Source organism: Acinetobacter sp. DMC2, assembly GCF_056314305.1.
This window is the reverse complement of the sequence record NZ_JBQUYP010000002.1, coordinates 57,672-115,342: the sequence shown is the minus strand read 5'-3', so window position 1 is coordinate 115,342 and position 57,671 is coordinate 57,672. Positions and strand designations below refer to the sequence as shown.

48 protein-coding genes, 2 tRNA genes and 1 pseudogene (2 of these 51 cut by a window edge) are annotated in these 57,671 nt (G+C 39.0%); 19 read left to right on the top strand and 32 right to left on the bottom strand.

Translation table 11 applies throughout. The annotated features are described in order from the left end of the window. A protein-coding gene (locus ACT53H_RS04800) for an ABC transporter ATP-binding protein (RefSeq protein ID WP_476008745.1) crosses the window boundary here: on the top strand, nucleotides 1–12 show its end. Its footprint begins 1,584 nt before the window's first position; the window shows 12 of its 1,596 coding nt (coding positions 1,585–1,596); the start codon falls outside the window, past its left edge; its stop codon occupies nucleotides 10–12. Between the two features lie 187 nt (nucleotides 13–199). Beyond that, nucleotides 200–1,444 (top strand): NADH:flavin oxidoreductase/NADH oxidase family protein, encoded by a 1,245-nt coding sequence (locus ACT53H_RS04795; RefSeq protein WP_476008744.1) that lies wholly within the window; start codon nucleotides 200–202, stop codon nucleotides 1,442–1,444. Nucleotides 1,445–1,449: 5 nt separating this feature from the next. Here ACT53H_RS04795 and ACT53H_RS04790 read toward each other — a convergent pair whose 3' ends face one another. From ACT53H_RS04790 to pyrC, 5 genes are all read right to left on the bottom strand, one after another. Then, nucleotides 1,450–2,133: a glutathione binding-like protein gene (locus tag ACT53H_RS04790; protein ID WP_174727862.1), complete on the bottom strand. Its 684-nt coding sequence runs from the start codon at nucleotides 2,131–2,133 to the stop codon at nucleotides 1,450–1,452. Between the two features lie 230 nt (nucleotides 2,134–2,363). Next, nucleotides 2,364–4,478, bottom strand: a complete 2,115-nt coding sequence (locus ACT53H_RS04785) for a TonB-dependent siderophore receptor (RefSeq protein ID WP_476008743.1) — start codon at nucleotides 4,476–4,478, stop codon at nucleotides 2,364–2,366. A gap of 184 nt (nucleotides 4,479–4,662) precedes the next feature. After that, nucleotides 4,663–4,738 (bottom strand) — tRNA-Glu (locus ACT53H_RS04780). 18 nt (nucleotides 4,739–4,756) lie between these two features. Further along, entirely contained in the window at nucleotides 4,757–5,419 is a 663-nt protein-coding gene (gene rnt / locus ACT53H_RS04775) for a ribonuclease T (RefSeq protein WP_476008742.1), read from the bottom strand. Further along, nucleotides 5,404–6,438, bottom strand: coding sequence for a dihydroorotase (pyrC, locus tag ACT53H_RS04770; RefSeq protein ID WP_003652801.1), 1,035 nt, complete (start codon nucleotides 6,436–6,438; stop codon nucleotides 5,404–5,406). Before pyrC ends, rnt begins: the two co-directional genes overlap by 16 nt. Nucleotides 6,439–6,587: 149 nt before the next feature. Between pyrC and ACT53H_RS04765 the strand changes: the two genes are divergently transcribed. Then, nucleotides 6,588–7,850, top strand: coding sequence for a diguanylate cyclase (locus tag ACT53H_RS04765; RefSeq protein ID WP_476008741.1), 1,263 nt, complete (start codon nucleotides 6,588–6,590; stop codon nucleotides 7,848–7,850). Between the two features lie 61 nt (nucleotides 7,851–7,911). Here the strand turns inward: ACT53H_RS04765 and argG are convergent, their stop codons facing one another. Continuing rightward, nucleotides 7,912–9,270: an argininosuccinate synthase gene (gene argG / locus ACT53H_RS04760; RefSeq protein WP_009390370.1), complete on the bottom strand. Its 1,359-nt coding sequence runs from the start codon at nucleotides 9,268–9,270 to the stop codon at nucleotides 7,912–7,914. A gap of 230 nt (nucleotides 9,271–9,500) precedes the next feature. Here argG and ACT53H_RS04755 point away from each other — a divergent pair, with 230 nt between their 5' ends. The 6 genes and pseudogenes from ACT53H_RS04755 to ACT53H_RS04730 all read left to right on the top strand — a co-directional run bounded on the left by ACT53H_RS04755 (nucleotide 9,501) and on the right by ACT53H_RS04730 (nucleotide 15,557). Continuing rightward, nucleotides 9,501–9,836 carry a hypothetical protein gene (locus ACT53H_RS04755; protein WP_004793878.1) on the top strand — a complete coding sequence of 112 codons (336 nt, stop codon included), beginning with the start codon at nucleotides 9,501–9,503 and terminating at the stop codon, nucleotides 9,834–9,836. A gap of 127 nt (nucleotides 9,837–9,963) precedes the next feature. Continuing rightward, complete coding sequence (locus tag ACT53H_RS04750) at nucleotides 9,964–11,994, top strand: oxidoreductase (protein ID WP_476008740.1); 2,031 nt, start codon at nucleotides 9,964–9,966, stop codon at nucleotides 11,992–11,994. A gap of 85 nt (nucleotides 11,995–12,079) precedes the next feature. Next, nucleotides 12,080–12,169 (top strand) — tRNA-Ser (locus ACT53H_RS04745). A 240-nt stretch (nucleotides 12,170–12,409) separates the two neighbouring features. Beyond that, nucleotides 12,410–12,753 (top strand): annotated as a pseudogene (locus ACT53H_RS04740) (DUF3969 family protein). Nucleotides 12,754–13,109: 356 nt separating this feature from the next. Next, nucleotides 13,110–14,858 carry an FAD-dependent oxidoreductase gene (locus tag ACT53H_RS04735; RefSeq protein ID WP_476008739.1) on the top strand — a complete coding sequence of 583 codons (1,749 nt, stop codon included), beginning with the start codon at nucleotides 13,110–13,112 and terminating at the stop codon, nucleotides 14,856–14,858. Between the two features lie 381 nt (nucleotides 14,859–15,239). Then, complete coding sequence (locus ACT53H_RS04730; protein WP_476008902.1) at nucleotides 15,240–15,557, top strand: hypothetical protein; 318 nt, start codon at nucleotides 15,240–15,242, stop codon at nucleotides 15,555–15,557. Nucleotides 15,558–15,712: 155 nt separating this feature from the next. Here the strand turns inward: ACT53H_RS04730 and ACT53H_RS04725 are convergent, their stop codons facing one another. Beyond that, nucleotides 15,713–16,804, bottom strand: coding sequence for a M48 family metallopeptidase (locus tag ACT53H_RS04725; RefSeq protein ID WP_476008738.1), 1,092 nt, complete (start codon nucleotides 16,802–16,804; stop codon nucleotides 15,713–15,715). A gap of 20 nt (nucleotides 16,805–16,824) precedes the next feature. Next, a complete protein-coding gene (locus ACT53H_RS04720) occupies nucleotides 16,825–17,913 on the bottom strand; it encodes a YjgN family protein (RefSeq protein WP_476008737.1) in 1,089 nt (362 codons plus the stop codon). A gap of 913 nt (nucleotides 17,914–18,826) precedes the next feature. On the opposite strand from ACT53H_RS04720, the gene ACT53H_RS04715 reads away from it, so the two are divergent. Beyond that, a complete protein-coding gene (locus tag ACT53H_RS04715; protein WP_476008736.1) occupies nucleotides 18,827–19,381 on the top strand; it encodes a TetR/AcrR family transcriptional regulator in 555 nt (184 codons plus the stop codon). A gap of 94 nt (nucleotides 19,382–19,475) precedes the next feature. Here ACT53H_RS04715 and ACT53H_RS04710 read toward each other — a convergent pair whose 3' ends face one another. The 8 genes from ACT53H_RS04710 to ACT53H_RS04675 all read right to left on the bottom strand — a co-directional run bounded on the left by ACT53H_RS04710 (nucleotide 19,476) and on the right by ACT53H_RS04675 (nucleotide 28,483). Further along, nucleotides 19,476–19,835, bottom strand: coding sequence for a C1 domain-containing protein (locus ACT53H_RS04710; protein ID WP_004793863.1), 360 nt, complete (start codon nucleotides 19,833–19,835; stop codon nucleotides 19,476–19,478). Between the two features lie 380 nt (nucleotides 19,836–20,215). After that, nucleotides 20,216–21,574: an amino acid permease gene (locus ACT53H_RS04705; RefSeq protein WP_238612011.1), complete on the bottom strand. Its 1,359-nt coding sequence runs from the start codon at nucleotides 21,572–21,574 to the stop codon at nucleotides 20,216–20,218. Between the two features lie 147 nt (nucleotides 21,575–21,721). Next, nucleotides 21,722–23,167 carry an NAD(P)/FAD-dependent oxidoreductase gene (locus ACT53H_RS04700; protein WP_476008735.1) on the bottom strand — a complete coding sequence of 482 codons (1,446 nt, stop codon included), beginning with the start codon at nucleotides 23,165–23,167 and terminating at the stop codon, nucleotides 21,722–21,724. An 18-nt stretch (nucleotides 23,168–23,185) separates the two neighbouring features. Further along, nucleotides 23,186–24,517, bottom strand: a complete 1,332-nt coding sequence (locus tag ACT53H_RS04695) for an APC family permease (protein WP_174740733.1) — start codon at nucleotides 24,515–24,517, stop codon at nucleotides 23,186–23,188. A 188-nt stretch (nucleotides 24,518–24,705) separates the two neighbouring features. Beyond that, nucleotides 24,706–25,413 carry a cache domain-containing protein gene (locus ACT53H_RS04690; protein WP_476008734.1) on the bottom strand — a complete coding sequence of 236 codons (708 nt, stop codon included), beginning with the start codon at nucleotides 25,411–25,413 and terminating at the stop codon, nucleotides 24,706–24,708. A gap of 65 nt (nucleotides 25,414–25,478) precedes the next feature. Beyond that, entirely contained in the window at nucleotides 25,479–26,198 is a 720-nt protein-coding gene (locus tag ACT53H_RS04685) for a FadR/GntR family transcriptional regulator (protein WP_476008733.1), read from the bottom strand. A gap of 55 nt (nucleotides 26,199–26,253) precedes the next feature. Continuing rightward, a complete protein-coding gene (locus ACT53H_RS04680) occupies nucleotides 26,254–27,024 on the bottom strand; it encodes a nuclear transport factor 2 family protein (RefSeq protein ID WP_476008732.1) in 771 nt (256 codons plus the stop codon). 28 nt (nucleotides 27,025–27,052) lie between these two features. Beyond that, nucleotides 27,053–28,483, bottom strand: a complete 1,431-nt coding sequence (locus ACT53H_RS04675) for a gamma-aminobutyraldehyde dehydrogenase (RefSeq protein ID WP_174740739.1) — start codon at nucleotides 28,481–28,483, stop codon at nucleotides 27,053–27,055. 510 nt (nucleotides 28,484–28,993) lie between these two features. Here ACT53H_RS04675 and ACT53H_RS04670 point away from each other — a divergent pair. Further along, entirely contained in the window at nucleotides 28,994–29,443 is a 450-nt protein-coding gene (locus ACT53H_RS04670) for a hypothetical protein (RefSeq protein ID WP_174746280.1), read from the top strand. Nucleotides 29,444–29,555: 112 nt separating this feature from the next. Here the strand turns inward: ACT53H_RS04670 and ACT53H_RS04665 are convergent, their stop codons facing one another. Continuing rightward, nucleotides 29,556–29,978 (bottom strand): Lrp/AsnC family transcriptional regulator, encoded by a 423-nt coding sequence (locus ACT53H_RS04665; RefSeq protein ID WP_476008731.1) that lies wholly within the window; start codon nucleotides 29,976–29,978, stop codon nucleotides 29,556–29,558. Nucleotides 29,979–30,114: 136 nt separating this feature from the next. On the opposite strand from ACT53H_RS04665, the gene ACT53H_RS04660 reads away from it, so the two are divergent. From ACT53H_RS04660 to ACT53H_RS04650, 3 genes are all read left to right on the top strand, one after another. Next, a complete protein-coding gene (locus tag ACT53H_RS04660; protein ID WP_476008730.1) occupies nucleotides 30,115–31,350 on the top strand; it encodes a bifunctional succinylornithine transaminase/acetylornithine transaminase in 1,236 nt (411 codons plus the stop codon). Next, complete coding sequence (astA, locus tag ACT53H_RS04655; RefSeq protein ID WP_476008729.1) at nucleotides 31,347–32,441, top strand: arginine N-succinyltransferase; 1,095 nt, start codon at nucleotides 31,347–31,349, stop codon at nucleotides 32,439–32,441. The genes ACT53H_RS04660 and astA overlap by 4 nt, the downstream gene beginning before the upstream one ends. 400 nt (nucleotides 32,442–32,841) lie before the next feature. After that, a complete protein-coding gene (locus tag ACT53H_RS04650; protein ID WP_476008728.1) occupies nucleotides 32,842–34,305 on the top strand; it encodes an amino acid permease in 1,464 nt (487 codons plus the stop codon). An 81-nt stretch (nucleotides 34,306–34,386) separates the two neighbouring features. On the opposite strand, the gene ACT53H_RS04645 is transcribed toward ACT53H_RS04650, so the two are convergent. Continuing rightward, nucleotides 34,387–35,847: a coniferyl aldehyde dehydrogenase gene (locus ACT53H_RS04645; RefSeq protein WP_476008727.1), complete on the bottom strand. Its 1,461-nt coding sequence runs from the start codon at nucleotides 35,845–35,847 to the stop codon at nucleotides 34,387–34,389. Between the two features lie 129 nt (nucleotides 35,848–35,976). On the opposite strand from ACT53H_RS04645, the gene ACT53H_RS04640 reads away from it, so the two are divergent. Beyond that, complete coding sequence (locus ACT53H_RS04640) at nucleotides 35,977–37,047, top strand: AraC family transcriptional regulator (protein WP_476008726.1); 1,071 nt, start codon at nucleotides 35,977–35,979, stop codon at nucleotides 37,045–37,047. Between the two features lie 15 nt (nucleotides 37,048–37,062). Here ACT53H_RS04640 and ACT53H_RS04635 read toward each other — a convergent pair whose 3' ends face one another. The 9 genes from ACT53H_RS04635 to ACT53H_RS04595 all read right to left on the bottom strand — a co-directional run bounded on the left by ACT53H_RS04635 (nucleotide 37,063) and on the right by ACT53H_RS04595 (nucleotide 47,757). Further along, the gene (locus ACT53H_RS04635) at nucleotides 37,063–37,959 is read right to left on the bottom strand and encodes a DMT family transporter (RefSeq protein ID WP_476008725.1); all 897 of its coding nucleotides are present in this window, start codon (nucleotides 37,957–37,959) and stop codon (nucleotides 37,063–37,065) included. 145 nt (nucleotides 37,960–38,104) lie between these two features. After that, nucleotides 38,105–39,856 (bottom strand): tannase/feruloyl esterase family alpha/beta hydrolase, encoded by a 1,752-nt coding sequence (locus ACT53H_RS04630; RefSeq protein ID WP_476008724.1) that lies wholly within the window; start codon nucleotides 39,854–39,856, stop codon nucleotides 38,105–38,107. Between the two features lie 33 nt (nucleotides 39,857–39,889). Continuing rightward, on the bottom strand, nucleotides 39,890–40,279 hold the full coding sequence (locus tag ACT53H_RS04625; protein WP_476008723.1) for a PaaI family thioesterase: 390 nt from the start codon (nucleotides 40,277–40,279) through the stop codon (nucleotides 39,890–39,892). 40 nt (nucleotides 40,280–40,319) lie between these two features. Then, complete coding sequence (locus ACT53H_RS04620) at nucleotides 40,320–40,856, bottom strand: DUF3237 domain-containing protein (protein ID WP_476008722.1); 537 nt, start codon at nucleotides 40,854–40,856, stop codon at nucleotides 40,320–40,322. Between the two features lie 57 nt (nucleotides 40,857–40,913). Then, the gene (locus ACT53H_RS04615) at nucleotides 40,914–42,164 is read right to left on the bottom strand and encodes an OprD family porin (RefSeq protein ID WP_476008721.1); all 1,251 of its coding nucleotides are present in this window, start codon (nucleotides 42,162–42,164) and stop codon (nucleotides 40,914–40,916) included. 82 nt (nucleotides 42,165–42,246) lie between these two features. Then, the gene (locus tag ACT53H_RS04610; RefSeq protein WP_476008720.1) at nucleotides 42,247–43,386 is read right to left on the bottom strand and encodes an acyl-CoA dehydrogenase family protein; all 1,140 of its coding nucleotides are present in this window, start codon (nucleotides 43,384–43,386) and stop codon (nucleotides 42,247–42,249) included. Nucleotides 43,387–43,460: 74 nt separating this feature from the next. Next, on the bottom strand, nucleotides 43,461–45,347 hold the full coding sequence (locus ACT53H_RS04605) for a feruloyl-CoA synthase (protein WP_476008719.1): 1,887 nt from the start codon (nucleotides 45,345–45,347) through the stop codon (nucleotides 43,461–43,463). Nucleotides 45,348–45,428: 81 nt separating this feature from the next. Next, a complete protein-coding gene (locus ACT53H_RS04600) occupies nucleotides 45,429–46,880 on the bottom strand; it encodes an aldehyde dehydrogenase (protein WP_476008718.1) in 1,452 nt (483 codons plus the stop codon). Between the two features lie 37 nt (nucleotides 46,881–46,917). Continuing rightward, nucleotides 46,918–47,757 (bottom strand): p-hydroxycinnamoyl CoA hydratase/lyase, encoded by an 840-nt coding sequence (locus ACT53H_RS04595; RefSeq protein WP_171056853.1) that lies wholly within the window; start codon nucleotides 47,755–47,757, stop codon nucleotides 46,918–46,920. Nucleotides 47,758–48,005: 248 nt separating this feature from the next. Here ACT53H_RS04595 and mhpT point away from each other — a divergent pair, with 248 nt between their 5' ends. The 3 genes from mhpT to ACT53H_RS04580 all read left to right on the top strand — a co-directional run bounded on the left by mhpT (nucleotide 48,006) and on the right by ACT53H_RS04580 (nucleotide 50,579). Further along, nucleotides 48,006–49,238 carry a 3-(3-hydroxy-phenyl)propionate transporter MhpT gene (gene mhpT / locus ACT53H_RS04590; RefSeq protein ID WP_005258683.1) on the top strand — a complete coding sequence of 411 codons (1,233 nt, stop codon included), beginning with the start codon at nucleotides 48,006–48,008 and terminating at the stop codon, nucleotides 49,236–49,238. Between the two features lie 69 nt (nucleotides 49,239–49,307). Beyond that, complete coding sequence (locus tag ACT53H_RS04585) at nucleotides 49,308–49,763, top strand: MarR family winged helix-turn-helix transcriptional regulator (RefSeq protein WP_005070428.1); 456 nt, start codon at nucleotides 49,308–49,310, stop codon at nucleotides 49,761–49,763. A gap of 123 nt (nucleotides 49,764–49,886) precedes the next feature. Then, a complete protein-coding gene (locus tag ACT53H_RS04580) occupies nucleotides 49,887–50,579 on the top strand; it encodes a GntR family transcriptional regulator (RefSeq protein WP_476008717.1) in 693 nt (230 codons plus the stop codon). A 43-nt stretch (nucleotides 50,580–50,622) separates the two neighbouring features. On the opposite strand, the gene ACT53H_RS04575 is transcribed toward ACT53H_RS04580, so the two are convergent. The 5 genes from ACT53H_RS04575 to ACT53H_RS04555 form a co-directional block, all read right to left on the bottom strand. Further along, nucleotides 50,623–51,567, bottom strand: coding sequence for a PDR/VanB family oxidoreductase (locus ACT53H_RS04575; RefSeq protein WP_476008716.1), 945 nt, complete (start codon nucleotides 51,565–51,567; stop codon nucleotides 50,623–50,625). Nucleotides 51,568–51,579: 12 nt separating this feature from the next. Next, the gene (locus ACT53H_RS04570) at nucleotides 51,580–52,656 is read right to left on the bottom strand and encodes an aromatic ring-hydroxylating dioxygenase subunit alpha (RefSeq protein ID WP_476008715.1); all 1,077 of its coding nucleotides are present in this window, start codon (nucleotides 52,654–52,656) and stop codon (nucleotides 51,580–51,582) included. A gap of 234 nt (nucleotides 52,657–52,890) precedes the next feature. Next, nucleotides 52,891–54,078, bottom strand: a complete 1,188-nt coding sequence (locus ACT53H_RS04565; protein WP_476008714.1) for an OprD family outer membrane porin — start codon at nucleotides 54,076–54,078, stop codon at nucleotides 52,891–52,893. Between the two features lie 12 nt (nucleotides 54,079–54,090). After that, nucleotides 54,091–55,044 (bottom strand): formylglycine-generating enzyme family protein, encoded by a 954-nt coding sequence (locus ACT53H_RS04560; RefSeq protein WP_476008901.1) that lies wholly within the window; start codon nucleotides 55,042–55,044, stop codon nucleotides 54,091–54,093. A 25-nt stretch (nucleotides 55,045–55,069) separates the two neighbouring features. Then, nucleotides 55,070–56,755, bottom strand: coding sequence for an arylsulfatase (locus ACT53H_RS04555; protein ID WP_476008713.1), 1,686 nt, complete (start codon nucleotides 56,753–56,755; stop codon nucleotides 55,070–55,072). Between the two features lie 372 nt (nucleotides 56,756–57,127). Between ACT53H_RS04555 and ACT53H_RS04550 the strand changes: the two genes are divergently transcribed. Next, nucleotides 57,128–57,671, top strand: the beginning of a protein-coding gene (locus ACT53H_RS04550; RefSeq protein WP_476008712.1) for an MFS transporter. The gene runs 803 nt beyond the window's last position; the window shows 544 of its 1,347 coding nt (coding positions 1–544); the start codon lies at nucleotides 57,128–57,130; its stop codon lies beyond the right edge, outside the window.

The following is a 57,671-nucleotide window of genomic DNA, read 5'->3' as shown; positions in this document are numbered from 1 at the left end:
GCATCTTTTTAAGATTTTATTTTAATCATTTGTTTTTTAATAGAATAAATTTAATTTTTGACTTATGCAAAAAGTTGCATATTTTTATATTCTTTAAAATTGACATGTGCTATTGTCAGTTATCGATTATGTCTTGACACGCTCAATAACTCATTTAAATTAGAGTAATTACTCTATAATTCAAAAAAAGAGGTTAACCATGAACCAGATTGCTCAACCCATCACAATTCGTAATACCACCTTTAAAAACCGCATTATTAAAGGTGCGATGAGTGAGGCGCTTGCAAATTATGAAGGCCAACCAAATGATTTACATTTAGGCTTATATGGTGCTTGGGCAAAAGGTGAACTTGGCTGTGCCATTACGGGCAATGTCATGGTAAATGCTGGAGCAAAAAATGAACCGGGTGTTGTGGTTATTGAAACTGAACGTGACCTAGATCGCTTAAAAGAGTGGGCGGCCTTAGGTAAAAAATATGGCATGGTGCAATTGATTCAATTGTCACACCCAGGTCGTCAGTGTCCAAAAGGTTTAAATAAAGAAACCGTTGCACCATCGGCAGTACCTTTTAGCCCAGCTTTAGCAACCATGTTTGGAACGCCACGTGAACTTACTCATGATGAAATTCTAGATATTATTAATCGTTTTGCGACAGCAGCTCACATTTGTGAAAAAGCAGGTTTTGAAGGGGTGCAATTACATGGTGCACATGGTTATTTAATTAGTCAGTTTTTATCGCCATTAACTAATAAGCGTACAGATCAATGGGGCGGTTCAGTTGAAAATCGTAGCCGTTTTTTATTAGAGGTTTATAAAGCGGTACGTGAAGCGACTTCAGATAATTTTATCATTTCAGTGAAGCTTAACTCGGCCGACTTTCAGCGTGGCGGTATTAGCGAAGAAGATGTGATTTCAGTTTTTAAAGCAGTAGATGAAGCTGGAATCGATTTAATTGAAATTTCAGGTGGTACTTACGAGGCACCAGCAATGGCTGGAGCTAAGGCAGATAAACGTAAAGCAAGCACGATTGCACGTGAAGCATACTTTTTAGATTTTGCAGAGAAAATCCGTCAGCATGTTAAGTGTAAACTCATGGTAACAGGTGGGTTCCGTACCGTAGAGGGCATGAATGCTGCACTTGAAAGTGGCGCATGTGACTTTATTGGTATTGCTCGCCCATTTGCGGTAGAAACCGATTTAACAGCACGTCTAATTGCAGGGCAAGACGTGCGTTATGCCGTAAATCCGATTAAAACAGGTTTACCTTTTGTCGATAAAATGGCAATTATGGAAATTATTTGGTATGCCGCTCAATTTAAAACCATTGGCAAGGGTAAAAAACCAAATCCAAAACTTTCACCCCTGGTGGTGTTTTTAAATTATGCCAAAGGCAATATTAAAGCGGTGATTCAAGGACAAGTGAATTCGCGTAAGTCGGCGTAATTTCATTACCATGCAGTGGTCCAGTAAGCGTTAAATGTAGAAGCAGACCATTGGCCTTTAGTTAAAGCATTGTTAAAGGCAGGTCTGTTTTCTATTTGGGCGAGATAACGGTGTATATGTTTAAACTGACTGTAATTTTGTGAGCAAGCTAATAATGGAAACCACATCAAAATATCAGCAATAGTAAACTGATCTCCGGTAAACCATGCATGTTGCTCTAAATGTTCATCAATCATTTTCATTTGCCGTTGTAATGATTGATTGAGATAGCCTTGATCGAATCCATATTTTAAAAGTTTAGTAATGAAACGGATCGGAAAAGGTGTACGTTGTGCAATTTGGTGAAAAATTTGTTTGAGTACTAAATCGGGAATGAATGTTGCCTCACAATAATTTTTCCAATAATAAAAATTTAGGAGTTGTTGGCTTGATAGGCTGTTCGGTCCCAATTGTGGGTGTAAATGAGATAGGTAATCTAAAATTGCTGAGGTTTCAGCTAAGACTGAAGTCTTTCCTTGTTCAATAATTTCGATAGCTGGAAATTTTGATAATTGATGAGGTGAGTTTTTATCTTCGCCTATGCCTGAATGATCTTTAATAATGAGTTCATAGTTGAGTTCTAATTCTTCTAAAAACCAAATAATGCGTTGAGAGCGAGAATTTTTTAAGTGAAATAATCGAATTTGCATGTCATGTCTAAATTATAGTTTTGATCTATGTTAAGTATAGAACATAATTTAATTATAAAAATATTTATAAATCAGTAAATTATATTTTTTATATAAAAGTAGCTTAATAAAAAGCCACTGCTATTAAAAATAGAGTGGCTTTTTAGTGTTTGATATCCCTAACGAGATCTGACCTACAAGTTTGTCGTCTTGAAGAGGATACCGTATATCAGATGTCTTTATAGTTCAGTTTAGAACGTATAGCTCATACCTAATTGAACCGTACGTGATTCACCCGGATAAGCATATAAATTGAAAGCACTTTCATCATAAACTTTATCAAAAATGTTCTTCACATCTAAGTTAAGACGAAGTTTTGGTGTCACCTGATAATAAGAAACCAAATCTGTAACTGCATAACCTTTCATTGTGTAAGTACTATTGGCTGTTTGTCCTGCACGCTTATCAATATATTTTTGATTAATTCCTAGACCTAGGCCTTGTAAAGGACCATCCTGAAATTCATAGATATTTAAAAGATTAAAACTATTCTTTGGAATGTTGGCCAGTGCAGTTCCTTTTTTCAAAGTATTGTCTTTGCTGACTTCTGCATCTGTATAGGCATATCCACCAATAATTTTCCAAGCTGGAGTGATTTGCCCTGCAATATTTAGCTCAATACCTTGGCTACGAACTTCACCAGCAGCAACTTTATAGGCTGAATCTACAGGATCTAAAGTTAAGACATTTTCTTTTTTTGCGTAAAAAATAGCAGAGTCCACCGATAGCATCTTGTCGAGTGCTTGCCATTTAAAGCCTAACTCGTAAGCCATGCCTTCTTCTGGGTCAAATCCCTCTCCATTACGACTAGCCCCCGTATTTGGTTTAAACGATTTTGCAGCATTGCTATAGATTGAAAGGTCATCACGAGCTTTAAAAACCAAACCTAAACGTGGAATAAATGCATCATGACTGGTATTCCAGTTTGCAGTATTCGGTAATAGATTTTTGTAATCATGTTCGTAGTGCTCAAAACGCAAACCTAGCAGTGCACTTAAATGCTCATTTAAATCGATTTGATCTTGTACAAAAAGAGCAGTTGTTTTTAAGTTTTCGCGATCATGAGTAGTAACCCTATTAAGCTCAGGCAGTGGTTGGCCTAAAACAGGATTATAAATATTAATAGGGTAACTACCGACATCACCACTTGAACGAATAATATATGACTTGTAATCGTAGTTTTCATATTCAAGTCCAGTTACAAGAGTATGAGCTAGACCTAAAAGTTGGAAATTACCTGTTAGATTAATTTGGGCATCTGTATCTTGCCATTTCAATTCACGATAGTTGTAATTCCGGCCTAAAGTTTCACCGTCATTTTGAATACCATTTGCCTCTACTGCATAGCCATGCAATTTGCCATTTAAATATTGCACACCAGCATTCAGCTTCCAGTCATTCCCAAGGTCGTGTTCGACTCGTAATTGAGTCATATTGTTATCATTATATAGGCGGTTGTTGTATTTACCCGTTTCCCACAAATAAGTTTCGGGTGAACTATTAAAAGACTTCTGACCTGCATAACGTGTTTGGCCACGATCAAGTGGATGCTGATTTCGTAAAATATCTGCTTCAAAAGTAACTTTGGTTGCATCAGAAACTTGCCATTGAATGACTGGAGCAATTCCATAACGTTTAGATTCAACGTGGTCGCGATAACTATCGCCACCTTCTGCAATCACATTTAGACGATAACCAATGTTCTCTGCATTAGGTACAGTTCCTGTCATGTCTACCGTGGTGCGGTATAAACTTTCACTGTTAAGCTGTGCGCCCAAAGTGGTTTGTTGCTCAGACTTTGGTGTTTTAGAAATTAAGTTAAACGTACCACCTGGGTCACCACGGCCATACAAGCTAGAAGAGGGGCCACGTAAAACGTCTACGCGTTCAATCGTGTTGCTATCTGGAGCGTTCGGATAACCACGGTTAATTGGGAATCCATTACGGTAAAACTCACCGCTAGTGAAACCACGAAGGTTAAACCCTGTTAAGCCTTGACCGCCAAAGTTATTAGCACGAGTAACACCGCCAGCTAAATCAAGTGCTTCGATTAAACGTGTAGCTCCAATATCTTCAATTACTTTTTGGGTCACCACACTGACAGATTGCGGTGTATCTTTTAATGCGACTTCATTACGTGTTGCGCTACTCGAATTATCTACCTTATAAGCTTGGTTATCGGCCTGTTGGGCTTTAATTTTAATGGTAGCAAGCGTAGTTGAAGATTGATCTGTTTCTGCGAAAGATGTTGAAATACAATAGAGTTGAGCGATGCTCAGGGAGAGGAGGCGAAGCTTAAGATCCATTTAAAACCTTGTTGATAATAAATATCAGTATAAAAATAAGAATTATTATATTGTAAATCTATGTAAAAGAAATACTGGATCAGTGATATTTAAATACAAATGTATTTTATTTGGAAATAAGAGAGGTTAAAGCAATAAATAGAATGTTAAAAAAATAAAAAGAAATTTTATAAGAATAGAATAATGGCGTCCCTACGGGGATTCGAACCCCGGTTACCGCCGTGAAAGGGCGATGTCCTAGGCCTCTAGACGATAGGGACGTTGAGGATGGCGGTATCTTAAGAAGCCGCCACCAAACTGTCAAGTAGGTAAGGAGACAGTTTGTTCAAAATATAGCAAAACAGTTCAGCAGTCTTCTGAGTATCGTATAAAGCAGAGTGTGCTTCTTTACCATCGAACTCAATTCCAGCTTGAATACATGCTTTAGCAAGGACGGTTTGTCCAAACATAACAGCACTTAAAGTAACTGTATCCATGACTGAAAAACTATGAAAAGGGTTCTGGTTTTTTGTGCTTGTACGTGCAATTGCAGCTTGAACAAAACCAAGATCAAAATGAGCGTTATGACCGACCAATACTGCGTGCGTACAGTGTTGCTGTTTACGAACGTCATTGACTGATTTAAAAATACGGCGTAATGCAGTCCGTTCATCTTCAGCCATTGCTATACGCATTGGATTGGATGGATCAATACCAATAAAGTCTAGCGAACGACGGTCGAGGTTAGCCCCTTCAAACGGGTTAATGTGCGCATGAAATGCTGGACCAGGGACAAATTGTCCCTGAGCATCATACACAATTGGAATGCACGCAATTTCTAGCAATGCATCTGTCTGGGCATTAAAACCTGCCGTTTCAACGTCAACAACAACAGGTAAGAAGCCACGAAAACGTTGGCCAATGACCGGGACAGAGGTTTCTTGTGTCACACTTTTCTCCATTGCAGCGTTTTCCCGGCATGCAGCGGGATAATTTTTTGATCATCTAAATAATCAAAAGATTCTGGGACAAGGTTATCTTCTTTTACCAAAGTAATGGTAGAAGTATTACGTGGTAGACCGTAGAAGTCCGCGCCAAAATGGCTAGCAAAACCTTCTAAACGCTCTAATTTACCCACTTGATCAAATGCTTGGGCATAAAGCTCAATTGCGTTAGGTGCACTATAACAGCCCGCACAGCCACACGCATTTTCTTTTGCATCTTGTGAGTGAGGCGCACTATCTGTACCCAAGAAAAATTTAGGGTTACCACTCGTTGCAACTTCAAGCAAAGTTGTTTGATGTGTTTGACGCTTTAAAATTGGCAAACAGTAAAAATGCGGTTTAATACCACCGACCAACATATCATTACGGTTAAATAATAAATGCTGAGGGGTGATTGTTGCAGCAACATTACGGTCATGTTCTAAAACAAAATGAGCCGCATCGCTTGTTGTAATGTGCTCAAGTACCACTTTAAGTTTTGGAAACTGTTTTAAGAGTGGGTTGAGTACTTCGTCAAGGAAGCGTTTTTCACGGTCAAAAATATCGACATGGTTATGAGTTACTTCACCATGAAGTAATAACGGAACTTGATGTTCTTCTAATTGTTCAATAACTGCATAAACCTTACGGATATCACTCACACCATTATCAGAATTGGTGGTTGCGCCCGCTGGGTAAAGTTTAATTGCGTTTACATGTCCAGATTCTTTAATTTTACGAACTTCGTCTGGTGAGGTGAAGTCAGTAAAATAAAGCACCATACGCGGGTCAAAATTGAGACCTTCTGGAACATGAGCAAGAATACGTTCACGGTAAGCCAGCGCTTCTTCCACAGTCTTTACTGGTGGAACAAGGTTTGGCATACAGATCGCACGAGCAAACTGTTTAGCCAAATCAGGTACAGTACGTTTTAATGCTAAACCATCACGTAAATGTGCATGCCAGTCATCTGGCTGGAGCAGGGTAATAGAGTCCAAGGCAGTTCAAACTTCGAAATAAAACAAATGATAATCGATAAAGTGTGAAAATGGTAACGAGAATTACGGACAAATGGCAAAATAAAGCGCAAGAGGCCTCAAAAAATAATGTTATATTTTGTTAATGTGTAAGAGGTAGGAATCGGGTAGTGGTAAATAGGGGAAATGTACAGGAATTACTCAAAGCAAAAGAAGAAATAGAATATCTGGTAACTTTACATACTCATCGTTATGCCAATACACCTTTGCCTCATCAATTAGAAAAAAAGTTCTGGTGCTTAAATCTTGAACGAACTAAACAAAATATCTCCAAATTTTTAGCAAGTGGCGTTCTCACCTATCTAATTTTTATTTTATTAGCGCTCCCTACAGACTACTTAGTGATTGGCGTACCTTACATTACTTGGGACTTTGTTTACTGCTTATTGAGTGCAATTAATATTGCTTGTGCGCTGCTGCTATTTTGGGTTTTTGCCAAGTTTAAAAAACTCACTGAATATTTTTACATCGCTGCGTGCGGGATTGTATTTTTTACCATTATTTTCAATGCAATGTTGCTGCTTAGTGTAGGAAATACTGCTCTTAAAAATCAGTCGATGTTACTCCTTTCTTTTTTATATATGCTCGGCTTTATTTTAAGCGGTATAAAACCTCTGCACATGCTTTATGTGGGTTTAACAGCAGCAATTTTCGTTTTTTCTTCATTAATTTTATTGCAGGCGAATTGTGACTACATTGCTTTGGGACGTGCATTGTTTGGTAGCTGTATTTTAGGTTTTTCAATTAGTACGATGCTTACTTCTAGAGAAAGAAGCCTTTTTTTAAATAATCAGCTTGCTGAGCTTAACGAAAAGATTCTACGTATTGAGGCATCTGAGTTGCTTCATTTAAGTCAGCAAGATGCACTCACTAAAATTTCTAATCGACGTACTTTCGATGAGATGTTCGACTTTTTTTACTATCGGGCAAAACAAGAACAACGTCCATTGGCCGTTTTATTTATTGATATCGATTTTTTTAAAAACTATAACGATTTTTATGGGCATCAGATGGGGGATAAGGTCATCTCATCTATTGCCTCTGCAATTAAAAATTCGATTCGTCATGTTGATTTTGTTGCCCGATATGGCGGAGAAGAGTTTGTGGTTCTTTTGCCAAAAACACCTGCTCAAGGTGCATATGCTGTGGCTGCCAATATTTATAAAGCCATTGAGCGTCAAGCGATTCCTCATGCTGCATCTTTGGTCTCTACGCATGTAACCATTAGTTTGGGTTTTACTGTTTATACAGAGGGTTTAAAAGTTACTCAGGAAAATTTAATTCATGCTGCCGATCAAGCTTTATATCGGGCTAAGCAGCTGGGGCGTAACCAAATTTATTATCAGCCTTTACAAGTCGCCGAAATTGCCTGAATGAATTTTAAAAATAAAAAGGCCACCTTAGTAGGTGGCCTTTTTTGACGCGATAAGAAAATTATTTTTTCTTACTGTCTAATTGAGGAATAGCAGAACCTTGACCGATTGAAAGTAAACCAGCATCTGTATAGATACCAAGTTTTGCACGTGTATCGGTAATGTCGAGGTTACGCATAGTCAACTGACCAATACGGTCCATAGGCGAGAACATTGAATCGCCTTTTTCCATTGTTAAACGTTCAGCTTCATACGTTAAGTTTGGAGATTCAGTGTTCATGATGGTGTAGTCATTACCACGACGAAGTTCAAGAGTCACTTCACCTGTAACAGCTTTAGCAACCCAACGCTGTGCAGTTTCACGCAACATAAGCGCTTGAGAGTCGAACCAACGACCTTGGTAAAGTAAACGACCTAAACGTAAACCGTTAATGCGGTATTGTTCGATCGTATCTTCGTTATGAATACCAGTAACCAAACGCTCGTAAGCAATATGAAGAAGAGCCATACCCGGAGCTTCATAAATACCACGAGATTTCGCTTCGATAATACGGTTTTCGATTTGGTCAGACATACCTAAACCATGACGACCACCAATACGGTTTGCTTCAAGAATAAGCTCAACTGGATTGTTAAAAGTTTGACCGTTTAACGCAACAGGTACACCTTCTTCAAAACGTACAGTTACTTCTTCTGGTTTGATTTCAACTTCTTCTTTCCAGAAAGCAACACCCATAATTGGGTCAACGATTTTGATACCAGCATTTAGGTATTCAAGATCTTTTGCTTCGTGAGTTGCGCCCAACATGTTTGAGTCAGTTGAATACGCTTTTTCTTTTGACATTTTATAGTCAAAACCGTTGTCGATCAGGAACTGTGACATTTCTGCACGGCCACCGAGTTCATCGATGAAGTTTTGATCTAACCAAGGCTTATAAATTTTAAGATTCGGGTTGGTCAATAAACCATAACGATAGAAACGTTCAATATCGTTACCTTTATAAGTTGAACCGTCACCCCAGATGTTTACATCATCTTCTTTCATTGCAGTAACTAACATTGTACCTGTTACTGCACGACCTAATGGAGTCGTATTGAAATAAGGAACACCACCTGTACTGATATGGAATGCACCACACTGAATTGCAGCAATACCTTCGAGCGCAAGTTGTAAGCGGCAGTCAATTAATCGAGCTTTTACAGCGCCGTATTGTTCTGCTTTCTTTGGAATTGCATCGTAGTCATCTTCATCAGGCTGGCCTAAGTTTGCAGTATATGCATAAGGCTCTGCACCCTTTTGTTTCATCCATAATAAAGCAGCTGAAGTGTCTAGGCCTCCGGAGAAGGCAATCCCAACTTTTTTGCCTACTGGTACATGCTGCAAGATAGTTGCATTATCAGTCATTGCTAATCCTAACATTTATAAAAAAGACCCCGTACAGGTGGTCTCGAGAATTCTGAATGGCGGCTATTGTAGCACTATTCATGGTGCTTTTTTTGGCAAAAAAAGCATTAATTCATTCCTTCTGGCTTGAAGTTTTGATTTGATAAAAAATCTAAGGCTATTTATAGAATGAGAAGGGGGAATGAAGTATTGTTATTCCAAATAAGAAAAGACTTTTAATGACTTAAAAAGAAAATAGGGTAAATATGAAGAAAAATTTTGGCTTATCGCGTGCACACTATGTCGTGGCTATAATCACTGTACTCGACGTGATTTATATGATTTATCATTATATGGCAATCAGTGGCTCAAGCTCTACTTATTTACTCGGTGGAGTTATTGGAAAAATGGTTGTGATTGGGCTTCATCTATATGCTGCTAAAAGAGTTTTAGATGGCACAAAAAATTCTAGATATATTTCACTTTTCTTAACGGTATTTTTACTTTTTGCATTTCCTATTGGAACCATTCTTGGCGTGATTATGCTGTTTTTATTATATAAATGGGAGAAAGAGCTAGATTTCTTTAGCGTCATTAAATAAAAGTAATAAGAGTGGCTTTAATGGATTGACCATAAGCCCCGATAAATTTCTTTACATGGTCATCCTAAAACATAAAAAAAGTATTAAAGTACTATGCAACAAGTTGCAAAAACTATTGGGACGCAGCATGACAAGTTACGCCAATTTATTAAAACCATTACATTTAGGCTTTACCACCATTAAAAACCGTGTGGTGATGGGATCTATGCATACGGGGCTTGAAGACCGTTTTTACAATTACCCAAAACTAGCAGCTTATTTTGAAGAGCGTGCTAAAGGTGGGGTTGGCCTGATTGTGACGGGGGGTATTTCTCCGAACCGTCAAGGATGGCTCCTGCCAATGGGTGGAACCATGAATGGTTTAACAGATATTCCGCAGCACCGTCTGGTTACACATGCTGTGCATAAACATGGTTCAAAAATTTTAATGCAAATTTTGCATGCCGGCCGTTATGGTTATCAACCATTTGCAGTATCTTCTAGTCCGATCAAATCGCCAATTTCACCATTTAAACCCCGTCAGCTTTCTGAAAAAAATATTTTAAGTACGATTGATGACTATGCACATTGTGCTGACATTGCCAAAAAAGCGGGCTATGACGGTGTCGAAATTATGGGTTCGGAAGGTTATTTAATTAACCAGTTTTTAAGTAGTCATGTGAACCAGCGTACAGACCGTTGGGGCGGCGATATTGAAAACCGTATGCGTTTTCCAGTCGAAGTTGTAAAAGCGATTCGTGCCAAAGTTGGTGAGAAATTTATTATTTGTTTCCGCTTGTCTTTACTCGACCTTGTGCATGATGGTAACACCATGCAAGAAGTGGTGACTGTAGCCAAAGCTTTAGAAAAAGCGGGTGTGACTTTATTAAATACCGGCATTGGCTGGCATGAAGCTCGTGTTCCGACGATTGTAACGTCGGTGCCTCGAGCCGCTTTTGTCGATTACACAGCCCACGTAAAACAGCATATTTCTATTCCGATTATTGCGTCAAACCGTATTAACATGCCTGAAACTGCTGAAGAGATTTTGGCAGCAGGGAAAGCAGATATGGTTCAAATGGCTCGTCCATTATTAGCTGATGCTTTTTGGGTAAACAAGACTGCAACTAACCGTGTTGATGAAATTAATACCTGTATTGCTTGTAACCAAGCATGTTTAGACCACGCTTTTAAAAATCAGCGTGTGTCGTGTTTAGTGAACCCGCGTGCAGGTCATGAAACTGAACTGGTTTATTTAAAAACCAAGCAGCCTAAACGTATTGCGGTAGTAGGTGGTGGCGTAGCAGGAATGTCAGCAGCAACTGTTGCGGCAAGCCGCGGTCATGCGGTTACTTTGTTTGAGGCAACTTCAGATGTGGGCGGTCAGTTTAACTTTGCCAAAGTTGTACCGGGTAAAGAAGAGTTTCACGAAACGATTCGCTACTTCAAAGTCCAACTCGAAAAAACTGGGGTGGATGTACGTTTAAATACTCGCGTGAACCGTGAGCAGCTTGAACGCGAAGGTTTTGATGAAGTGATTGTTGCAACAGGTGTAATCCCTCGTGCACTAAAAATTGAAGGAAGCAATGCACCACAAGTTCTTTCTTATGCTCAAGTTTTAAAAGGTGCAGAAGTTGGGCAAAAAGTAGCAGTGATTGGTGCTGGCGGTATTGGTTTTGATGTATCTGAGTTTTTACTTAAACCTCCACATCAACCACAGCCTCAACCTTTAGCCGAGTGGCAACGTGAATGGGGGGTAGACCCAGATCCGAACTATGTTTCTGAAGGTGGTATGCAGCCACCAGTGGTTGAACCAGCAATCCGTGAAATTTATTTACTACAACGTAAAACAACACCATTAGGTATTGGCCTTGGCAAGACGTCAGGTTGGGTACACCGCGCACAGCTTAAAAAGCATGGCGTGCGTATGCTACGTGGTGTGCAATATAAAGCAGTCACTGATGAAGGGCTTTGGATTGAGCACAATGGTCAAGACCAGCTTTTACGTGTAGACACGGTTGTAGTGTGTGCAGGTCAAGAGTCGGTAAAAGACTTGATGCCAAAAGAAGGTGAGTCGACTATAGCGAACTACTATATTATTGGTGGTGCAAAGCTCGCAGCAGAGCTAGATGCGAAGCGTGCGATCAAAGAAGGAGCAGAATTAGCTGCTCGATTGTAAAATTGATGAAACAATATGCACTTGAACACAAAGCGATGATATTTTTCTTGAATAAAATGAATAAGCTTTGTATTCTTACGCACATGGAAGCGTGGCAGAGCGGTTTAATGCACCGGTCTTGAAAACCGACGAGGGTGTGAGTCCTCCGTGAGTTCGAATCTCACCGCTTCCGCCAAATTCGAAAAGCCCCTGTTAAAAGCAGGGGCTTTTTTTATTTCTATGGCATAAATTGATTGAGTTGCGTCAGCATTTAGTCTGGAGGTTGAAGGTTACTATACTTATTCTGTAGGATTTAAAGTGGCTTTAAATAGAAAAATTTAATATAGTCACTTAGATATAAAATGAACATATCGATTATTACTAAAGCTAGTTTAATAAGATTTTTCGATTAATATAAGAATAGTTGCAGAGAAAAATGAGTAGATCTGGAAAAACTGATTTGGAAAGTTAATTTTACTAATTAATCTAGGTGTTTTGTACTCTTTAAAAAATAATTATATAGATATAAATGAAGCTGAATATTTTTTGTATACACCATATATGCTTAGACTTTTGAAAGAAAATAATTGCTCTATCGACTTAATTAATATAATTCATAAAGGGACCAAACTAGAAGATCTTGGGGGATTAAATATTGATTTTAAAAGTGAAGTAGAAAAAATGTTTAAGGAATGTGAGGGTATGATCAAGAATTTTCCTGAAACTAGTTTTGAATTTGAAAAATGGTATGATCAAAATTTATTTAACAAATATAATTGAGATATATTTAATATAAAAAATATTACTGACACCTTATTAGATCTTGATACTATAGAAAGTAGTTTAGGAGCTTTAAAAATTTACGAATAATTTTAGAGTTTAAAGAATTATCAAAATTTATAAATAGCTGTTATTGGATAAAGATTGTATTTATGATTATTTTGTAAATAGGGGGTATAGGAATAATTTATATTTAAGAATTAGGGCGAAATTTTGTTTTACGCTTAATGTTGTGAATACTTTATTAATAACTGAACTTGATTTTTAGAAGCAATATTATATTCAAAATGGTTATTTGCTTTAAATGTATGTAATAACTATTTAGCTGTCAAAAATATGTAAGTAATAGGATAAAAATGTTAGAAACTGATGTTTTAATTGTTGGAAGTGGTCCGGCTGGTTCTTCGGCTGCACTTATGTTAAGTAGTTATGGAATTAGAAATATCATAATAACTAAATATAGATGGCTGGCAAACAGTCCTCGTGCTCATTATATCAGTCAAAGAACTATGGAAATTGTTCGAGATTTAGGGATCTCTGATGAAGTAATCGCAAAAGCAGCACCAAAAGAAGTTATGGGAGATGTTGTTTATTGCACATCTTTAACGGGTGATGAAATTGGACGCTTTCCTTATGGAATGAATCATCCAGAAAGAATGTCAGAATATGCTAAAGCGAGTCCCTGTGAACAGTGTGATCTTCCTCAACACCTATTTGAACCTATTTTACTTTCAAATGCAGCATCACGAGGAAGTCATCCAAGATTTGATACGGAATACTTATCTCATGTACAAGATAAGAACGGCGTAACAGTCACTGTTTTAGATAAATTAACTCAACAAACATACTTAATTCGTTGTAAGTATTTAATCGGGGCTGATGGTGCGAGCAGTAAAGTCGTAAAAGATTTAGATTTACCTATGGCTGGTAAAATGGGCAAAAGTGGCAGTATCAGTATTATTTTTAAAGCCGATTTAACAAAATACGTTTCACATCGACCGGGATACCTGTGGTGGATTATACAACCTGGAGCAAACATTGGTGGGATTGGGTTAGGGTTGTTGCGTATGGTCAGACCTTGGAATGAATGGCAGATTGTTTGGGGGTATGACATTGAAAAAGAAGAACCATCTCTTACCGATGATGAGGCGATTGCAATTTGCAAACAGCTTATTGGCGATAACGACATTGAAATAAACATAAATAGTAAGTCGTTATGGACAGTAAATGAAATGTATGCAGAGCAATACTCAAAAGGTCGAGTTTTCTGTATTGGCGATGCTGTCCATCGTCATCCACCTTCGAATGGATTAGGTTCAAACTCATCTATACAAGACGCTTATAATTTATGTTGGAAATTAGCATTTGTATTAAATGGCAAAGCGGGTAGTGGTTTATTAGATAGTTTTAATGAAGAAAGAGCACCTGTTGGTGAGCGAATTGTTAAGCGAGCAAATCAAAGTGTTAGAGAATTCTCTACAATCTTTTCTGCTTTAGAGTTAGATGGAAAGTACAGTACAGAGACGATGCAGGGAAGTATAAATGCCTTAAGCGAAAGTAATGAAAAAGGTGCTGTTAAACGTCGTGATTTAAGATCTGCAATTGAATATAAAGCTTATGAATTTGCTGCTTTAGGAGTCGAAACTAACGTACGGTATCATTCATCTGCAATTATTGGAGCAGAGTCTGCTATTGAAAATAAAATAGATTCTAGTAGAGATGAAGATCTTCATTATTATCCTTCATTTACCCCCGGTCATAAACTTCCTCATACATGGCTAGTCAAAAATTATAAAAATATATCAACCTTAGACTTAATCGGAAATGGAAAATTTACGCTGTTCTGTTGGTTGCAAGGTGACAAATGGAAGTGTGCTGTAGACAAACTTAATAACCAGCTCAACTTGGATATTAACGTTATACAGGTAGGCCCAAAAAGAGATGTTGAAGACTCTTATGGAGAACTGTCTCGCTCTTGGGGTAATGATGAAAATGCTTGCATCATGATCAGACCAGACGGCTATATTGCTTGGCAAAGCAACAAAATTGAATCGGCGGACAATGAATTGCACAAAGCCATATCATCAATACTTAGTTTGAATTAGTATTTGACTGCTTCACCAAATTCGAAAAGCCTCTGTTAAAAGCAGAGGCTTTTTTATGTGAATGTTTTAATGCTTAGAAACCTATATAAAAATTTGGATTGAGTTAGGTAGATTTTTATTTCAGTTTAATTTTATATTTTGTACTTAATTACATCCTCATAATGGTCAATATCTTGTCATTGTTTGAAGAATTCTTTCGGGTCAACTATTGCTGCTATAGGTATAATTATGAGTAGAATAGCTTCTTATAATACTAGCGCTTTTACATCACTAACTTGCAAACTAAAATCGCCTGATATGTACCAAATTTAAATTAAGAGATATGGATAATTCATGAATTTAATAAAACCTAGTAGTAAGTTCTTTCTTGCAATTTTTCTTATGATGAATCTTTCAAATACATATGCAGCAAAAATACAGACTGTAGATGCTGAAGTACAGGTGAGTACTGTAGATGTAATGGAAGCTGCTGGAGCAGAAGCTGTAGGTGGGCAAGAGGATATATGCCGTGCTGACGAGGCATGTGATGTTGCATCTGCTGTTTCTGAGGATGAAATGTACGGTGGGATTCAACAGGAATATGTTGTAAAAGGCTGTAAGGTAACAATCTACAACGATGGGCCTGTGAAAATGGTCAATGTAAAGACAGATCAACCATGTGATGCTCCACTTCCTAAAGACCATAAATTTTCTAGATAGACTCCGTGAGCCTATAAATTATTTTGAGTGCTTTTAAAAAAAGTTTGAGTACTTAGCAGCTCATATGGAAATTTGGATTGAGTTAAGCAGATTGAGATTTCAGCTTAACTTTATATTTCATCGTGTCTTGGGAATGAATTTTCATTTTCTACTATTTAATCTTTAGCATGTTGTTTTTTCTCAAAATCATGAACCATTCGAATACGTTCTTCAGTTGCAGGATGAGAGGATAAAGTATCAAGCACAGCTGTAGATAGTTTATTAGCTGAAGATTCTTCTTGGGAAGTTGATGGGTTGGACTGATTTTTTGTATCGATACCTTCTTCTGTTGTATCGCTTAAACGTTGTAAGAAATTTGCGAAGTGCGAGACTTCTATATGCTTCCTATCCATCAGCTGTAAAGCATATAGATCGGCTTCTGACTCAAATTTACGTGAGTAATTTGCACCAATCATAGCGGCAGGTAATGACGTAAATAAGTCTGAATTATCTCCTGTCATTGCAATGTATAATATACTCAGGCCTAAACTAGTTAACCCTTGTTGCAAACTATGGCGATAAACCAGATGGCCTTGTTCATGGGCTAATACGCCTAAGATTTCCTGATTAGTACGTGCCATTTTGATCAGTTCATCTGTGATGATAATCGTATTATTAGGTAGCGCTACAGCATTTGCTCCTAAATGATCGCCTTTACGGAAGACTAATTTGGCTGGTCTGTTTTCAGCAATAATATTCAAATATTGTTTAGTAATTTGGTCTTTTTGAGTTTGTGCTAATTGGCTGGGTGCAGTCCAATTATTTAATACATAATTCTCGGCTTCATCACCTAGTTTCTTTAAAGTATTCTCGGGTAATTGAAAAGCAAGATAATGGGATGTGGCTGGAACACCCCATTTCACTAGACTGATCGCAAAAGTAATCACAAAAATTACACTAAAAAGAATAAGACTCGGAGAGCGTTCAAGTTTCCAGATCGAATGTTGAACCTTTTTAGTTGTGTAATTAAACCAGTCTGGTAATGCACTATGAAATTCAATCCGTGCATCATCAGATAATTCAATCACTGGGTGTAACTGTCCCAACGCACCAATCAATTTCATATCAGTATATTGATAATGACGTTGTTGTTCTAATTGCTCACCATACCGAATGAGAACTTCAGATTTAGATTGATCTGAAATCTGAGCACGGTGAGGTTTAGACACTATGCCATCATAGAAAATGATATCTACTGCTTGGGACATAAATTATTAAACTCAGATTATTATAGAGAGATGTCAATATCAAAAATATCACTGATTTCTTCAGCTAAAGCACTTTGTTCTTGCTGAGCGAGATTCATCATTTGATCTGGATCATCTAATAAAATTAAACTCATCGATTCAATCTGATATTTGTGAATACGAACCGCAGCCCAAGCAGACATTAAACCTATGGTTAAGATTTTTACAATCCAGTTTGAAGCTACAATCCATGCAAAACGCCATTGATTACAGTCTGTTTTAAATTGACTGTTTCCAACTGTAGTATTGTTCCATGTCGTAATAAAAATACGTGCAGCAATTAATGGATAAATAAATAATCCAATAAATGCATATACCATAACTATTCCGAAGACTAAAGCGTTCGGTGAGAACCCAGCAATTGTTCCTGCAAGAGCAAAGTAAATGATTGATAAAATAGCAATTATACCAATTGCAATAAAAACTGGTATATAAACTGCAGCCATATATTCAGACCATTTCGCGTTTAATTTAAAATTTAATTGTCCAGCATATAAGTTGTTTAGATAATATTTTTTATATAGCCAAATAGCGACAGGTGTAAAGATTCCTAATGTGAAAATATATACCAATATACTCAAAAGAAAGACTTTATAAGATTCTTTTATCGTTCCACCAAAATAAAAACGTGCGTTGCCGAACTTACTATTTCTTGCAGTAAAACGCAAAGTAGCGCGAATTAGCCAAGGTATTGCTGTATATAGCGCAACTAGTCCAACCACAGTTGCAACTATTGAATACTGTGATGAAATTGCGAATACTGCGTAAATTCCTAATGCAATTAAACGGCCAATCAAAATCTTGGTTGGAATCCCGGTAAAATCAAAGCGGCGTTCAAAAAATTCTGTATTGCCATAGAAATAGCGTAAGCGACGAACTTTAGCCCACGGTGCATATAAGCTTAAAGTAATAATAGTCAAAAGAATATTAACGATCCAGATTCCAAAATATTCTGAGGCTTTACCATGAAACTTAAAATGATAAATTCCTGATTGAGAAATTGGTGGGGACGTAATACTTTGCTCCTCATTCAAATCTTGAGGAGATGAGGGTAAAGCTTGTTCTTGCATTTTATTCTCTTTATTGAAACTAAATGATCTTGATTGAATGTAATAGATAATTAGAAAGCTATTGAGAACATTATATATTTTTTATAAATTGAAAGGAATAGAATGAAAAGCAAACAACAATTTTTACTATTATATTCTTATTGAGTTGTTCGGAGCAGAAAGCTAATCGAGAGAAGTATAAATAATAGGTTTAAAGGCATATTGGTGACTTATTGCGATTTCTAACTGAAAATTTTCTACATCCTTCATTTCATCATTTACCATTTTTATATTCTAATCTTACCTGTTGAAACTAATATATCTATATAAATTTTAAACTTGTCGTAAACCCCAAATTAACAATAAATTTTAATTATTTATCCTTACTTTTTAATGATCTATTTTAAAACAAATGTCATTTTGTGTGCTTGACTGCAATAGGGTAGAGCACTATCCTTTGCCTGCTGGCCACATTGCCAGTCGGTTTTAGCAGACCGTTCCGAAAAGCATTAAAAGAGCAATCTTTTAGTGACGAACCCTCGTGCCCCCTCTGCGGCGGAACGGGAGGGGGACACCTTCGGGTGTGCTGGGTTTTTTCGGCCAGTCTGCTAACCCCCTTTCGTTCTGCCACCATAATTTTAATGATTTGGCAGAACTCCCAATAAAAAGGAGTTGGCTTTGAACATTCATTATTTCTTGGCAACCTTTGCCAAAAGCTATAACGACACAACTTAAATTTTTAAAGCAGTTTGAAAGTCATTTGGCTTTTCAGACTTTAAATCGTCTTAACTAAAAACTTAATCAACAATAAAACTTGAGATGTGCCAAGCACAGTCTTTATGGGCTTGGCTATGCCTTTTTTCTCCCAAGAAAAGACAGTGGGTTTTATATCTCATTTATATACAACAAGAATTTATTTTATAACGGTAAAACTATGCCACATTCAGATCTCCCTTTTCGTGCTTTAAGTGTGCTTCATACCTCTCGATATCTGTTTAATCACTATGGCTTTCACAATGTCGGGGTCGATCGAATTATTGAGTCGGCAAAAATCCCAAAAGCGACTTTTTATAGCTACTTTCATTCAAAAGAAAGGCTAATTCAAATGAGTTTAACCTTTCAAAAAGATGGACTAAAACAAGAAGTGCTTTCAATCATTCATGATCAAAAAGAATTAACCCTAGTTGAAAAACTGCGTAAGCTTTACTTTTTACATGCCGATTTAGACGGACTTTATCATTTACCTTTTAAAGCTATTTTTGAAATTGCGAAAACGCATTCAAAGGCGTATCAGGTGGTCGTTGAATATCGAAACTGGTTTATTAATGAAATCTATAATTTGCTTTTAACAACCAACGTAAATGCTTCAAAACAAGATGCTCACATGTTTTTGTTTGTGATTGATGGGGCAATGGTTCAGCTTTTAGATCCAAACAAGCCAGATGAAAGAGAAAAATTACTAGATTATTTTTTTATTACTTTAGGATAAATTAGAGGAAAACATAGGTAAGGAAAGATACTAATAATTGCTTACTTTCCTTACTTTGAAAGTAAATTAAACCTGAGCTTAATTTAAATAAACATTACTTCTTTTGCTTAAAGCGATATTTACATTTTAGGCAGCGATAATCCTGAAAAATGTTTTTATCGATCATTACGCCAGCTTTCTTACCAAAAATATTGCCAACCACACCGCCAGTAATACCTGCGCTAATTGCACCGACAAAAGTTCCTACAGTTCCGCCAACAATCACACCTAAAGGGCCAGCAATCGTACCAATCGCTGCACCAACAGAAGCTCCAGTTGCAGCACCACCTACAGTGCCTGCTGTCGTACCAGCAGCTGTCAGTAAAACACCGCCAGTTGTTCTAAGTAATTTGTCATGGTCACGTGCTTCAACTTCGGTAGAACCACACTTAGGACATTGCAGAGCTTTTTCCATAAAATTTCCTGTCTTTCATCATTGAGTGACACAGTTGACGGCGCTAAATCAGTAAAGTGGGTAAAGAACCTGTCTTTCGATGAAGTGTCTTTTTCCTATTGAGTGATCGTAACGATAACTGGTCTGCTTTGATTTTAGCTGAACATTGACACAAATATTTATAGATCATGTAAACACTTGTACTTTAATAATTATCTCATTAAATACCAATGTTTAGAATGACTAAGGCTTACATATTAATGTGTCTAGCAGAGAGCAATTTAATAATAATGAATAAAATGTGAATGGTTTTTTGAGTAGATTTTCTGAAGTTACTTAGGAAGACGCGAGTTATTCAATGATAAAAGGCTTATCCTGTTTGAATAAGCCTTCTTTGAAGATTAGAGTGATTTTTTCCAACTCAAAAATTTATATAATCCAAACATGAATGTAATCCAAATTGGAATTAAAATAACTGATTTTTCAAACCCTTTTGTCCACATGATATATAAAATCATGCCAATAAAAATCAAAACGATATAGTTACTTAAAGGTGAAAACAGTGCAGGGAATTTAACAACTTTATCTTCAAGTTTCATGGCACGTTTAAACTTTAAATGGGTAAAGCTAATGATTGCCCAGTTTAAAACTAAAGCTGCCACAGCCATGTACATGAGATAGCTTAAAGCTTCTTCTGGGATAAAATAATTCAGCAATACACAACCAAAAATCAGAATAGAAGAAAAGATAACAGCAGGTGTAGGAACCCCTTGTTTGCTCACTTTTGTGAAAATTTTGGATGCGTGGCCCTGTACAGCTAGGCCATATAACATACGACTGTTTGCGTACATACCGCTGTTATAAACAGATAGTGCAGCCGTCAAAATAATAAAGTTAAGCAAATGCGCTGCCCAGCCAATCCCAAGCTGGCTAAAAATCATCACAAATGGGCTTTTATCTAAACCACCTAGGTCAAGCTGATTCCACGGAATGAGCGACATGATGATGGCAAGCGAAGCCACATAGAAAACCAAGATTCGAAAGATGACTTGGTTAATGGCTTGTGGAATACTTTTTTCAGGATTTTCGGCTTCAGCAGCAGTCATCCCAATCAGTTCAATACCACCAAAAGCAAACATTAAGAAGGCGAGCATATAAAACAGGCCCGAGAACCCATGCGGGAAAAATCCGCCATGCTGCCAGAGGTTTGAAAAGCTAGCGATAGAGTCACTACCTGCGGTGAGCAATAAATATAAGCCAAACACGATCATGGCAATGACCGCCGCAACTTTAATAATGGCTAACCAAAACTCAGATTCACCATAAAATTTAACATTGCCTAAGTTCAAACACGTGACTAAAACAAAGAAAAATAAGGCTGATATCCAAGCAGGAATATGAGGCCACCAGTAATGCACATATTTAGCAACGGCTGTCAGTTCGGTCATTGCGACCAAAATATAGACCACCCAATAGTTCCAGCCCGATAAAAAACCGGGGAATCTTCCCCAATATTTTTGTGCAAAGTAACTAAAGGAACCGACCACAGGTTCTTCTACGATCATTTCACCCATTTGACGCATAATTAAAAATGCGACCAAACCGACAATGGCATAACCTAAAATAATAGAAGGGCCAGCAGACTGGATGACTTGTGCAGAGCCTAAAAATAAACCTGTCCCGACAGCACCACCCATAGCGATTAGCTGGATGTGGCGATTTTTAAGTCCGCGTTTTAATTGGGAAGATGAGTTGCTCAAAATATATGCGCTGAATAAAAAAGCTGGCGCTATTGTAATAGATTGGTTAGGGATAACCTAGTTTGAAAAGGATTTTACTCAGCTAAATAAAAGGGATCCGTAAAAAGCTATACGAATCCCTTTTTTGAAAATTGGTTATCTTATAAATTAGAAAGATACCATTTTGCCCGGATTAATCATTGCACCGATGCCATACATACTTTTTGCGAGCGGAATAACAACGGGAGCAAGAGTACGACCAAACATAATATTTTGATGATCAATTTTAGATAGCATTTCAAAATCGTTAGATTGCCCAACAAAGTCATTCGCAATGGCTTTACCAATACGTACAGTCTGTGCAACGCCGTGACCACTCCAGCCATGAACAGCATAAATCGGGAATTTATTACCAAACTTACGGCTATCGACTGCACCATTTACGGTTAAATCAGTTGTCCCACTCCAGACAAAATCCATTTCTAGATTTTTAATTTGAGGGAAAACCGTATGAATTCGATGCTCTAGATAATTTAAAGTTTTCTCTGGTCCCCAACATGTTCCTGTGCCTTGGCCACCAAAAAGTAAACGGTTATTAAACACGGGACGGTAGTAATCAATCTGGAACTGAGTGTCATAAACAGGATGCCCAAATGGCAGAAGCTCTTTTGTATCAAGTTCTAGTGGGGCAGTGGTCGCAACATAGGTGTAAAACGGAATAGTAGTATTGCTTTGCTCTGCTAAAAGTTTAAATGAAGCATGGTGTACTGCTAATACCACAGACTTTTTAGCTTTTACGACAGCATTTGCTGTTTGAACATAAATACCATCTGCTTTTTCTTCTATTGAAATGACTTCTGTTTGCTCATAAACAGTACCGCCATTTTGGCAAAAGCCATAAATTAAGCCACGGTTTAAAGCTAAAGGATGGATCTGTCCACCTAACTCATCAATTAAACCACCCGTATAGTAGTCAGACTTAATAAAGTCCATGAGTTCGTGTTTACCCACAATACGCGTATGGTCTTCACCTAAATATTTTCGTGCATCGGCGCCTTGTGTTAAACCAACCAAATGTCCTTCATGAACGGCAGCAGTAATGTGGCCGTATTTACGGTCAAAGTTGAGTTGGTATTTTTCTGAGATGTCATCGATGAGTTGCATCGCTTCCGTAGAGGTAAAATGCCAGAGTTTTTTAGCATCTTCATAACTTAAGCGATCAGCCATTTCTTGGGCTTCCCAGCGAGCTAAACCAGGGGTAAGTTGTCCGCCATTTCTGCCAGAAGCGGCACTACCAATTCTATTTTTTTCTAATAAAACAGTATCTATGCCTTGTTCAGCTAAATGTAATGCACTTGATGAACCTAATAAGCCACCGCCAATAACAACCACATCACATTCAATATCAGCTTGTAAACTGTCAAATGTATGCCAATCAGAAAGAGAGCTTTCATAGTAGTTCGCTGGATTATCTACCGCTGCACCTTCTACATTTGTTGTGTCAAATTTTGCATGTTTTGGATTTAACCAGCTCCACTCTTTGCCCACTTGTAGAGATTTACTTGGTTTATATTGCACGTCTTTTAAAAGTTGAGGTTTAGAAATAATTTTCATGACGAAGTTCCTTAAAAATTAATAAGCATTACTAATAGCAATACTTTGTTTTTTAATCGTTTTATAGATAAATAAAAGAATGCCTAGCGATAACCAGAAACATCCGAAAGTGAGTGAAGATGAATCAAGGTTAAGCCACAGGCAAATAATGCTGATGACGGATAAAAGCGGTAAAAAGAGGTTTAGAAATTTATTTTTAAACCCTGAGCGCTGTTTATCTTTAATATAAAACTTCATAAAAACTGAGAAATTTACGGCTGTAAAAGCGACTAGCGCACCAAAGCTAATGAGGCTTACGACTTGTGCTAAATCTAGAAAAACCGCAGACATTGAAATAAGACCAACAAATAAAACCGAAAAAAATGGTGTACCTAAAGAGATGTGAATTGTCCCAAAATACTTTTTAGGAAAAATATTATCGGTGCCCATTATATACAGTAAACGCGAAGCGCTGGCATGTGAGGCAAGGCCAGAGGCGACTGTGTTCATAATCTGCCCGCATAAGAATACGGATTGGAAAAAAGCACCGCCGACATAAAGCACAATTTCAGGCAGTGCTTCCGTAGGGTGCTGGAAGCGCAGATTATTTGGAAAATAAAGCTGAATAAACCAAGCGGCTGTAAAGAAAATGAACCCACCAACCAGTGTTGTTAACATGACCGCTCGGGGAATATTTTTGGTGGGTTGTTTAGTTTCATTTGAAAGGGTAGTAACCGCATCAAAACCCAAAAATGAAAAGCACAAAACTGAGGCACCCGCAACGAGCGGTAGTATAGATTGGTGCTCATGCCAGAGAGGGGCTAATGTAAGCACATGCTCATAACCTTGAGTCGAGCCAATACCCTGAATCACTAAATAAACAAAAATGACCATGAGTATGATAGGTGCAAATACAAACACGAGACTTAAATTAGCGAGTAACCGAATGCGGAAACAATTCACTAAAGTGACTAGGCCTGCCGATACAAACACCCAAAACCAATAAGGCAAACTTGGAATAAGGGCTGTGAGATAAATTGCAGCCAGCAAAACATTAATGAGGGGTAATAACAGATAGTCGAGTAGGGAACACCAACCGACAAAAAAGCCACTTTTAGGCCCTAAACTTTCAGCTGTATAGCTATATGCCGAGCCTGATTTTTCTGAATTTTTGCTGAATCTTGCATAGCTCCAAGCGGTGAGTAGCATTGCACCAAGTGCGAGTAAATATGCGAGTGGTACGTGTCCATTGGTAATTCCCGAGACAATACCGAAAGTATCAAACACCGTCATGGGAGTCATGTAGGCAATACCGATAATTGTGACTTGCCAAAGAGACAGTTTTTTTAAGGAAGACGTTTTATTTTCCATGTCATTTCAACCTCAAATTTCGTTGTTTTGCTTTTCATCCGGAAAAGCGATGCTATTTTTGAGCCAAAACTTCCCCTAGACCTGAATAAACAAGTCTGTTTGAAGAAAGTTTGTACAAAAGCTAGGGGCTATTTCGCCTTGGTGATGCCCTAAAGCAAAGTCAAATATTTATATTTTTTGACTTCACTCTAGATCACGACCAGTTGAAAAGATTGACACGGTCGTGACAGAACCTGCTGAGGACTTTGTCCTCTAAATAATGTGCCTGTTCTGATGGTGACGTCATTTGAAGTAATGACTCGAGAAGAATCGTTGATCACGATTGCTTTTTGTTTGATGTTTTTCAGCTTCGGCATGAGTAGTTTCTCTAGTGCTGAAACTAAAATGTCGGTGGCAATTACACCGATAAATTGATCACGAATCATGACCGGATGGGCAAGGGTGATGGTATATGCACCATTGCAGATATAGTCGACATATGGTCCATGAATACACGGACTTTTATTTTGAGCAGGTTTATGGAACCATTCAAAAGAGCGAAAATCTAAAAAGCGCTGAGCATTTTGATAGTTTTCAAGTTTCGCTTGTTGTAACTGATCTTCTTTTTTATACCACCATTCGAGTGTCCAATAATCTTGTTCTTCTTGCGTTGCAGGGCTATAACTTGCAAAGCCAATACCTTGACTGTAATGGCTTTCTTGTAAAGCCTTTTTAATTTCTTTTTGCAAAGCTGAACGCTCTGAACCTGAAAGCTTAATGTCTTTTGTTTTTTCAGGTTCATGTTTTGAGAGTATTTTGCTCGCTTTAGCTGCCAGATTTTCTGTAATGGTTGTCGTTTCCTCAACCACCGTCTTTAACAAATTTTGAAGCTCTTCTATATCTAAATGTTGGGTCATTCCTATAACTCCTAAAATTCCATATTTCTCACTCGATATTTGATAAGTGCTCTGTTTTATTATTTTTATTCGATAGATAACTTATATCGAAGCATTTGATCCGTTAGCATCGAAATAATCTTTCGTGCTTGAATAACAGCATCATCTTCATTGGCTTGAACAAAAGATGATAAAAGTTGGTGGTATTGTGCAACGACCAGTTGATGAAAATGATCATCTTGGTAAAGCACAGCAATGAGCGGCGCCCATTCGGCTTGTATGGTTAACTCTTGATTTGCCAGTCGAGCTGATTGAGCAAAAGAGGTGAGTGTTAACAAGCAACGTAAATCAAGTTGCGCACGTGTGTCTGCTTCAACGGCCTGTTCAAATTGATCAATAAGTTCTTTGATTTTACCCAGTTCATATTCAGTGGTTCTTTGTGCTGCCAAATATGCACCATGGCTTAAAATTGCACTATGAAACTCGCCTAAATCAGCCAGATATTCATTTGAAGCCTGACGTAGAGGATGCTTGTTTAAGAGTAAATCGGAAGGTAACTCACAAACAAAGCTTCCGCCGTTTCGCCCGCGTCGTGTATCAATCAGACCCTTTACGCGTAAAGTATTTAAAGCTTCACGAACGGTAATGGGTGACACTCCCATTAAGCGAGCTAGATCCGCCTCGTTAGGAAGTTGTTCATTGCTTTTGAGCAATCCAGAGATAATTGCATTTTCCAAGCGTTCTACAACTTGTTCCGATCGAGTTGCCTGAGCGATAGGTGCAAAAATTATCGTATATGCTGACATGGCGAATTCTCTAAAAGCTAAGTCAGTGACTTAGCTTAATGAAACGGATAAATGATTAAAACACGCCATATTGATGGACTGCCTGTTCATCTTCAGGCACGGCTGGTATTGCATCCCAAAGTTCAACAATTTTGCCGTTATCTACACGCCACAATTCAAAATAGGCATGTCGATTTCCAGCAATATTTCCTTCGGAATGTGTCAATACAAATTGACCATCAGCAATGGAGCGATGAGTTTTGGAGTATACCAAACCTTGTCCTTCATTACGGATATTGTTCAAAAAATCAATGACGGCTTTAACTCCATCGCCAATATCTGGGCTATGTTGAATGAACTGATCGTTGTAGGTGTATTCTTTAAATGCTTCGTAATTGCCATCAATTAATGACTTCTTAAAGAAAGAGGTCACAATCTCACGATTTTGCTCCGAATCATGATGAGTTACGATCTCGGTCGGACCATCTAATTGGGTTCTACCACTCACATTTGGCGCAGCTTCTGCTACAAGACCATCCCAATGTTCCACAATTTTGCCGTCTTTCACTCGGTAAATATCAAAACCAACTAATGGGTTTTCATCTAATCCCTGAAAGCGGCCATGAATTGCAACCAAGTCACCGTCTGCCAATACACGCACAGCTTCATGTTGCATGTCGGGGCAATCTTCTACCAGTTGGCGAAGGCCTGAAAGACCATTTGCAACCAGCGGTGAGTGCTCTATAAAATCTTCAGAAAAATAACGATCCAGAGCAGTGGTGTCGTGTAAATTAAATAACTCATGATGAGCTTTAGTCACCAAGTCTTTCATTTCTTGTTTATTCATTTTGATCTCCTTTCAAAGTCCATTTTTATTATTCGTTTGAACTCATCACATGTTTAACGCGGGTATATTCTTCAAAACCGTAGCCAGATAAATCTTTACCATAACCTGACTTTTTGAAACCACCGTGTGGCATTTCTGCGGTTAAAGGAATATGGGTATTAATCCAAACTGTACCGAAATCGAGTTCACGAGATAGACGCGTGGCGCGGGCGTGATCTTTAGTCCACACACTTGAAGCTAGGCCATATTCAACATCGTTGGCTTTTTCAATCGCATCATTTTCATCAGTAAATTTTTGAACAGTAATGACTGGTCCAAAAATTTCATTTTGAATTGCTTCATCGTGTTGTTTTAAGCCACTAATAACAGTGGGTTCAAAATAGAAGCCTGGACGGTCTGCCTGTTTTCCGCCTGTTTCAACTTTGGCGTGAGCAGGTAAGGTGTCAATAAAAGCTTTAACATTCTTTAATTGATTGGCATTGTTAAGCGGACCATAAAGTGCGTCTTGATCATCTGGATCGCCAAAACGGGTATTTTTTGCAGCTTCAACGAGTTTAGCTAAAAATTCATCATGAACGGCTTCAGCCACAATCACACGTGTTGCCGCAGTACAGTCTTGACCTGCGTTGAAATAGCCCGTTAAAGCAATCATTTCAACTGCTTTATCAATGTCCGCATCTTCAAAAACCACTACCGGTGCTTTACCACCAAGCTCAAGATGCGCTTTCGCTAAATTTGCTGCGGCAGAAGCTGCAACTTGTAATCCGGCACGAACTGAGCCTGTAATAGAAACCAGAGCAGGGGTCTTATGTGATACAACTTTTGAACCCACCTGAGCTTGTCCTAATACCACGTTAAAGGCACCTTTAGGGAAAAATGGTGCAGCAATTTCAGCAAGTAAAAGCGTACTTTCAGGTGTCGTATCACTTGGTTTAAGTACCACTGTGTTACCTGCAGCCAAAGCCGGTGCAATTTTCCAAACAGCCATCATGAGTGGATAGTTCCAAGGTGTGACTTGACCAACTACACCGACTGGTTCACGGCGAATAGAAGAGGTTAGACCTTCTAAATATTCTCCTGAAGCTGTGCCATTGAGTAAGCGGGCAGCACCTGCAAAGAAACGAACCTGATCTGCCGAAGCGCCCACTTCTTCAGATGCAATTAAGTGTTTTAACTGACCCGTATTACGACTTTGCGCCTCAATTAAACGCTCCGCATTTGCTTCAATAGCATCTGCCAAATTCAATAATGCTTTTTGACGAGTCGAAGGTGTACTACGTCCCCAAATTTTGAATGCTTCTTTTGCAGCAGCATAAGCTGTATCAACTTCGGCCTCAGTTGCATTCGGTGATTGTGCATAAACTTCACCAGTCACGGGGCTTATCAAATCGAAGTAATCAGATCCTTTGCTAGCAACATATTCGCCGTTAATAAAGTGTTGTAGTTGAGTTTTAGCCATTTTTTATACCTTGTCCTTAGGTTTTTAACATATAACATATAATACTATATGTATTATGTTTTAAATTTTCTGTCAAATGCTTTGATAAGGGGGGTGGGTGAAAAAAGTTGGAATTTAAATCAGATTAGATTTTAAGTTTTTGATTTGATTATTTAAAAAAAATTAAAAAATTGTGAAGATTTTTAATTGTTCATTATTGATTCACCACCACAAGATAGTTCTGTACTTTTTTATGGGGGCAAGTTTTGGAAAGCTAGCATCATTTTTCAAAAAGTTAAGTGACTTATCGTACCTTTGTATTTTTATTCAAAGGTATCTTATATTTTAATGAGGATAATGAGTTAGAGATTCATTTAAATTCATATGATAAAATAAGTTCAGTAAAGATTTCTTTCTTATTAATAATTGAGTAAGTTGTTATTAATACTTGGTTAGACTAAGTATGTTTATGGATTTATTTTATTAATAATTTATTGAAAGAAAAAATATCATTTTAAATGAGAATAATATATGGAAACTATGTATTTGGTATATCATGTTAGAGATAAAATAAGAAAAGATCCTAATTATATAAAAACAGTTCAGGCTTTAACTTTAAATGAATTAAGACCAATGCATGGATTGAAAGGCACATATGGGCTATATGGTTCGTTTGAGTGGTTAAATAATTTAGAGTCTGGGACAATTCCACGTAAAGAAATATCAGGAATAATTCAGCGTATTTATACAACTGATATGGATAATGGTAACATACCAGACACTATGGATATTGAATTAAAAGATATTGGCAAAATTGTGAAGCAAGGTATTTTTTTAAATAATGAATCCGATATAAATCTCTTTATGGTAGGGAAGAGGGTAGAGATTATCTATTATATAGAGGATATGAAAGCAATTGATCATTCGACTGGTGAAAATAGAAAGCATGAGTTTGTTCTTGAAATGAAAATCTCAAACTGATCATGGATAGTCTTTCAATATATTCTACAGAAAGAGATATCCTATTCTGTAGAATAATATATTGAATATGTTCGTAGATTATTAGCTTGAAAAAATAAGAAAATCATTAATCTCAGGTCTTATGACTCGCAAGCAGAATACTGGTTTCACTGTTGTAAATACCTGAAATATTCCTGATTCTTTCTAAAACTTTGTCGAAGTTTTCTAAAGTATCAGAGCGTAGCTCGACCAGAATGTCCCATTTGCCATTGGTTTTATGCAGACATTCCACGGCACTTTCGAGGCGTAATTCTTTAATCACAGACTGCGCTTTGGTCCCTTCAACCATAATGCTCATCCATGCACGAATAATGTTGCGTTCTGCATTGGGTTTAAACCGTACTGTATATCCAGTAATGATGCCCGAAGACTCCAAATATTCGATTCTCTTTTTTACCGTTACTCTTGAAACATGAACTTTTTCAGCTAACTCGGTAACAGACATCCGTGCGTTATCTTTAAGTAAACCTAAAATAATTTGATCAATGTTATCCATATTGTAATTGTCAATTATCAAATTGGTAAAAAATAATTCATTTTTGACTGAATTACAAATTTTGTGAATCAATTTGATTTTGAATAATAGGGTCATCAGCTAACCCTCATAATTTTAATTTAATGGACTAGATAAAATGAATAATTTTGCAGTTTCTCGTAATGACTTTAACGAGTGGATGGTTCCAGTTTTTGCACCAGCAAATTTCATTCCGGTACGTGGTGAAGGTTCACGTATTTGGGATCAAGAAAATAAAGAATATATTGATTTTGCAGGCGGGATTGCAGTAAACGCATTAGGTCATGCGCATCCAGTGGCAGTAAATGCTTTAACAGAACAAGCAACAAAACTTTGGCATGTAGGTAACGGTTATACAAATGAACCTGTTCTACGCCTTGCAAAACAACTTACCGAAAATACATTTGCAGACAAGGTTTTCTTCTGTAACTCAGGTGCTGAAGCGAACGAAGCTGCTTTAAAACTGGCTCGTAAAGTTGGTTTAGACAGCGGCGTTGCTGGCAAAAGTGGCATTGTGGCATTTAATAATGCTTTCCATGGCCGTACTTTATTTACCGTTTCAGCCGGTGGTCAACCTAAATATTCACAAGACTTTGTACCACTTCCAAATGGAATTAACCACGTTGCCTTTAATGATTTAGAAGCTGCCAAAGCAGTGATCAATGAGCAAACATGTGCAGTCATTGTTGAACCGATCCAAGGTGAAGGCGGCGTTATTCCAGCTGACATCGAATTTTTAAAAGGTTTACGTGCACTGTGTGATGAGTTTGGTGCCTTACTTATTTTTGATGAAGTGCAAACTGGTGTTGGCCGTACAGGTGCACTTTATGCCTACATGAACTCTGGTGTTATTCCAGATGTATTAACGACAGCAAAAGCATTAGGCGGTGGCTTCCCTGTTGGTGCAATGCTAACAACAGATAAATTTGCTTCGCATTTTTCAGTGGGTACACATGGTACGACTTATGGCGGTAACCCGTTAGCAAGTGCGGTTGCTGGTGCAGTATTTGAGTTTATTAATACGCCTGAAGTGCTTAACGGCGTTAAAGAGCGTCATGATTACTATAAAAACGCTTTAAATCAATTAAATGAAAAATATGAAATTTTTGAAATGATTCGTGGTGAAGGCTTGCTGATTGGCTGTGCTTTAAAAGCCGAATTTGCTGGTAAAGCAAAAGATATTAATAATCTTGCGGGCGAAGAAGGTTTATTGAGTTTGATTGCTGGTCCAAATGTTATCCGTTTTACGCCATCTTTAATTATTCCATTTGCTGATATTGATGAAGGTCTAAAACGCTTTGAACGCGCGCTTGCTCGCTTTGTAGAAATTCAAAAGGATGAACAAGCAGCATGATGATTATTCGCTACATCGAACCTAAAGATGTTAATGACCTTTACCTGTTGGCGCAAAAAGCGGGTTTTGGTTTGACATCTTTGCAGCCAAATATGGAAAAGCTTGCTGCTCGTATTGAACGGGCATGTAAAACAGTCGCAGGCGAACTTCCAAAGGCAGATCAGGTTTACTTATTTGTTTTAGAAGATACTGAACTCAACAAAGTTGTCGGCGTTTGCGGTATTGAAGTGGCACTTGGGTTAAGAGAGCCTTGGTATAACTTCCATGTTGGGACACAAGTGCATGCGTCAGAACCGTTAAGTGTTTATAACGCTTTACCGACTTTGTATTTGAGTAATGACCATACCAACTGTAGTGAGCTTTGTACTTTATTTTTAGATCCTGACTATCGCTTAAATAAAAATGGCAAATTTTTATCTAAAGTCCGTTTCTTATTTCTCTCAGCATTCCGTCAATATTTTGAAGAAACAATTGTTGCCGAAATGCGCGGATATTCTGACGCCAATGGGCAGTCACCATTTTGGAATGCGGTAGGTCATAAGTTTTTTAATATCGAATTTACCAAGGCCGATTATTTAAGTGGAGTGGGGCAAAAGGCTTTTATTGCTGAGCTGATGCCAAGACATCCACTCTATGTCGATATGTTACCTGACGATGCTAAAGCCGCAATTGGCATTGTGCATCCGAATACTCGACCAGCCTACAACCTGCTGCTTGAAGAGGGACTACGCTATAAAGGCTATATCGATATTTTTGATGGGGGCGCAACGCTGCAAGCAGATATCGAAAATTTACGGGCAATTAAAGAAAGTCAGTCTGTAACGGTTCAAATTGAACAGCCTCAAAATATCGCTGTAGGGGATGAGTCTTACATTGTGGCTAATGATGATTATGAAAATTATCGGGCCATTCTGGTGTATAGCCAGCCTCATCAGAACATATTGCAGTTAACAAAAGAACAGGCAAAACAATTGAATGTCGAAAATGGTGCTTTAGTTCGTGTGCTAAGTGTTCAAGTTAAACAGGTTGCGAGTCCAGAAGTGGCAAAGAAGCTCAAAGAAACTAATCATTTTCGAATGGCTGTTAATTAATCAGTAATACTACACATTTCACCAAATTTAGGAAGGAATAATATATTATCGCTAGCGCAAGATGAGTATATGGATAAATACAATCTTGCTCGCTGAGCTGAGATTAATTAGCCTGTTTTTCTATATATAAAGGGTAAGTAAGTAAAATATTTAATTAATTTATATGTTTTAAGTATTTATTGAAAATATATAGGGAAGAGCGGGCTAATATAATAATGAAGGAAAGGAATGATGAATAATTTTTATTGTTATAGGTGATAGCTTTTAAAAAGGAATTTATAAGGTCTTAAATGATTTAATAATATTTTTAGAATGGTTTAATGGATTAAATTAATAATCATATAATTTATTTATTATTAAAGCATTTACGACGGTTGCTATAAATTGGAGTAAATATTACATGAGTAAGAATAAAGGAAAGCAGTTCCTGGAAGGAGATCTTCTTGGTAGTCAACATATGACTGATCAAGAAGAAGAGAAATTGCAGCGCTCATTGACAAATCGTCATATTCAGATGATCGCAATCGGTGGTGCAATTGGTACTGGATTATTTATGGGTTCCGGGAAAACATTAAGTGTTTCGGGTACTTCAATTGTTTTAACCTATTTAATTATTGGTTTCTTCTTTTTCTTCGTGATGCGGGCAATGGGTGAATTGTTGCTTGCGAACACTAATTTTAAAACCTTCGCCGATTTTGCAACGGCTTATCTTGGTCCATGGGCGGGATTTTTCCTTGGTTGGTCCTACTGGTGTAACTGGATTATTACTGCGATTGCCGATGTAATTGTAATCGGAGGGTACATGCAGTTTTGGTATCCCGATTTACCCGTCTGGATTCCGGCATTTACATCATTGGCCATCTTAACCATACTTAACTTTGTGGCCGTTCGATTGTTCGGTGAACTTGAGTTTTGGTTCTCACTCATCAAAATTACTGCAATTATTCTATTTATTCTGGCTGGTATTTATTTAATTGGTACTGGGTTTACTTCACCAAATGGTGTTAAGGCTTCAATGAGCCATTTGTTTGAAACAGAATCGATGTTTCCTTATGGTGTAACAGGTTTCTTGGCAGGCTTCCAAATTGCCATATTTGCGTTTGTGGGTATTGAACTTGTTGGTACAACTGCTGCTGAAACCAAAGATCCGCATAAATCACTTCCAAAAGCGATTAACTCTATTCCTTTACGCATTTTGTTATTCTACGTAGGCGCATTGGTTTGTATTATTGCGGTCACATCTTGGGCTAAGGTTTCACCAGAAAAAAGTCCGTTTGTAGAAATGTTTACTTTAGTTGGATTACCAATTGCAGCAGGTTTAATCAATTTTGTTGTTGCGACTTCGGCTTTATCTTCTGCAAACAGTGGAATCTTTGCGACTAGCCGGATGTTATACGGTTTGGCTTTAGACAACGATGCACCTAAAAGCTTTAGTAAACTGTCAAAAAGAAAAGTTCCTATTAGAGGCTTAGTATTTTCAATGGCGTGCGTAACGGTTGGAACATCTATTTTATTTATTGTTCCAAATGTCATGACCGCATTTACGATTATCTCAGCGCTCACTTCAATTTTATGTATTTTTACATTTATGTTGATTGTGCTTTCGTATATTTATTATCGTAAGAAAAGCCCTGAACTACATATCCAGTCAAAATATAAAATGCCAGGTGGTTTATTTATGGCATGGATGACTATGTTGTTTTTAGTGTTTACTATCGTAATTTTAGCTTTAGACCATGATACTTTAATTGCGCTTGAATGCTCACCAATTTGGTTTATTGGTTTATTTATTGCCTATAAATATAAAAAGAAAAAAATGATGCAACTTGATATTTTGAAAGCACAAAAGGTTGATTATATTTAAATAAATTACAGTAACTTTATAAGAAATTTTATTAATTTAGATTATAAAGAAAGCCTCATTACGAGGCTTTCTTTATAATCCTTATTTAATATTCGGATCGCCTTTTTTCAAGAAAAAGCGAATCGCTAATTTTTGAAGGAATGTTCCATAAGGAGGGTGGAAAAGCTGAGTTGGGAAGAACCTATGGCGAATAAATACAGTTTTTGCATGAGAAAGTTCGCGGAAACCTTCTTCACCATGATATGACCCCATGCCTGAGTTTCCGATACCCCCAAAAGGAGCATCATGGTTAACTACATGCCAGCCCCAATCATTAATGGTCACACCACCCGAGTGAGTTTCACGTAAAATCCGGTCGCGTTCTACTGAGCTATGCGTAAAGCAATAAAGCGCTAAAGGTCTTTCGTCCGATTTCACATAAGTAATCGCATCATCTAAAGAATCGTAAGCTACCACTGGTAAAATAGGGCCAAAGAGTTCTTCTTTCATAATGCGCATATCTGGCGTGCAATTCAGCACAATCTGTACAGGCATTCTGCGACCTTGTTGGTCAAAGCTATACGTGTCGCAAGGAATAATACGGGCACCTTTTTCTTGCGCATCGGTCAAGATATCTTGAATACGTTTTAAATGACGGTCATTTACAATCGATGTGTAATTCTCATTATTTGTAATGTTTTGACCAAACATTTTTATAAAGCTTGATTTTGCAGCATCCACAAATTCATCAATACTTTCTTTAGGAACCAACGCATAGTCAGGCGCTACACAGATTTGCCCACTATTTGTTGCTTTACCATGGGTAATGCGTTTTGCCGCATCGGCAAGTGGGTAGTTGCGGCTTACAATGGCTGGTGATTTACCGCCTAATTCGAGTGTAACAGGTGTTAGATTTTCAGCCGATGCTCGCATAACGACTTTGCCAATCGCAGGAGAGCCTGTAAAAACAATATGGTTAAAGGGTAATGATGTAAATCTTGCTGGGTCTGTAATTTCTTCACCAAACACGGCTACTTCATCTTCGTTAAAGACCTCGGCAAGCATGCGTCGTAGCATTGCATTGGTATTCGGCGTAATTTCAGGCAGCTTAATCATGACTCGGTTACCCGCAGCTAATGCGGCAATGAGCGGGCCAAGTGCTAAATAAACGGGAAAGTTCCAAGGAACAATGACACCAACCACACCTTTGGGTTGGTATTGCACACTTAAACGGTTCGATAAAAATAAAAGCTCGGTACGGCGTTTACTCGGGCGCATCCAGCGGCGTAAATGATGAATTGCATGATCAGCCTCTAGCACTGAGCCAAGCAAATCTAATAGTTTAGATTCATCAAGTGATCTTGAACTAAAATCGGAATTAATCGCGGCAGCCAAAGCATCTTGATAACGAATAATTTGTTTTTTGAGTTGATGCAGTTTTGTGCGGCGTGCTTCAAGAGTTGGGTATGGATCTGCCTCAAAATTGGCACGTTGTTTGGAAAAAATAAGTTCCATATGTTCAGTGGCAGAGCCGCTATATTCTTTTAAAGTGGAGTGTTCCATTATTGTTCCTTCCATACTTTTGCTTATCATACTTTATGCTTGAAGCGTCGTATGGTCGATGTTAAATTGAGACAACAAGAGGTAGTTTAGTGCCATTATGCACGTCACTCTAGGGATGGTGTGAGTTAAATGCCTAATAATCTTTATAAAAATGCAAATAGTGTTATCGAAGGAAATTATGATAATACACCCTTAGGTGCCAATACATATTTGCTGGGTTTAACCAGTTTGTTTGATGAAATGGGTTTGCAAGGCCATTCAATATCAGATGTTTTATCTGGCACAAATATTTCGCCTGATGCGTTGAACCAATCCTCTTTATATATTTCTCAGTTTCAAAAAATTCAGCTATTTCACAATATTCAAAAACTATCTCACGATCCCTTAATTGGTCTGCGTGCAGGGCAAAAGCAGCGGCTGTCAGATTTTGGGGTGTATGGCTACGCACTATATTCTTCGCGTAATTTTAGACAAGCAGTAGAGCTGGGCATTCGACACATTAAGCTTGCAGGGCCTATTTTAAAGAAATCTTTTTATATTCGAGATGATGTTGCGATTTTTGAAGGGCAGGACATTATTGCTCTTGGTAAGCTTCTGCCTTTGGTGTGCGAGTTTTGGTTTAGCTCCATGCAAGCCTTAATTGAACGTGTGCTTGAAGGACCATTTCAAGCCAAGAAGCTTTTGTTGCCCTATCCAGCGCCTGACTATGCAGAAGAATATGAAAAAGTGTTTCATTGCCCCGTTCAGTTTAATGCTGGGGTGATGCAATGGCACTTTGATTTAAAGTGGCTCGATGTGCCTTGCCCAAATGCCAACCCGATTACCGCGGATATGTGTAAGTCGTTTTGTGAGCGGATGCTAGGTGCTGCTGAACTTGAAGAGCCTGAGTTGGTGAAAACAATCCGTTTAATATTATTGGATGGAACAGGGCTTTTCCCATCGGCCCAAGAAATGGCTGAACGCTTACATATGTCAAAGCGTACCTTACATCGGCGCTTGGCAGGTTTTAGTCTGACTTATCAAGAATTATTAGATGAAACTCGGCGCCGTCTTGCCGATGAATATTTGCGAGAAACAACTTTAACCGTAGATGAAATTGCTGAGAGAATTGGCTTTTCAGATACCTCTAATTTTAGAAAAGCCTATCGTCACTGGACAGGCATTTCACCAAATGAGTATCGAATACAGTACCAGAATTAAAATCAAGTTTGGCTGCTACTTAAAGCGAGAGAGTAACTTTTTCTGCAAAAATGGATTACAGAGTAAAATCGCAAATAAAATAATAAATATGCCGATAATGCTGAATAGATCCGGTAATTCATGCCAAAAAACAAATCCCCAAATTCCTGCAAAAATAATGGCAATGTAATTCATTGGGCCAATTTGTCCTGCTGGCGCTAAGCTATAAGCATAAGACATAAATAGTTGACTAATATTAGCTAAAAGTCCTGCGGCAATGAGTAGGCTTAATTCGTGCCAAGTGAAAATGCGCCAATGCCAAAACATTGGAATAGATGAAATCAAACTACCAAAAATACAGAAATAAAAAACGATACGCTCAGGCGGCTCTGTACTGGTTAGAGCTCTTACGGTGACAAAAGCCATTGCGGATAAAAAGCATGCACCTAAGCCAATAAAAGATAATGCGTTAAATAAACCTTGGTCGGGTTTAGCGACAAACAAAACTCCAATGAGCCCAATAACTGCGGCAAAAATCATTGATTTGGTGATTTTTTCTTTTAAGAAAAGCCATGCAATCAGCGGAATAAAAATAGGAGATGAATAACTAAAAACCATAGCATTTGATAGCTTTAAGTTCGCAATGGCATAGAAAAAACCATACATTGCGGCAAGCCCAACTAGGCTCCGCCACGTATGCATCCAGAGTTTATCTGTTTTAACGAAGTCTAAACCCTGCTTAAACAGCATCGGAATAAAAATAAATAAACCTACTGCATTTCTAAAAAACACGACAGTCGCATTGTCTACCGTTTGTGAAGCAAAACGAATGCACACTCCCATAATGGAAAATAATAATGCCGATGTCATAAGACAAAGCAGTGCTTTTCCAAGTTGAGTTGAGGGGAGGTTTGAAGCAGTCTGATTTTGCATATCGAAATGAGTTTTTGGTTTTCGGTGTTATCTTAGCAGTGATGCAGGCATTGGATGAAATATCATTTGATAATGATTCAATAGTAATACTTATTAGAATAAAAAAAGAGAGTCTAGGTCAGCTCTCTTTTAATTTTATAGGGTGTTATTTACAGCTAAAGTTTTCAGCTTTTTCGCTATCACCTTGACCATTGTAACGGGCAATCAGTGGGTAAGGACAAAGTGGACGGGTGCGGTCTGGTGCCCAGTCTTGCGGAAGTTCAGTATTTACTTGACCACTTGGATTACCTGCACCGCGAGCGGTTGCAATGATTTTGTCAGGTGCTTGGCCATATTCAACCCAGTTAACTAAAGCAGTCAATGCATCAAATTGATCGGTCGCAATCCCATCACGGGTATGGTTCATGCCCGGAACTCTAAAGAAACGTGCAAATTCAGGCGTAATACCTTTTGCATCATTTTTATAGTGTTGGAGTAGTTGATCGTACCAATTTTGGGTGTCATCTACAGAGAAAACGCCGTCTGCTGTGCCTTGTACCACAATCATTTTTCCACCATGATTACGGAGTTTATCTAGATTAAGTTCATCAGGTGGCATCATGAAAGACATCGAACTTTCAGTATAAACATCATTGGTTGCCGAGAGTTTTGGATAGTCGGTATCGAAGTTAAAATTAAAGGCAAATTGTCTAGAGTTTTGAGTCACAGTTGGGTCTGGTGGAACCTGAAAAAGAATGCCGACTGCAACGGGGTCACGTGCTGTTCCCACCGAAGATTCGAATTTCCAGCTTGCCCAGTTACTGCCGACTAAACCAGGGTCGAAAGGCTGGGTTGCATAGAGCGCTTGTCCAGCCGAATTTACAGGGCCGCGGTAAATGTTGGCTAATACATCAATTTGTTCGGTGCTTAAACAAGTACCATCTCTTGTGCTTGAGCAAACGGGTACATCTTTGTGAATATCAAAAGCTGTACGGCAAGCCTCGACATCTTGAACCAAGCCATCTGCAACACCGTCTAGAGCATCGCATCGATCTAAAATCGCTTTTGCTAATACTTTGCGTTCCGAAAGAGTAAGAGCGGTACTTAGGTCATTTTCATCTGTTGCGACACGACGGAGCTGCTGAGCTGTGTAGAGTTGCGCCGCTGCTGCACGAGGTAAGTGAAAACCCGGTGTGCTTGCCAAAATTCCATCATATTGGTTGCCCAAACGGGTTGCAGCAATCATGGCATGACGGCCACCGTTCGATGTGCCACCTGCATAGGAGCGATCTGGTAATTTGCCATATGCGGCTTTAATTAGGTCTTTTGCCATAGGCGTGAGTTTGGTAATTGCGCCATAGCCGTAGTTGATTCTGGCTTGAGGGTCTAAACCAAACATTGGATTTTGTGAAGCATTATGTCCTGCATCGGAAGAAATGACAGCAAAACCATCATGGAGGGCATTGGTGAGTGGACCGCCGCTGCCGACCTGACCCGTTGCAGGCACTAAGTTACCATCGGTTCCGCCATTGCCTTGATAGAGAAAACGGCCATTCCAGTCTATTGGTAAGCGCATTTCAAAACCAATTTGATAGGTTTGTCCATCGACAGGGCTTGCCCGTTGATCCATATAGCCTTTGACCAAACAATGAGCGCCAATCGGTTTGTTGGCGACAGTCAATGTGCCTGCTTCTTGAAGGGTAGCTGAGCTAATAACTGTATTGTTGTATTGAAATCCGAGTAAGTCTGAACAGCTTCCAGTTAGTTTTGCACCTACAGCAGGAGACAGCTGCGGTGGTTTTGTTGTTGATGGAACCGTTATGTCATCATTATCACTTCCACAGCCTGCCAAAGAACCAAGCATGGCAAGTACTAAAGCGGAGTGGGTCAAAATTCGTTTATTGTTGGTGTAATTCATTTATTCATATCCTTATTGAATGAATGTTTGCAATTAATCTAAAACCAGAAAATTAGCTGTGCTTCGTGCAATCATTTTGTTGTTTTGCCAAGCTTCACTTTCGAGATTCAGTACGGTTTTGCCTTGTTTAATGAATCGGCATTTTGTAATGACTTCACCCACAGCACAGGGTCTTAAAAAATCCATTGTTAAGTTGATGGTGGTGGCGGGTTTATGGTCATTGGCAAGAAATGCAAAAAGCCCCATCACGTCATCAAGCATGGCGCAGATCATGCCGCCTTCAACGGTGCCGCGTGGATTGGTAAAGCTTTCTAGCGCTGTGTAGTGGATGGTGAGTTCAGTGTTTTTTTCATTCCAATGAATATTGTGTCCACCCAAATGGTGATGAATGGGGGGTAAGTGTTCTAAAATTTTTTGATCCATAGTTAAGGGTCCATCCTTTTTGTTGGTGTTATAAAAATTATTATTTCAGGCTATAGGCATCATAAATAACCGCTTTGCCCAAACGCATTGCACTACCTACCGCAACGGTCTGGTTAAGCCATGAGTATTTAGGTGAGCTGGTTTCAAACTGCATGGTAATTTTGAAATAGTAATTTTTCGGGTCGACATCTTTGCCTTGAGCAAGCTGTTTTAGTGTTTCTGCCGAGCCATGTCGGTAACCTTTGGTTTGAAGATAAATGAGTGCACCGTCATCGGTTTCTAACAGATATCGCGTATCAATAATGGCCAGTCCTTTACTGTCGACAATTTGCCAATCTGCGCCATTATTTAAAATACGGCCTTTAAGTGATTTGCCTTCAAATGTCCCACCGGTAATGGGAATAATTCGGCGTTTACCTGCCTCACTGGTGGTGCCTAATTCCCAAACAGGCGCATTTAGATCAACACTAAATTTTGCTAAAGGCTCAAGCTGAATGGGTGGTGGATTATATTGCGTTTCGGCATGAGTCAGGGCAATCAGACTCATTCCACAGAGTAGAGCTACAACTTTCTTCATGATGAATTTCCCGAAATAAAAAGAGGTTCTATATGTGACAGAACCTCTTGTTTTGAATTATTTAAATTTCCATGTGTAGTCGATGTTGATACGAGTTTCGTTTACAGGCTTGATGTTCGCTGTAGAGAGCATGTTGTTGTCATAAATGGCATAGCGCGCACGTAGCCCCAAATTTTTTAACCAGCCACTTTGAACGGTGTAGCCTAAATCAAAGTCTGTTTCGCGTTCTTTTAGATTAGTCCCACCTAAGTTGGGTGCATAAATATTGTGACCTGTGGTGTAACGAGTCATGAAGCGTAAACCTGGCACATAATTTTTAAAGTCATATTCATAACGGAAGCTATAGGCTTTTTCTTTTGGATTTAAAAACTCGCCTGGCCATGTATCAATGAGTAGACCCGTTTCACCTCCAGTTAAATATGGAAATGCGGTGTCACCGTGGTGTTGGAAGGTGCCAAAAATAAATTTATGGTTTTGATGTTTAAGTTCGAAATGCGCATGATAAAGGTCATTATCGACTAAACCTGCTTTTGCTTGTCCATCATCTCGGCTACGGTAATAACGTAATTGTGAGCTAAAATTAGTGGTGTCATTAATTTTATGTTGATGTAGGGCACCGATCATGGTCTGGTTATAAAGATCATCAACATCCATATAAAAAGCGGTGAGTTTGATTGTTGGATCAAGCTGATAGTGTCCACCTAAATAATAAAGACCATCAGTTTCGGCACTTTTAAATCGTCCATTCACCCCTGAAATTTTTATTTTTTCATAGTTGGTCGAATCACGATGATTCACTTTATCGAGGTAGGCCGCTTGTAAGTCGAAATCTTTAATATCTTTACTGGTCAGTGAAATGCCTCGATAGGTTTGAGGAAGCAAACGAGCAGGGGAAGCCACTAAAACCGGGTTCATCGGCATTAGCGTACCAATACGTAGCTCAGTCTGGCTCATTTTCGCTTTTGCTGTGACCCCAATTTCGCCATAAGAGTCAGTAGGTTCATTGGTGCGAGTGTCTCTAGGTAAGTTTCCTGTACCTCCATGCTCTGCATCGGCATCGAGTTTAAAACCTGCCGTAGCAAGCACATCCAGCCCAAAACCGACAGTCCCTTCGGTATAGCCTGAATTGGCTTTAAGAATAAACCCTTGTGTCCAGTCCTTGGCAGCAGGGTAAGCGGATTGCTCTTGGTAGTCGCGGTCAAAATAGAAATTTCGCGTGGTGAGTTCTACTGAGCTGTTGTCAATAAAATTGCCAGCCCACACTGAACCAGAGAGCATGAGGGTAGAGTACATCCATAATTTCGACATAGCATTTCTTCCTGAAATAACATTTTTTTGTTTTCAATAAGGTTTAGTTGTTGTGTCAGCCTTGTTTGGTTTTTAAATCGAATTATTTTCCGAGCAGTTCTCGGGCTACGATTTCTTTCATAATTTCATTGGTTCCCCCATAAATTTTTTGTACCCGTGCATCCACAAAAAAGCGTGAAATTGGGTATTCCTGCATATAGCCATAGCCGCCGAAAAGCTGAAGTAATTGATCAATCACTTCACATTGAACATCGGTAATAAAGCACTTCAGTGCGGCAACTTGAGTGACGCTTAAGTGGTATTGTTGATAAAGCGCCGCACATTGGTCTACAAAGGCTTGTGCGGCTTTTGCTTTGATTTGCGCGTTTGCGAGCACAAAGCGCGTGTTTTGCATTTGGCTTAAAGGTTGTCCGAAAGCTTTACGTTCCAAAACATAGTCTTTAGTAATTTCAATGGCGCCTAAAATTGACCCCAACGCCATCATTGAAATGCTCAAACGTTCACGAGGTAACTCTTGCATTAAATAAGCAAAGCCTTGTCCTTCTTCACCTAAACGCTGAGTTGCAGGCACACAGACATCATCAAAAAACAGTTCAGCTGTATCTTGGGCATGCAGTCCGATTTTTTGTAATGAACGGCCTTTTTTAACGCCGTCTAAAGCAGCATCAACTAAAAAAATTGAAATACCTTTTGCTTTAGCTTGCGGATCAGTTTTCGCCACTAAAACGATCAGGTCGGCATGCAAACCATTTGAAATAAACGTTTTTGAACCATTCACACGATAGTGGTCATTTTCTAAAATGGCTTGAGTGCGTATGGCTTGTAAGTCTGAACCAGCATTGGCCTCTGTCATAGCAATTGCAGTGACGACTTCACCTGTCACCATTTTCGGTAGCCAATAACGTTTTTGCTCTTCAGTTCCAATATTTTGCAGATAAGGAGAGATCAGCTCATTTTGCCCACCAATGGCAACCGCCAAAGATGCAAAGCCAGCTTGAGCCGTTTCTTGAACCAACATGAGTGAGTAGTGCACAGGAGCACCGTAGCCACCATATTCTTCGGGTACATCGACGCACAAAAAGCCATTTTCCCCAAGACGAAGCCACAGATCACGCGGAATCAGGCCATCGTGTTCCCACTGTTCATAATACGGAGCAACCTGTTCTTTTAAGAACCTGCGGTAGCTATCTCGAAATAGTTCAAATTCTGTATCGTGTGGCATGTTGAACCTTTTTTAGGCAAAAGTGAGACTAAGGCCCAAACCGAAGTTTGAGCTTCCTTTTTTATTTCAATTGCTTATTGCTTTAAGGTGGGTACCCGAATAATCAGCGGGTTATCATTCTGCTTTTGATAAAGCTCATCAATTAAAGCGGCACGACGCTTGGTAATATTGCCTTGATTGAGGTTGCCTTTATCGGTCACTTCACCTGCATCAAGTTGAGGTGGCTCGGTCATTAAATAAAGCATTGAGACTGTATTTGAGCTACCGGTCGCATCTTTATTAAAGGTCGTTAAAAATTGGCGGAACCATTGCTGGACTTTAGGATGCTGTAGTATCTCTGCTGGAGAATGTTCGCCCAGCTTAAGACCAGCTTGTTGAGCACAAGCATCTAGTTTTGGAAAAATCAAAAAGCCAACCGCATTTAGGTTTGAACCTGTAATGCAGACATCTTGAACCAGTAAATTACCTTGAATGAGTACTTTGTTGCGTAGTGTGCCCACATTCACAAAAGTACCTGTATTGAGTTTAAAGTCTTCTGCAATTCGTCCGTCGTACATCAAGCCTTTGGTCGGATCATTCACATCGACTAAACGAACAGCATCGCCCGTATGGAAAAAGCCCTCATCATCAAACACAGTGCTTTGTTGGTCTGCCTTTAAGCGCCAATAGCCTTTCATGACGTGTTTGCCACGAACGCAAAACTCAAGTTTGTCACCACATGGAACCAACTTGATTTCGCATCCCGGAGCAGGGTATCCAATAAAGCCAGCCATCACACGTGGGCCAGTGGTAAAAGCGCAAGAGGGAGCAGTTTCAGTCATGCCCAATCCGCTCATAATGCGAATTTTTTCTCCGCAATGTTGCTGAGCAATTTTATCGAGTCTATTCCAGCCCGCTTCTGAAAGCGCTGCACCTGCAAAGAATAAAATTTTAACTTTGGCAAAAAAGCGGTCTCTTAATTCTTCATCTTTTTCTAAAGCCTTGGTGAGCTCTTCCCAACCTTTTGGCACATTTAAATAAACGGTTGGAGAAATTTCTTTCAGATTACGAATGGTTTCATCAAATTTTCCTGCAACGGGTTTGCCGTCATCAATGTAAATGGTACCGCCGTTATAAAGCGCGATGCCGACATTGTGACTGCCACCAAATGTGTGGTGCCAAGATAGCCAGTCGAGTAGGACAGGTGGTGTTTCTTCAAACTCAGGGAAAGTCTGCAATAACATTTGCTGATTAACACACAACATTAAATGCGTGGTCGGTACAGCTTTAGGCAATTTGGTTGAACCTGATGTAAATAAGAATTTAGCAATCTGGTTTTCATCTAGGGTTTGATAAAACTCTTGAACATTTGAAACAGGCGTATCTAATAGCGATTGAAAAGATGTGCAGATCTGATCGCCCACAATCCCTTTATTGGTGACCACTTCAATGTCGGATGTAATACATGCCTGAATGGCTTTGGCAAAAGCTTGTCCATCGTTGGCATAAACCATACCAGGTGTAAGCACTTCAAACACATGTTTAAGTTTGCCAAAGTCTTGAGAAATCAGAGAGTAGGCGGGTGAAATAGCAGAGAAAGGCACACCTGCCAGCATGGCAGCCATAGACAGTGTTAAATGTTCGAGATCATTACCACTTAAAATAACGAGTGGTCTTTCTTGGCTTAACTTACGTTCATGTAATGCCTGAGCAATGTGCCATGCACGTTGTAAAACTTCTGCATAACTCAGTTTGACCCACTCACCTTGAGCATTGCGTTTTGCTGCAAAAATTTGGTCTGGTTTGGTTTGTGCAAAATGAATTAACCGATCTGTCAGTTTTTGTGGATACGGTTTTAATTGCTCTTTTGGGCTGATATAGAGCGTGTCATCTTTATGGTGATAATGAATATCATGTTGCCCTAATTTTACGAACCGTTCGCGGTCTTGTGATTGAGTGGCATTCATTTGCATTTCTTTCACTCCATGGAAAGCGCATCACTGCGCTTTATTTTTTGCATCATGCAATTTTTATTTAATATGTTGTTGTCCGCATTAGCCTGACTAAATCGGGTAATGACGTGATTGGGTCTGAATAGTGATCCAGCGTAGTTCGGTAAATTCGGCAATAGAGACTTTACTACCAAAACGTCCGTAACCACTCGATTTTGTTCCACCAAATGGCATTTGAGCTTCATCATGTACGGTTGCGCCGTTAATATGACAAATACCCGAATCAATCTGTTGAGCCACTTCCAGTGCTTGAGAAATATTTTGACTAAACACTGCCGAAGAAAGGCCGAACTCGCTGTCATTTGCCAGTGCTACGCCTTCTTCAATGCTTGAAAAGCGTTGAACTGTGCATACAGGTCCAAATGATTCTTCACGGTAAAGCAGCATGTCAGGTTTAATATTGAGCACCAGCGTCGGTTGCATGGTGGTGTCTTCAATATGAATGCCTAAAGGTAAGTCAGCACCTTTGTTTTGAGCATCTTCCAGCAAATGCTGAATACGGTTTGCAGCACGTCGACTTTCTAAAACACCGAGTACATTGTCTTTTGAGGTTGGATTACCTGCCCGAATAGAGCGGGTTTTTTCAATCAGTTTTTCAATAAATTGGTCGGCAATATTGTCTTGAACCAAAACACGTTCGGTCGACATACAGATTTGCCCCTGATTAAAGAAAGCTCCAAAAGCAACTGCATTTACGGCTTCATGAATGTCAGCTTCATTTAAAACCACGACAGGGGCCTTACCACCCAATTCAAGTAAAACAGGTTTTAAATATTTAGCCGCAGTCTCGGCAATAATTTTTCCGACTTTGGTTGAACCCGTAAAATTAATGCGTTTCACGGCTGGGTGAGACACTAAACGCTCAACGATTTGTGGTGCATCTTCGGCAGCATGCGTAATCACATTCACCACACCTTCACCAAGACCTGCTTCATGTAACACTTCACCAATGAGACGATGTGTTGCAGGGCAGGCTTCTGATGCTTTTAATACAACGGTGTTACCACAAGCCAAAGGCATGGCAAGTGCACGTGTTGCCAAAATGACAGGGGCGTTCCAAGGCGCAATGCCAACAATCACACCACAAGGAACTCGCACACCCATGGCAAGATTGCCCGGTACATCTGACGGAATCAGACTTCCGTCAATTTGTGTGGTCATGGCTGCTGCCTCACGTAACATGTTGGCAGCAAGATGAACGTTAAACCCATACCATGTCGCAGTTGAACCTGTTTCTTGCATTCCAGTTTCAATGAATTGCTCGGTCTTTTGGTCCATTAAATCGGCTGCTTTTAACAAACGTAAGCGACGTTCGGTAGGCGAGAGTTTCGACCATACTTTGAAAGCTTGTTGTGCCGAATCGATTGCACGATCAACATCTTCCAATGTTGCAGCAGCAGCTTGAGTTGCCACTGATCCATCAATGGGACTAATACGCTCAAAAGTTGCCTGATTTGATGCATCAAAAGATTGACCGTGAATAAGTAACTGTACATTTTGCATGGGTTGTGTCCTTACATTGCCATTAGAGAATCAAAAGTTAACCAGTACGTTTATAGCTCTGTAAACCCGGTTTAATTGATTTTTCATCTAAAAATTGTTTCAAACCTTCTTGGCGACCGTTTTCTGTATCGCGGTGGATACATTGATCAAGTTTGGCATATAAGTAGTCTTCGTTTTGATCCCAAGTCAGTTCACGACAACGCTTAAATCCATTTTTAGCAGTACGAAGAACCACAGGGTTTTTCTCAAGTAGACAGTTTGCAAGCTCAGTCACTTCTGCTTTTAATTGTTCAAGCGGTACGCTTTTATTCACAAGGCCCATAGTTTCGGCTTCTTTACCACTAAAGGTTTTACCCGTCATGATGTAGTACAAAGAGGCACGGTGACCAACAGTGTCTGCCATTGCTTTACTTACAAGGTTACCCGGTGGGATCCCCCAGTTAATTTCAGATAAACCGAAAGTTGCTTCATCTGCTGCAATTGCGAGGTCACAAGCAACTAAAGGTGAGAAACCGCCTCCAAAGCACCAGCCGTTGACCATTGCAATCGTTGGTTTTGAATACATGCGAAGAAGTTGCCACTGCCAACGGCATGAGTCGCGGCGAATACGTTCTTGATAAATTTCAGGCTGAGTGTCGACTTCACGGAAATATTCCTTCAAGTCCATGCCTGCTGTCCAAGAATCACCTGCACCTGTCAACACAAGCACACGTGCATTTTGATCAAGTTCTATGGCTTCAAGCACATCAATCATTTCACGATTGAGTGTCGGGCTCATGGCATTTTTCTTTTCTGGGCGGTTTAGCGTTACCCATGCAATTCCATCTTCAACTTTAACATCTACTGTTTCCCAGCGGTTTTCATAACTCATCTTCATACTCCTTGAATGATTTTTAGCTGTTCTGGGATTTAATTTAATATCAGTTAAACTTACATTCAAGTCTTTTTTATAAAATTTTATAAATATTTTATAATTCATTGTATTTTAAATATTAATTAATTTTATTGATAATTTAATGTAAAAATATGTTGATTTTTTAGTAAGTTTAACTGATATTTTTGGTGTGTTTAAACAATAATACACAAAGGGCTAAATGGAACGACTAGTCAATAAGGGATAACACAATGGAAAAGATATTAGGACAGTCCGCAAGGGCAAAAATCACGTTGCTATTATGCTTTGCAATAGCAATTTTTGAAGGTTTTGATCTTCAATCAATGGGGGTAGCCGCTCCACGAATGCGGGCTGAGTTTATGTTGGACAATGGCCAGATGGCGTGGGCGTTTAGTGCTGCAATTTTAGGAACACTACCAGGTGCCATATTAGGCGGTAGATTTGCTGATATTGTTGGGCGTAAGAAAATTCTGATTTTTAGTATTTTACTTTTTGGAATAATGTCTTTGCTAACGGCATATGCTGCTAACTTTAGTTTGCTGTTACTCATTCGTTTTTGTACTGGTTTAGGAATGGGTGGGGCACTTCCAATGATGATTACACTGGCATCTGAAGCTGTACCTGATAAATATAAAGGTACCGCGGTGAGTATTATGTACAGCGGTATTCCTTTTGGTGGGTTACTTACTTCTGTCGTTGCTATGTCGTTGGCAGGTGATGCAGAGTGGCGCCATATTTTCTATATTGGTGGGATTGCGCCTATTTTACTCATTCCGCTGATTATGCGCTTTTTACCTGAGTCAAATGATTACCTGCAACGTAAAGGTCAAGCGCAAAAAACGACGCCATTTTTGGAAGTTTTATTTGCGAAAGAACGTCGTATGTCGACCATTCAGCTTTGGGTAAGTTTTTTCTGTACGCTCGTTGTACTGTATTTCTTATTGAACTGGTTGCCGTTATTGATGGGTGCGCAAGGCTTATCGAAACTTCAGGCAAACTATGTACAGATGGGCTACAACGTGGGTGGAATTTTAGGTTCAATTCTCATGGGTGTATTGCTTGATAAATTACGCATGAGTTTTGTGATTAAGCTGATTTATCTCGGCATTTTATTTTCGCTTTGTTGTTTAGCAATTTCTCCAACAGTGGCTTTACTTGCACTTTCGGCAGTGGGTTGTGGCTTATTCATTGTGGGCGGACAATCGGCGTTGTATGGTTTGGCTGCCATGTATTATCCAACCGAAATGCGTGGAACTGGAGTAGGTGCAGCAGTTGCCATTGGGCGTATTGGTTCTTTTGCAGGACCTTTAATGGCTGGTTTTTTACTCTCGCTTGGACAAAGCTCGACCATTGTAATTGGTTCAAGCATTCCAGTGATTTTAATTGCAGCGATCTCTGCATTACTTCTTGTCAAAAAACCTAAACAGCCTGTACATTTAGTACAAAGCTCAGGTGCTCGCTAAGTTTTAACGAAAGTATGGGGTAGATCCTCATACTTTCACTACAGATTTTCTTATGATGATTGAAAGGTTATGGTACGTTCGAATTCAGTTCAAAAAAAAGTAGAAGATGAGCCTAAGTTAAGTTACATGATTGCTCGTGTTGACCGAATTATTAGTAAACATTTAACAGAACATTTAAAAGAGCTTGAGATTACCTTGCCGCAATTTACTGCGCTTTCTGTTTTAGCTTCAAAAAGTAATGTATCCAATGCCAAACTTGCTGAGCGTTCTTTTATTAAGCCGCAATCGGCTAACAAAATTTTGCAAGATTTACTGGTGAATGGCTGGATTGAGAAAAAACCAGATCCAACACATGGCCGCCGTATTTTAATTACCCTGACTGAAAGCGGTGTTGAAAAGCTAAATAAATGTAATGAAGTGGTTTTAAAAGTTGAAGAAAAAATGCTTGAAGGCATTGATATTAACTTGGCTTATTTAATCCGTAATAATCTCGATATTATGGTCAATAATCTTAAAAACCTGTGATGAAAGGTAGTTTGCAATTTAATTTATTAAACTTAATAGAAATGCTTAAGCACTGATTCACACAGAAAATTTATTTCATTTTACAAATGAACTTGCTAGCATCGAAGTGACGTTTTTGGTGATGTGTGGCAGCGAATGTCTTCAGGACAACAAGTTTTACTTAAACTAAGAAAAATGATTATTTCAGGGGAACTTGAAGGCGGTGCCAGAATTGCCGAAATTCCGACTGCCGAGTTACTTGGTGTTTCAAGGCAGCCTGTTCGTATTGCCTTTCGCTTGCTCGAGCAAGAAGGCCTCCTCATTAAAAACCCAACTCGTGGTTACACGGTTCGTGAAATTTCAGAACAACTTGTTCATGATGCGCTTGAAGTGCGTGGTGTACTTGAAGGATTAGCTGCAAAAACTTTGGCAGAACAAGGCTTAAGCGAAGAGCAGAAAAAGACGCTGCAACATTGCATTCAAGAAACTGAAAAACTATTTAATGATAAAGACGAATTTGGCGATGTTGAACTAGAACGTTATCACCATTTTAACGTCATCTTTCATGACACGATTATTGAGGGCGCACAAAACGTCGCACTCATACAAGCCTTAGCAAAAAACAATCAATTGCCGATGGCTTCTGCTCAAGCCATTACCTACGACCAGAACCAAGCTTTGTCGGAATATCGCCGTTTGCACTATGCGCATTTACAGCATTGTTCGATTTTCGATGCGTTGGTACGTCGTCAGGCAGGGCGTGCTGAAACTTTAATGCGTGAGCACAGTAGTGTGGTGATTTTGGGTGAAACGCTCAGAAATGTTTTAAGTGTTTAAGATGAAATAAGTTCCTTTATATTTGAATAAAGGAACTCAAGAATTAAAGCTCAATCACAAGATTTTTAGTTTTTGCACGAGAACAGCAGGGCGTAAATTGGTCGTTCAAAGCATGTTCCTCATCGGTCATAAATAGATCCCGATGATCAGGTGTACCTTCTACAACGCGGGTAATACAGGTCCCACAAATGCCTTGTTCACATGAAACAGGAATATCAAAACCATTTGCAATTAATGCCTCAGTAGCAGTTTGCTCTGGTAGTACTTTAATTCGACGGCCCGTACCTTTCACTTCAATAGTAAAAGCTTCATCGTTAGACGTATCTGCTTTTTGAGCGACAAAATGCTCTTGATGTAACTGATCGCTATGCCAATCTGCTTGTTCGGCTGAGCTCATGACAAACTGCATAAACCCTGTTGGTCCACATACATATAAGTGTCTGTTTGGTGAAACTTGGCCTAAAACCTCTGCCATATTACATTCAGTGTCTGGTTGGTCTTGAATGTGAAAATGGACTCGTTCACCAAAATGTTCGGTTAAGTTGCCATAGAAGGCAATCATTTCATGACTACGAACAAAGTAATGTAATTCAAAAGGAATATTGGCCGACTTAAGTCGATATGCCATCGACAAAATAGGGGTAATACCAATACCACCTGCAAATAAAACTGCCTGTTTGGTTTGAGGGTGAATTTCAAATAAATTACGCGGTTCACCAATTTTTAAGTGGTCGCCTTCACGATATTCAGTGTGGATGCAGCGTGAGCCACCGCGTGAATCGGCATCATGTAAAACACCAATCACATAACGATGCTTTTCACTGCAACAATTTGAAAGTGAATATTGACGGGTGAGACCATTTTTAAGATGTACATCAATATGTGCACCTGCTTCAAAACTCGGCAGTTCCGTACCATTTGCTGCGACCAACTCAAAAGCACGAATAGTCGGGGTGAGCTGGTGAATTTTTTGAATAATAACGTCCATGTTCATACTCCTTTAAATAATCCGAATGTTTGGAAACCTCTGTGCGGACGTTTCAGGAGGTGTTTTATTTTCTTCGGCAAGTAGTCGCTCAATCACTTTACGAGACTGTACACCGCCTGCGTCGATATTGAGCATCAGTAACTTGCGATGTGGGTTGTTTAAAATATTTTGTTGCTGTTGCTCAAGCATTTCTAAATCTTCAGTAAAGATTTTGCCTTGGCCTTCACGAATTTGATCGGTGAGTTCGGCATTATCTGGCTGGAAGTTGCGTGCCATTCCCCAGAAATACCAATGTGATGTTTCAGTTTCTGGCGTAATAAAGTCGACCACAATTGAAGAAACTTTTTTGTCTTTCGGTGCGTGATAACCGCCATGTCCAGCATGTGCGACACCCACTTCAATATGAACATTACTTGGCGCAAAGAAATGGCAACGTTGCCAACGATCCACAGGTACGTCATCTGCTAAGTGGTTACCACGAAGGGCCATTTGCCAAAATGGAGGTGCGATCACATTTTCCATATAGCGTTCGGTAATGACATGGTCGCCGTCAACTTTAGTCACAGGCAATGATTCATCAATCTCTTTTTGCCCAATACTACTTGAGTGAACATAGGTTTCATGGGTTAAATCCATGAGGTTATCGACCATCAAACGATAGTCACACTGGATGTGAAACAGACCTCCGCCATAGCTCCATTCTGGATGATCTGCCCATTCTAAAGTTGGCAGTTTTGCTTCATCTGCTAAAGCTTTCTCACCTGGCCATACCCAAATAAAACCGAACTTTTCAATAACTGCATATGCTTTGTTGCAAGGGAAACCGTTTACACGTTGGGCTGGCATGGAAACTGTTTTTCCATCACAACCCATGACTAAGCCATGATAACCACATACGAGGTTGCCATCTTCGACATAACCAAGTGAGAGTGGGGCGCCACGATGCGGACAAAAATCTTCAACGGCTGCAACTTGGTTTTCTTTACCACGATAAAAAACAATTTTTTCACCACAAATAGTGCGACCTAGTGGTTTGTCTTGGATTTCTTCTGGGCGGCAGGCTACATACCATGCATTTTTAATAAACATTGTGACGACTCCTTATCACTTGTTGGATCCAATTTATAATAAATAAAAATAATGGTCAATTGATAAGCAGTATATTTTTTAAAAAATATTGATCTTTTAATTTGGTTGTTTTGTATATTTTTAATTGCTATTAAAGACTTTTGTGTTTACTTTGAATTTTAGAGGTTAAATTTTTATTCATCTTAATTTGGATCCATAATGGCTATGGTTGAGGCCATTATGGAGAGTGATAATTTAGAAATTAACGGTGTAGTGAAGCATCATGCGCTGTTCATCCAGACTTTTGCCGTGTTTGGTATCGTAGTTAATATTTAAGAAAAGAAACTTAAGATTTTTAATCCAAGCATTGAGATCATATTGAACCAGCACATCACTTTCTTGCTCAAAATCATTTTGATTCATGGTTTGAAAAGAGTCGCCATAAATATATTTATAGGTCACTTTTAGACCCTTGATGTAATCTTTAAAGTCATAGGAAGCAACGAAATGATAAGACTTTTCATCTGCTTTGGTAAACGCGCCTAAGGTCCAGTTCATCATATGAGGGATGGGTATGTTGTCGAGTTTGGGGATACCATCTTTACCAAAGTTTTCTTGATAGCCGATGCCGGTTGTAAAGTTGCCATGTTTGATGAAATGCATAGCGCCTATGGATGTATTGTCATATTCACCAAGCTTTGATTTGCCGACGTCGTCGTGGCGAAACACACGTAATTTTGTGGTGTGCTGTTTTGTCCATTGGTAATCAAAAGCAAAGTAACTTTGATTGATGAGATCTGTTAAGTAACCATTATAAAATTTCCAATGATATTGAGGCGTTTTCCCATCCCACTGGAAAAAGTAAAGCCCATCAGATTCATGTTTTGATATGGCGAGTTTGTGGTAGTCCTCCTCATTTTTTGGCGAATAACGATTAATCAAACCCAGCTCGAAATTTTGTTGCGGTGTCTTATATTTTAATTCCAAGCCTTTATAGTTCACTCGTAATTGATGTGTATCCACTTGTGGCGTAAGTGGTGAGTCGGGAATAATTTCACCTACATTCATGCGAAAGTTTTGATATTCAACTCCAGCACCTAAGCCATATTTAACATAGTCTTGTGCTTGTTTCTTGGTGTTAGAATCAAAGGGTATGACCATATCATTGGTGTGTTGATCATTATTTAGGCGATATGCATATTGAATGCTTGGATTGAGGTGTAGCTGTACATCATTAAGCTTGGTTGACCAGTCACCACGATAAATCAAGCCTTGACTCAAGCTATGAGTATCGGGGCTAGTACCATTTTTATATTGTCTGTCGAAGTTGAATGTTTTGAGTGTGAGTGTATTTTGAAAATTAACATCTGCTTCACTATGAACTAAACAGCAGGCAAAGGCTGTCCCTGAGAAGAAAATCCCATAAATAAAAATATGCTTCATTTTAAAATCCGTTTAAAAGCGTTTTACTGTTCTAAATCCGACATGGCTAGTTGCAAGGTCGAGTTCCTGTGGATGCCTCGCTGCAGCACGATAACGCGCGCAATAATTGGTTGCGCACAAATAAGATCCACCTTTAATGGTGTATTGCAAAATCTGTTCGTGACTTTGCCGATACTTCGATGGATCTCCCATATGATGATCTCTTGGACCTGTATAAGGTGTTTGCGTCCATTCCCATACATTGCCAATCAAGTCATATAACCCAAACGGGTTTTTACTAAAACAGCCAACAGGGGCAATATCCTTAAAACCATCTTCCTGAACATTTTTGTATGGAAATTCACCTTGCCAGAAGTTGGCTACAATATGGCCTTCATGAGTAGGGCCAATATCGGAGTTTTGCTGAAAACCTTTGGCTGCATACTCCCACTCAAGCTCAGTCGGTAAGTCGTGACCTAGCCAGTTTGCATAAGCGTAGGCATCATTCCATGTCACCATGCGAACGGGCTCATGAGGTGCTGGTTGTTTAGGGTTATTTAGGCCCCATGGGTGTTTCCAATTGGCACCTTTTTCAAATCGCCACCACTGTAGTTCTTCAACTGGATGATCTGGCTGTACAAACATAGCTGCACCACCTTGCTTTTCTGCATCGGTGACATAACCCGTTTGCTTAACAAACTCTTGAAATTGAGCATTGGTGACTTCAGTTGCATCAATTAAAAAAGCGGGAACTGAAGTTGCCTGTAAGTTTAATGGGCGTTCATCTTCATAACCTTGTGTGGTGCCTAAAACAATTTTTCCTTGCGGAAGTTTGACCATACCGGCTTCTTTATTTTTAGGCCAACTCGAAGGAAGGCCTGAATAAGAAGAACATTTAGCTTGAGTACCTAAGTCGGGTAAGGTGGTCTGTTGTAGTTGAGGCGTGGTTTTTTGACATGCACAAAGTAATAGGAACGATGAAAGCATCATGATCTGTTTCATCTGGTTTTCTCTACTTTTTGTTGTATTGCTCAAAATCCACGACACCATTTTCATCGGCATATCTTAGATATTTATCGTTTAAGACTTTGACGATCTCGGAATGTTCTGCGTAAACATTATGTTGTTCATTAAAATCTGTTTTTAAGTTATAGAGTTCCCAGCCGTGGCTTTTAAATTTAGAAGGTGAGTTTTCAACGAGTTTCCATTCATCATTTTTGGCGTAGCGGCTGCCATGTAATTCTTTGAAGTCATAATAATTGACAGGTCGAATGCGGGCATTATTGTTTTTAAAAGCAGGGATTAGACTAAAGCCTGACGGTTTAATTTTGGTGCTTGAGGCTGGATAGATTTGATTATTTTGAATACCAGCTAGCTCCATCACAGTTGGGAATATATCTCTGACCGTCGCAAAGTTATTGTTCATTCCACGTTGTTTAGAAATCTGCACAGGCGATTTAACAATAAATGGAACTCGCACACCGCCTTCTGAAGCGGCTGACTTCCAGTGCGTAAATGGTGTGCTACTCACTTCGGCCCAGCGTGGTCCCATATAAACATATGAGCTGGCGTTGCCTATATTTTCATAACGATTGTCGGCATCACCCATTGGGAAATTGTGATCACCACCTTCAGCGCCGTTATCTGACATAAACACAATCAAAGTGTTGTCATATAAATGATGCTTTTTAAGATACTGAATGACATCACCCACGCGATCGTCTAACTGAGTGACCATGCCAGCATAAACTTCCATTTTGCGCGCTTCATATTTGCGCTCTTGTGGCGTGAGTTCATTCCAGCTTTTGGTCCCTAAAGCTTGATTGCCGCGCTCGATTGGATATTCTGCATTTGCAGGAATTAATCCTAATTTCTTTTGACGTTCAAAGCGTTGTTTGCGAATTGCATCGTAGCCTTGATCGTATTTACTTTTGTATAAGTCTCTATAATGAGCAGGTGCTTGTAATGGCCAGTGTGGAGCCGTATAGGCTAGGTAAGCAAAAAATGGTTTTTGTGCTTTATTTTTATCTAAGTACTCAAAGGCTTTTTGTGTAAAAAAGTCGGTTGAGTAGTAGTTGTCAGGCAAAGTAACCTTTTGACCATTTTCAGTGTACTGGGTATTGCGCGGATAGTTTTTAGGTTGGTCTTTAAAGTGTAAATCGAAGCCATCGAGCAGGGCAAAAGATTGATCGAAACCACGGGCTTTAGGGTTTTGTTCGGGAGCATAACCTAAGTGCCATTTACCGACCATGAAGGTGTAATAATCTTTAGTCTTTAAAATTTCTGCGAGTGTATAAGCATTTTGCGTTAAGTGACCTGAATATCCATCAATTTTGAGGAGTGCATGAGGGCTATCGGCTCCAACTAATTGTTCTTGGCGTTTTGAAGTTTCATACATCGCACCTAAACCTACCAAGTGGTTATCGGCACCTGTCATAAGCTGTGCACGAGTAGGTGAACACATTGATGAAGCATGAAAATTAAAAAGCATTTTTCCTTGCTTTAACAAACTATCAATATGAGGAGTTTTAATTTCGCCACCATAAGCACCAATATCTGAAAATCCAAGATCATCGGCCAAAATAATCATGATATTAGGTGGTTGTTGATTTTTTGGAGGTGCTGCTTGCGTTGTGTAAAACAATTGGCTGGCAAAAAAAAGTCCCAATGTAAGCTGGCTTACTCTTTTGAGTTTCATAACAACAATCCTTTGATGTTTCATAAATGCATCTTGCATTTCCTAGAAATAAACTGAGCTTTTTTGGCTAAAAAATGCTCTGGAATCGATCATAATAGATTTTTTAATATGGATCCATAAAAATATTCAAGCATCCTAATTTTATGTTTTTAATAATTTTATACTTATATAATTTATGTATTTATATATTTTTTAATAATCCATTTATAATTTTAGTTGATTTTTTGGATCCAAATATTCAGTATAGAAAAAGAGCAGGATGCTCAAAAAACAAATATTCCTCTAGGTCATTATGGATACGGATGTGCATAACCACCCAATCGCTCATATCAGCAATGTCGTGTGTATGTCTTATCCAAGGGAGATACACAAATGGAAAGAGACGTTCTAAGTGAGATCAATCAAAACAATATGAGCCGCTATCAATGGTTCGTCATTTTGATCTGTATTTGTCTCAATATTATTGATGGTTTTGACGTGATGGTAATGGCATTTACTGCTCCATCCGTGTCAGCAGAATGGTCACTTTCAGGGGCACAAATAGGCTTGTTGCTCAGTTCGGGCCTTTTTGGAATGGCTGCTGGTTCCATTTTTCTCGCGCCTTTAGCCGATAAAATCGGTCGTCGTTTACTCATCTTGATTTGTCTTGTGATTGCAGGTCTTAGCATGTTGGGCTGTGCTTTAGTACAAAGCCACGGCATGTTGGCAGCACTTCGGTTCATTACCGGAATTGGGGTAGGTGGGATTCTTGCCAGCAGTAATGTGTTGGCAAGTGAATATGCCAATGCTCGTTGGCGTAGTCTTGCAGTGAGCTTAATGTCTACAGGTTATGGAATTGGCGCGACACTCGGTGGAGTGCTATCGCTGGCTTTGATTGAGCATTTAGGTTGGCGCTCAATCTTTTTAGCGGGCGGGG

Bases quoted from the DNA above. Each gene is read 5' to 3' on its own strand.
- ACT53H_RS04650 (WP_476008728.1), top strand. From the start codon at position 32,842: ATGAGTAAGAATAAAGGAAAGCAGTTCCTGGAAGGAGATCTTCTTGGT.
- ACT53H_RS04610 (WP_476008720.1), bottom strand. From the start codon at position 43,386: ATGCCACACGATACAGAATTTGAACTATTTCGAGATAGCTACCGCAGG.
- ACT53H_RS04695 (WP_174740733.1), bottom strand. From the start codon at position 24,517: ATGGAAAATAAAACGTCTTCCTTAAAAAAACTGTCTCTTTGGCAAGTC.
- ACT53H_RS04715 (WP_476008736.1), top strand. From the start codon at position 18,827: ATGCCACATTCAGATCTCCCTTTTCGTGCTTTAAGTGTGCTTCATACC.
- ACT53H_RS04665 (WP_476008731.1), bottom strand. From the start codon at position 29,978: ATGGATAACATTGATCAAATTATTTTAGGTTTACTTAAAGATAACGCA.
- ACT53H_RS04555 (WP_476008713.1), bottom strand. From the start codon at position 56,755: ATGAAACTCAAAAGAGTAAGCCAGCTTACATTGGGACTTTTTTTTGCC.
- argG (WP_009390370.1), bottom strand. From the start codon at position 9,270: ATGTTAGGATTAGCAATGACTGATAATGCAACTATCTTGCAGCATGTA.
- ACT53H_RS04560 (WP_476008901.1), bottom strand. From the start codon at position 55,044: ATGCTTTCATCGTTCCTATTACTTTGTGCATGTCAAAAAACCACGCCT.
- ACT53H_RS04630 (WP_476008724.1), bottom strand. From the start codon at position 39,856: ATGAATTACACCAACAATAAACGAATTTTGACCCACTCCGCTTTAGTA.
- ACT53H_RS04575 (WP_476008716.1), bottom strand. From the start codon at position 51,567: ATGGACGTTATTATTCAAAAAATTCACCAGCTCACCCCGACTATTCGT.
- mhpT (WP_005258683.1), top strand. From the start codon at position 48,006: ATGGAAAAGATATTAGGACAGTCCGCAAGGGCAAAAATCACGTTGCTA.
- ACT53H_RS04685 (WP_476008733.1), bottom strand. From the start codon at position 26,198: ATGTCAGCATATACGATAATTTTTGCACCTATCGCTCAGGCAACTCGA.
- ACT53H_RS04640 (WP_476008726.1), top strand. From the start codon at position 35,977: ATGCCTAATAATCTTTATAAAAATGCAAATAGTGTTATCGAAGGAAAT.
- ACT53H_RS04730 (WP_476008902.1), top strand. From the start codon at position 15,240: ATGATGAATCTTTCAAATACATATGCAGCAAAAATACAGACTGTAGAT.
- ACT53H_RS04565 (WP_476008714.1), bottom strand. From the start codon at position 54,078: ATGAAGCATATTTTTATTTATGGGATTTTCTTCTCAGGGACAGCCTTT.
- ACT53H_RS04585 (WP_005070428.1), top strand. From the start codon at position 49,308: ATGGTACGTTCGAATTCAGTTCAAAAAAAAGTAGAAGATGAGCCTAAG.
- ACT53H_RS04570 (WP_476008715.1), bottom strand. From the start codon at position 52,656: ATGTTTATTAAAAATGCATGGTATGTAGCCTGCCGCCCAGAAGAAATC.
- ACT53H_RS04790 (WP_174727862.1), bottom strand. From the start codon at position 2,133: ATGCAAATTCGATTATTTCACTTAAAAAATTCTCGCTCTCAACGCATT.
- ACT53H_RS04645 (WP_476008727.1), bottom strand. From the start codon at position 35,847: ATGGAACACTCCACTTTAAAAGAATATAGCGGCTCTGCCACTGAACAT.
- ACT53H_RS04635 (WP_476008725.1), bottom strand. From the start codon at position 37,959: ATGCAAAATCAGACTGCTTCAAACCTCCCCTCAACTCAACTTGGAAAA.
- ACT53H_RS04680 (WP_476008732.1), bottom strand. From the start codon at position 27,024: ATGAATAAACAAGAAATGAAAGACTTGGTGACTAAAGCTCATCATGAG.
- astA (WP_476008729.1), top strand. From the start codon at position 31,347: ATGATGATTATTCGCTACATCGAACCTAAAGATGTTAATGACCTTTAC.
- ACT53H_RS04620 (WP_476008722.1), bottom strand. From the start codon at position 40,856: ATGAAGAAAGTTGTAGCTCTACTCTGTGGAATGAGTCTGATTGCCCTG.
- ACT53H_RS04660 (WP_476008730.1), top strand. From the start codon at position 30,115: ATGAATAATTTTGCAGTTTCTCGTAATGACTTTAACGAGTGGATGGTT.
- ACT53H_RS04670 (WP_174746280.1), top strand. From the start codon at position 28,994: ATGGAAACTATGTATTTGGTATATCATGTTAGAGATAAAATAAGAAAA.
- ACT53H_RS04690 (WP_476008734.1), bottom strand. From the start codon at position 25,413: ATGACCCAACATTTAGATATAGAAGAGCTTCAAAATTTGTTAAAGACG.
- ACT53H_RS04625 (WP_476008723.1), bottom strand. From the start codon at position 40,279: ATGGATCAAAAAATTTTAGAACACTTACCCCCCATTCATCACCATTTG.
- ACT53H_RS04615 (WP_476008721.1), bottom strand. From the start codon at position 42,164: ATGTCGAAATTATGGATGTACTCTACCCTCATGCTCTCTGGTTCAGTG.
- ACT53H_RS04755 (WP_004793878.1), top strand. From the start codon at position 9,501: ATGAAGAAAAATTTTGGCTTATCGCGTGCACACTATGTCGTGGCTATA.
- ACT53H_RS04725 (WP_476008738.1), bottom strand. From the start codon at position 16,804: ATGTCCCAAGCAGTAGATATCATTTTCTATGATGGCATAGTGTCTAAA.
- ACT53H_RS04710 (WP_004793863.1), bottom strand. From the start codon at position 19,835: ATGGAAAAAGCTCTGCAATGTCCTAAGTGTGGTTCTACCGAAGTTGAA.
- ACT53H_RS04750 (WP_476008740.1), top strand. From the start codon at position 9,964: ATGACAAGTTACGCCAATTTATTAAAACCATTACATTTAGGCTTTACC.
- ACT53H_RS04795 (WP_476008744.1), top strand. From the start codon at position 200: ATGAACCAGATTGCTCAACCCATCACAATTCGTAATACCACCTTTAAA.
- ACT53H_RS04675 (WP_174740739.1), bottom strand. From the start codon at position 28,483: ATGGCTAAAACTCAACTACAACACTTTATTAACGGCGAATATGTTGCT.
- ACT53H_RS04720 (WP_476008737.1), bottom strand. From the start codon at position 17,913: ATGCAAGAACAAGCTTTACCCTCATCTCCTCAAGATTTGAATGAGGAG.
- ACT53H_RS04785 (WP_476008743.1), bottom strand. From the start codon at position 4,478: ATGGATCTTAAGCTTCGCCTCCTCTCCCTGAGCATCGCTCAACTCTAT.
- ACT53H_RS04595 (WP_171056853.1), bottom strand. From the start codon at position 47,757: ATGAAGATGAGTTATGAAAACCGCTGGGAAACAGTAGATGTTAAAGTT.
- ACT53H_RS04700 (WP_476008735.1), bottom strand. From the start codon at position 23,167: ATGAAAATTATTTCTAAACCTCAACTTTTAAAAGACGTGCAATATAAA.
- ACT53H_RS04735 (WP_476008739.1), top strand. From the start codon at position 13,110: ATGTTAGAAACTGATGTTTTAATTGTTGGAAGTGGTCCGGCTGGTTCT.
- rnt (WP_476008742.1), bottom strand. From the start codon at position 5,419: ATGGAGAAAAGTGTGACACAAGAAACCTCTGTCCCGGTCATTGGCCAA.
- ACT53H_RS04600 (WP_476008718.1), bottom strand. From the start codon at position 46,880: ATGCAAAATGTACAGTTACTTATTCACGGTCAATCTTTTGATGCATCA.